Origin of the sequence: Mesorhizobium loti R88b (assembly GCF_013170845.1) — a bacterium.
GTDB lineage: Bacteria > Pseudomonadota > Alphaproteobacteria > Rhizobiales > Rhizobiaceae > Mesorhizobium > Mesorhizobium loti_B.
In genome coordinates, this window is sequence record NZ_CP033367.1 from 7,079,040 (window position 1) to 7,136,710 (window position 57,671).

The window sequence follows — 57,671 nt, forward strand, 5'->3', positions numbered from 1 at the left end:
GACGGTTATCAAGGCTTGCGGGATCCTCGCCCATTTGGGTCATTCCGAACTGACGCAATTCTTCCTGGAATTAGGGCTTGAGGACTTTCGAGCCGAGCCTAGCGGTGGCGACAGTCGCCACGCACGGGCTATGAGGCTTGCAACCTATATTTCCCAACGACCCGATAGCCGGACGATGGACGGGGCACTGGCTGCAAATGCGATTGTTGAGCAAGCGGCTTGGATTGATCGCGGCTATCCAGACTCGTATTTGGATTTGAAAGACAAAGATCGCAAGGATTTTTGGGACAGTCTGCAACTCGACAAGTACCAGTCGCATAATGGTGTTGTCGTGCCACTAGGAACCGAGACGACTGAACAAAAGCTCATGAGCGTGATTTTTGGAGAGCGCGAATCGGGAGCACCAGATGCGACCGAAGACGACTGGATACCAGCATCGGTCGAAACAATTGAGGAACCAGCAAAGGTGAAAAACAAAAAGATTTTTCTTGTCCATGGGCGCGATACCACGGCGCAGCACGAGGTCGAGCTGTTCCTGAGACATTTGGGCCTTGAACCGCTGGTGCTGAGCAGGCAGGCGAATAAAGGACGATCAATTCTGGTAAAGTTTCAGGAGGTTGCCAAGGGAGCATCGTATGCAGTCGTGTTGATGACGCCAGATGATGTTGGCGGTCTGCGCGGGGAACCGGTTATAGAGTCGCGGGCACGGCAAAACGTCGTTTTTGAGCTTGGCTTCTTTATTGGGCAGCTCGGCGCTGAGAATGTATGCCCCTTGCTTGGTGAGGGCATAGCAAAACCATCTGATTTTGACGGTATTGGATATGTAGCGTTCGGAACAAATCGACCGTGGAAAACGGAGTTGGCGAGGGAACTTCAGGAAGCCGGTGTGCCATTCGATCACCACCTTGTGTTTTCCGCTTGAGACATTGCATGCTCCGGCTATTTGGATGCCAGTAGCAAGTGAGGTATTCTACCGTTTCGTCGCTCTGTGCAGTGAGATCGTCGGTGCGGAGGTTGCACGGAACACCAGCGGATAGGATAAGGTGCACATCTGGTCCGTCGAAGTCGTCGAAGGCGAATAGACTCGCCGCCATCTGCCGTCGCAGTCCCTTCGATGCTAGATTTAGAGTATGTGTTACCAGGCGATGAGCGATCCTATTCGGCTGCGAGCATAGGTCAATGGAAGAACCGTCCTGAAACAGGTCCCTGCAAAGTCGAGCGTCGATGAAGTCATTGGCGGGCTGGGTCGAATAACAATCAGCCTTGTCGAGGTAGCACTCTACAGCTTCATTCTGCCGGGTCCAGCGGACGTTTCCACCACCATTTGATAAAACGGGCGAAGGCGACAACGCCGCCGATGATGGCGATGATGCTAGCGATTACGCCCAAAATCTGGGCGAGGTCGATGGTGACGGTCATAGCTTCTCCGATCGCACGGGAGGATGCGCGTTGTGTGTTGTTTTGTCGGAACTAACTAAAACGTATTTAGCGTGTGGATGTTGCCCAATCACTAAATGTGCACAAACGGTACCAGCGACGCCTCGATTAGCAAACTGATTTAGCCATGAGGTTGGCGGCTCCGTAGGCAAAGAGTGCAAATAAAATGCTTGACATGGCGGGCCGACAAACACGTGAACAAAACCACAACCAAATCGATAAAAGCGCCCTTATATCAAAAGGTTGACTGCGTCCAGTCTGGCGGTTCGTCTTCATCTCAGCCACGTTGATCTCATAGGGAGACTGCATACGAACTGTCCCTCGCCTAATTGTGGAGGCCAAGGAGCACGCCACCATCGCCACAAAAGAAATCCAACACCAGCGATAGCGCTGACGATGGTGACGAAGTTCGGGCCTTCCGTCAGATTTCGTTATAAATGCCAGACGCGAACATGACTTCTCCATTCGCGCGTTTGACGGCGAGTTGAATAAGCGCTTGCTATTTCAGAGCGCGCAAGGGCCTGTTGAAAATCAGCTGCACGAAATCTAGTACCTCGTAGGATGACCTAGTACCTCGTAGGATGACTCGGTGACAAGAGTCGCGCTTAGAGCTCGATAAGTTTGTTGGATTTCTCAAACTTGCTTCCCGCTCGTCAGCCGCATTGACGCATTGTCTTCTCGCCGTCCAGCGGCCGGGCAACGAACCTTAGCCTCTAGTCCATGATGTTACACTCCTTCCAAGGCACCTTGCTCTCCTTGCAAAATGGCCGAAAGTGTAAACATCTATACGGAATGAACTGTCAGCCATTCTCGGGAAGGGAAGCTGGGTGTTGATGCAGCTTATGTTATTGAAGCAGCCTAAAATTGCTCAGCTTTGACTGCTTCTATTTCGCGAGAGCCTCCTTCGCGAGAGCCTCATTTCGTTGATTGGCTATTACGACAGGCACCTTATCGTCCCAGCCAGGTGCGACGGAGCAGCCTTCATGGCCATCATCTCGGATGACGCGCAAGTCGACGGCGGGCTCTGTTTCCGATTGGATCGAGCTTATCGCCGCCCCAATGGCGGACATTAACTTCGGATCGGTCGCCTTATCGTCGCGAACCTGTTCTAGGACCGGCAAAGCTGCCTTGGCGTACCAGCCCATCCGGCCGAGGATTGACGCTATCTGAATATGGGTATCCAGGTCGCTTTTGGGATCAACCAGCTGATCAACCGTCCTATCAACCGCCGATCTCTTATCGTCAGCCCATTTGGCGGCCTCTTCACTTAAGGCAGCACCAGTTTTCTCGACCGCCGCCAAAACACCGAGGTTGTACACTAGCGAAGAGATTTGGCGGTCCAGATTTTCGTTCTCTGCAACGGGAATATGCTGCCCGGGTGTCAGATAAATCATCTCCTTTGTGCTCAATGAGCTATCGTCTTCATTGTAGAAAAATGCCGTCTCAATATCGAAGAGAAACCAATCGTAAGTGCCCGGGGCATCGTTGCCGAGGGTGATCGTGAATCGATCGGACTCATTACTCTTAATGTCCTGGCTTAGGGGAACGACAATCCGACAACCCTCTCCAGTGATCGGCAGGATAGCGTCGTAGTTCCAAGATATGTCTCGATAGCTAGGAAGCCATGGAGATCGATCGATCCACACATGTTTTATGGTGATCACAGCGCGCGTAATTGACGCGATGGCGATCCCATCGTTGCGAAACGACACGTCCAGTTTTGGAAACGCTTTGGTGTTTTCGTCCCACCCCGGCCAGCGAGCGTACACCTGTGACGGCTCCACTACCTTTGCGTCAACGAGGTGCAAAGACCCTGTGAGTGAGGTGGATTTCCTCAAGTCGATATACGTATTCCAAGCCGCCAGAGCGAAGCCGCTAGCCAGCACGATGATGGCAGCGAAGAAACCGTAACGGAGTATGTCCCTCACGATCTGCGGAGCATCGGTTTGAGAGACGGGCGGAAGGATTCCGGAGCTGATCAGCGCCCTGTGAACGCCAAACATAAGGAAAAGAACGAACCCCACGATCGCCAATGGATTGTTCAGATATGGAACGATTGCTTGAAAATACTGCATCGACCCCTCCCCTGCAGCGTTTCTTTCGCCAGTTTTGAATTACTGTAGCGCTTTCAACGGTTCAGCGATACGATGATATGATCAATAATTGGCAGGAAAAGGAACTACCAGGGAACAATTGGCTTTCGCTTCGCCGTGAGCATAATACCACTACATCAGAGTTTGCTACTCTGACGGGAGACATCTCAGCATAGAGCCCCATGCCACGAAGAGCTCGACGCGTTTCCAGTCGCCGCACTTTCTAGGCTCGGGCAGGTCCACAAAAAGCCTCGCTCGACTTTTGGCCCGCTGGCCGCAGCGGTAGGAATTGTGCCTGATACCACCGGGGGCGTCACCAACGTCATGAAGATGGTGCTTGTCGGCACAGGTAATGTCCCAGCTCACGGCCACCCTGCAGAAATCACTTTGCTCACTTTAGGCTTCTGGCGGATTCAGTTTGCTTGGCACCCCCTCAACCGTAGGGCAAACTTCCCGTGGGGCTGCAGGAGGTGAAATGAGAGCACGTGCAGCGACGCTTGGGGATCTCGAGGATGTCTTCCATGGCCTGTCCAAGCGGATGTCGGACGAGTATGCCGCGGCCGGCAAGGACAGCAAGGTCGCCTACGACAATCTGATGATGAATTTGAAGGAAGGTCGCGCGCACGCGCTGGTCGAGGGCGAGAAGGCCGTGGCGATCATCGCCTGGCATGAGAACAGCGATGCCGCCGATACGCTGTTTGCCGCGCAGGAGGATTTTTTTCGGGCCTCGACCGTGCGGTTCTGCAAGCGGCATATCAGGCACATCCAGGCACTCGCCGGCAACCTTCCCATCCATTCGCGCAGCTGGCTGCAGGGGCCTGACGTCGCCAGATGGTTCGGTGTCATCGGCTATGTCGAGAACGGCCAGGAGAATGGTGCCAACCTGTTTGAGCTGCCGCCGGCCCGTGCCGCATAGACAGTCAAAACCACCACGCGGTGAAATCGGCTATTCGGGCGGACACCTCGGCATTCAAAGACACTGTCCGACGCGATCTCGCGGAGACGCTCGTTCACATCACCCAGCTCGACATGGCATACGAGCCTCGTTGATTTCCAGGCGCTTCCTGCGACTATCGGCCCAGTGATTGCGGCAGATAGAGGTCGAAACAATGCATTCCGAATATTCCGATCATGTCTTTGTCGACCTCGTGCCCGAGCAATTCGGAGGCTCGGAAACCATCGTGGCGCGATATCGCGGGCTTGTCGCCACCGCCTTTCGCTATCGATCCGGCGTTGCCGGTCTTCGCATCAGCAATGCGCAAGGCGAAATCATCTTGCTGCCGTTCCAGGGACAGCAGATTTGGAACGCAACGTTCCTCAACCGCTCGCTGACCATGCGCTCGATGTTCGACGAGCCGGTGGCGACCCGGGATTATCTCTCCAACTACGGCGCGTTCTTCATTCACTGCGGCGCCACCGCCATGGGAAATCCGGGTCCGGTCGACCAACATCCGCTCCACGGTGATCTGCCCAATGCGCCCTACCGGGACGTGCAACTGATCGTCGGCAGCAATTCCGAAGGGCCTTTCATGGCGCTGACGGGACGCTGCCGACAGACCGTCGCCTTCAGCCACGACTACATGATGAAACCTACAGTGCTGCTGCAACTCGACGCCAACAGCGTCAATGTCGATGTCAGCATCATGAACCTGAAACACTCGCCCATGGATCTGATGTATCTTGCGCACATCAATTTCAGGCCGGCGGACGACGGGCGTCTGGTCGACACCGTCGCAGATGATTCCACGGACATTGTCGTGCGCAAGGTGCTTCCGCCCTTTTTCACGCCGAGCGAAAGCTACCTTGCCTACCGCGATGCCATAGTCGCCGATCCTTCGCGGCATCGTCTGCTGACCAAGGGCGAGCCGATCGACCCCGAACTCGTATTGACGATGAAAGCCAGGGCGGATGCTGAAGGCTGGGCGCACGCCCTGCAGGTTCATCCGGACCGCACAGCGGATTTCGTCAGCTTTCGTCCCGATGAACTCAATTATGCCGTACGCTGGATCACGCGCGGCGCCGACCAGGATGCGCTTGGCCTCGTGCTGCCGGCGACCGCCAAGCCCGACGGCTATCTTGCGGCCAAGGAAAGAGGTCGCCTGGTTCGCGTCGCCGCAGGGGAAACATTCCACTGCGGCTTGCGCTTTGGCGCGATGATCGCTGAGGAGGCCGCAAGGCAGGAACGATTGATTTCAAAGGTTCGGGCCGGGAGCGCCTAGCGCGCGTCCCGTATCGCGAACGCCGCCTGCACAGCGCGGTTGACCGTCGCCGGCAGGATCGACATGTGGTTTTCGCCGGCGTGCAGTTCGAAAGTGGCGCGGACGCCCGGCAAGGCGTCGAGACGCTCTGCCATATCTTGCGCGAATTCGTCGGTGCATGTCCGCTTTTTCTGCTGCAGGCGCTTTTCCTCGTCATCGGCCCCGATCTGGAACGGCGCCAGCTTTTCGGTCTCGTACTCGCCTGCCGACAGGATCACGTTGGCCGTCAGGCCATCGGGGACAGCCGCCTCGAATGTTTCGAGAAAACGGTCGATGGCGCGGTCTTCCCAATAGATGGCGGGGCTGGCCGCGATGAAGGTCCGGAACGAATGTGGGCGGGTGAACAAAGCGTAGAGCGCGAACAGGCCGCCGAAAGAATGGCCGTAAAGCGCCTGGCGCTTCTCATCGATCCTGGTCCGGCTGGCGACCCAAGGCTTCAGCTCATCCTCGATGAAGGTGAGGAATTGCCCTGCCCCGCCGGTCCTGACTTCCGGCGCGTTCTCATAGAAGGGCGGATAGGTCTTGCCCGGCGGCGGGCCGAGGTCCCATGAGCGGCGCAACGGGTCATAGGCGCCCCCGACGGGGTAGCCGATGGCGACGATGACACCCCAGTCGACATTGGTGCCCAGGGGATAGAAGGCCTGCGCCCGCATGGCGTCGACCGCCGTGCCGATGACCGCGTTGCCGTCGGTCATGTAGAGCACCGGCCAGCCGGCCTCCGGCGCCGGCCCGGGCGGCACATGGATGAAGACCCGCCATGGGTCGCCACTATCTGCCGGGACGAAGTCGTGAACAGTGGCGTCGGCGATCAAAGCGGGCGTCGACTTGGACATGAATATCTCCACGGGAACAAAAAAGGTCAGCGGCGGCGCAAGAGCCACATCAGCACCGGGCCGCCGATCAGCGTGGCGACGATGCCGGCCGGGATCTGGCGTGGGAAGATGGCGGTGCGGCCGATCCAGTCGGCGCAGACCATGATCAACGCACCAGCGAGCACCGCGCCGATGGCTTGCGGCAGCGCGCGCGACAGGCCGAGGTGGCGCGCAAGGTGCGGCGCCATCAGGCCTATGAAGGTCAGCGGCCCGACCACGAGCGTCGAGGCGGCGGTGAGCGCGGCAACCACCAAAAGCACCAGAAGCCGCGTTGCGCGCAGATTCACGCCGAGGCTTTGAACCGCGGCGGACCCAAGCGGCAACATGTCCAACCAGCGCATGAAGAACGGCGCCGCCAGGAACAGGCAAAAGGCGATGGACGAAGTGAAAATCGCCGAGCCCGCGTCGACGCCATAGGTCGAACCGGTGAGCCAGTTCAGCAAAAGCATGGCGCGCGGGTCGCCCGCGGCGGTGAGCACCAGGATCAGCGCGTCGAACAACGCCGTCAGCGCGACGCCGGCCAGCAGCAGCCGCTCCGGCGCATAGGCGGCACGGCGGCTGATGGCCAGCGTCACCAGCAGTGCGGCGAAGGCGCCGATGGTGGCGGCGGCGGTCTGCACTGGGCGGCCGGCATCGGAGAGCGAAAACAGCGCCACCATCATGCCCAGCGCGGCACCGGCGCTGATGCCGAGCACTTCGGGACTGGCCATCGGATTGCCGGTCAGCCGCTGCATCATCAGCCCGGCCAGCGCCAGCATGGCGCCAGCGGCCAAGGCTGCGGATACGCGGGGCAGCCGCCAGGACAACAAGGGCTGCAGCTGATCGCCGGCAGCGAATGTCCAGCCATGCGGCCCCGGTGCGTAAAGCAAGGCCAGCCCGAGCAGCACAAGCAAGAGGCCGCCGAACGCCGCGAGCACGAGGCCGGAATGGCGGGCGCGCGGCAAATGCTGCGAACCTAGCGCCGGCGTCTCGGTGCCAAGCGAAAGGCGCGGCAGCAGCCACAACAGCAGCGGCGCGCCGAGAAGTGCCGTCATGGCGCCGGTCGGCAGCAGGTCGCCTTGCGGTCCGGTGGCGACCTGCACACCCTGATCGGCGGCCCACAGCATGGCGCCGCCGATGAGCGGCGCCATCACCAGCTGCTGGCCAAGCCGGCGGCCGCCGCCGATGCGCGCAAGGGTGGCGGCGGCGAGGCCGACGAAGCCGATGACGCCGACGGCGGCGACGACAAAGGCGATCAGGGAGACCGCCGCCGCCAGTCCGGCAAAACGATAGACGCCGAGTGGGACACCGAGGCTGCGTGCACCCTCATCGTCGAGCCCGAGCAAGGTCAGCGGCCGCACCATCAGGCCGATCAGCAGCGCGGCGGCGCCCAGGCGCGGCAACAGCCACAGCGTCGTCGACCAGTCTTGCTGGCCGAGCGAACCGGCGCCCCAGATGAACAGGCTGGCCAGCCATTCATGCCGCAGCACCACCAGGGCCGCACCGATGGCGCCGGCATAGAGGCTGACGACAAGCCCGGCGAGCACCACCGAAAGCGGCGACAGGCCCTTGTGCCAGGACAGCGCGAAGACCGCGGCAAGCGCGGTGAAGGCGCCGGCAAGCGCCACCCATTCGCGGCCGAAGGCAAGCAGGGACGGCGCAAGCAGTGTCGCCAGCGCCAGCGCCAGATAGGCGCCGGCCGAGACGCCGACGGTTTCAGGCGCAGCCAGCGGGTTGCGCAGGACCTGCTGCAGCACCGTCCCGGCCAGACCGAGGGCCGCACCGCACAAAAGGCTGACGGCAAGCCGGGGCAGGAAGGCATAGTGGACGAGCACCTGCCGCATGTCGTCGATGTCAGGGCTTGCGAGCGCATCGAGCCACAGCGCCGGCGGCAATTGCACTGTTATGTTGGAGAGGGTCGCGACAGCGGCAGCGCCAACAACCACGGCGCACAGCAGGATCGCGCCTATGGGATATCTGTCTGATATGCGAGGCGACGACGCAGAACCGGAGATGCGGCTGGCGCTGTCGGACAAGAGTGCATCCTGCTCAGTCATCGGCGCCCTCCGCTGTCAGCGCCTCGGCCAGCAACCGGGCAAAACGGCTCGCCGAGGGCAGCGTGCCGAACATCAGAACGGGGGGCAGACGCATGATCGAGCGGTTGCGCACGAATGGCATGGCGTTCCAGACCCGGCTTTCGGTCAGCGTGCCGCCCGCCCCTTCGGGCAGGGGTTCGAGATAGGCAAGGCGGGCGTCGCTTGACGTCGCCAGCCCGTCGATGCCAACAGTTGCAAATCCCCAGTAATTGGTCTCGCCGGTCCAGGCATTGCGGATGCCGATGCGGTCGAACACCGCCTGAAACAGGCTTTTTTCGCCATAGACGCGCACATTGCGCGGATCGAGGAAGTTGACGACGTAGACCGGCCGCGCAGAAAGCGGCGCCAGCCGCTGCCTGACATCGGAGAAACAGGCCTCCGTTGCCGCGATCAGCGCTTCGCCTTCGCTTTCCTTGCCGACAAGGGCCGCCACTTGACGGGTCGCTTCGATGGCGCGCTGATAGGGCTGGCCGTCCGGCGTGTAGATGCCGATCGTCGTCACCGGCGCCACACGTTCGAGCAGCGGCTTGATGCCGTCGAGATAGGGGATGGAGAGGATGATGTCGGGGCGAAGCTGCTGCAGGAATTCGAGATTGGGTTCCAGGATCGTGCCGATATCGGCAACCTCAGGCGGCAGTGGCGGCTCGACCACCCACTTCTCCCAAACTTCGCGGTCGGCGACCGCGACCGGTGTGACGCCGAGCATGAGCAAGGTCTCCGCCAGCCCATCGTCGAGACAGACGATGCGGAGCGGCTTTGCTTCGGTCACCTGTGGCATGAGTGCGGCCAAGGGCAGCCAAAACAGAGCGAGTGCGCCGCGCCGGGTCATCCGGCCGCGCGAGCGATTGGCAGGGCCGGCCGGCTGAATCTCCTGGTCTGTTTCCAATTTGGCGTGCCTGTCTGTGGACTCTGACCTCAAGCGGCTCCTCCGTTGACTATGAAACATGACATTCGTAGTCAACATTGAAGATGCAGCCGGGGGTCAACAATCCAGCCGGCATATGCCGGCGCTGCGACTCCCCGCCGCAGTCGCGCACCGCCCTGCCGGCACCGAATTGATCGGCGGCATCATCTTTTCTCCGCGAACACGGTGCATATGGAACGGGATGAAGGCGTGCCATCCGCCCGCAGACGCGCGTTGCATTCGAGCCATGTGCCCGAAAAAGCGGTGACAAGTGCGGCCGGAACGTGTTGAAGATGACAGTCAACACGTGGAGGGGCGTGCGATCGGGTTGCACTCGGCAAGTGTTGATGGTTTGTTGCCGGGCAGCGGAGAACGAGTGATGCGAGAATCCATTGGTCAAGACGAATACGGGTCGGCGAACCCTTTCGATCCGGATGACCTGCCTAATTTGAACGCGATCGGGCCAGCCATTGGCGGCGGCAACGATTTCGAGAAATATGCCGTGGCGGTGATCATCGTGTTCGGCGCCCTGATCATTGGCGGGCTGATGGCCGCATCGATGACCTTCGGCCATCGCAACGGGTTCCTGTTCGCGCTTGGTGGCGCCACCTCGGCCTGGATCTCCGGAAATGCACTGTTACTCGACCGGCCGCGCATCTACGCGCTGTTCGTCGGCATTGCTGCCCTGATGCTGATCGCATCGACCATCACACTGATTACGTGACGGCCCTTGCCCGGCCGTGAGCCGGCGCCTGTCCCGGAGTCCACCTTGATATCAATATCCGAGCGCCTCACCCGACGCGGCGCGGCTGTCGATAGCGCCGTTGTAGCGCGCGCCGCCGCCCTTCTCGATTTCCGCCAGGCTCTTGCCGCCAACGAGAATGCCGGCCGCCTGGCCCCAGGTCTGGTCACCGAGATCGAGATGATAGCCCATGCCGGCCAGCAGTCTTTCGGTGTCCGGCGACAGACCAAACGGCTCGACATAGACCGTATCGGGCAGCCATTGATGGTGGATGCGTGGCGCGTCGATCGCCTCCTGGATATTCATGCCATGGTCGATGACGTTGACGATCGCTTCCAGCGTTATGGTGATGATGCGCGAGCCGCCCGGGCTGCCGATGACCATGAACGGCTTGCCATCCCTGGCGACGATGGTCGGGCTCATCGATGACAGCGGCGTCTTCTTCGGCTGGATGGCGTTGGCCTCGCCCTGGACCAGCCCATAGAGGTTGGGCACACCGGGTTTCTGGGTGAAATCGTCCATTTCGTTGTTGAGCAGGATGCCGGTGCCGTCGGCCACGACGCCGGCGCCGAACGAGCCGTTCAGCGTATAGGTGACGGCGACCGCATTGCCGTCCTTGTCGATGATCGAATAGTGCGTGGTCTCCTTCGACTCGCCAAAACCCTTCGGCATCAGGTCTTGCGATACGCCAGCCCGGAACGGGTCGATCTTGTCGCGGATATCCTTGGCGTAGGCTTTATCCAGCAGTTTCGAGACCGGGTTGTCGACGAAATCGGGATCGCCGAGCGCGGAATTGCGGTCGACATAGGCATGGCGCATCGCCTCGACCATGACATGCGCCGTCTCGGCCGAGCCGGCGCCAAGATAGGACAGCGGATACCCTTCAAGCACGTTGAGGATTTCGCAGATGATGACGCCACCGGAGCTTGGCGGCGGCGAGGATGTGATTTCGTAGCCGCGATAGGTGCAGGTCACGGGTTTCAGTTCACGCACCGCATATTGCTCGAAGTCGGCCTTGGCCAGGATGCCCCCCTTGGCCCCGCTTGCCTTGACGATCGCGTCGGCGATGGCGCCTTTGTAGAAAGCGTCAGGGCCCTTGTCGGAAATGGCCGAGAGTGACGCGGCAAGGTCAGGCTGGGTGAGCCGCTCGCCGATGCCATAGGGCTTGCCGTCGGGTTTCAGAAAGGCCGCCGCCGCCGCCGGGTCCTTCGCCAGCCGGTCCGCATTGCCGGCAAAGAAGGCGGCATCGCCCTGATTGAGGATGAAACCATCCTTGGCATAGGCAATCGCCGGCGCCATCAGGTCTTGTCTCGACAATTTGCCGTATTTCTCGCGAGCCATTTCGAAACCGGCCACCGAGCCCGGCACACCGACGGCGAGATAGCCGTCGAGGCTGGCGCCTTTCACCGGATTGCCGTCCTTGTCGAGATACATGGTTTTCGTGGCCGCCAGCGGCGCGCGCTCGCGAAAATCGAGGAAGGTCGATTTACCATCGGCGAAACGAATGGTCATGAAGCCGCCGCCGCCGATATTGCCGGCATTGGGGTAGACGACGGCCAGCGCATAGCCGACCGCGACCGCCGCATCGACGGCATTGCCGCCCTTCTTCAGCACCTCGACACCCACTTCCGACGCCAGATGCTGGGCCGTCACCACCATGCCGTGTTCGCCTTTGGCCGGCGCGGGCGAGGCAGCGAACGTCACCTGCAGTGGCGCTATGACAAAAGCCAGGGAGAGACTGACGGCGATCAGTGTCCGACGGGTGGGATGCATGATGGTGCTCCTGGACGAGATGCCCAGAAGAGCCCGTTGCCGCGGCCGAGTCCACCATCAATGGTGGGCCAGCCGGATCAATTCAGATGTCAGACGTGTCAGACAATCCCGCCCGAACCGCCCGCAACCGCCGGTCGTTCGGCCGCCACCTTGGCGCGGTAGCCTGCCGCGCGGTAGGCGGCGACAGGATCGATGGCACCGCCCGTCTTCAGCCGCGCCATGGCCAGGATCGGCTCGACATCAGTGCGGTAGGCCACTTTTAGCGTCTGCGTCGCCATCAGCGCGTCATTGCAGTCCTGAAAACCTTCGAGCGCCTTGCGGTCGACCAGCAGCGCCTGCGCGTAGGCGCGCTGCACCTCGACCGCAGACAGCATCAGGCTTTCGATCGGATCGGTAACGTTGTGGCTCTGGTCCAGCATGTGGGCGGGATCAAAACCCTCAGCGCCGGACAGTTCGGCATCGACCAGTTCATTGAAGACCAGGAACAGCCGGTAGGGATCGATCGAGCCGGCGTCGAGATCATCGTCGCCATATTTCGAATCATTGAAGTGGAAGCCGCCGAGTTTTTTGAACTGGATCAGCCGCGACACGATCATCTCGATGTTGACGTTGGGCGCGTGGTGGCCGAGGTCGACGAGGCAGAAAGCCTTGTCGCCGAGCTCCTTTGATATGAGGTAGTTGGTGCCCCAATCCTGGACGACCGTGGAATAGAAGGCCGGTTCGTACATCTTGTGTTCGCTGAACAGCTTCCAGTCGACGGGCAGGCCGGCATAGATTTCCTTCATGGCATCGAGATAGCGCTCAAACGCCTTGGCGAAATTGACCTGGCCGGGGAAGTTCGAGCCGTCGCCGATCCATACCGTCAAGGCCTTGGAACCAAGCGTCTTGCCGATCTCGATGCATTCGAGATTGTGCTCGACCGCCTGCTGACGGGTGCCGGCATCGGCGTGCGACAGCGAGCCGAATTTGTAGGACAGCCTCTGGTCCTTCGCGTCGGAGAAGGTGTTGGAATTCATGGCGTCAAAGCCGAGGCCGAAGCGCGAGGCGGCCTGCTTCAGCCGGTTTGGATCGGCCTTGTCCCACGGAATGTGCAGGGACACGTTTGGCGTCGCCTGGGTCAACTGTTTGATGACGGCGCAATCCTCGATCTTGTCGAAAATGTCGCGCGGCTCGCCGGCGCCGGGGAAGCGGGCAAAGCGGGTTCCGCCGGTGCCGACGCCCCAGGAGGGGATGGCCACGGCGAATTTCTCGACCTTGTCGCGGATGGCGTCAATGGCGATGCCGCGACGGTCGAGGCGCTCGCCGAGTGAGGCGTAGTCGCGGTCGAGGTCGGCCTTGCGGGCGGCATTGCCCTTGTGGACCACGTCGGCGGAGATGATGGTTTCGGACAAGTGCTATTCCTCCCAAATTTGTTCCGTCGGCGCGGCCCCTCATCCGGCCCTTACGGGCCACCTTCTCCCCGTATAGTGACGGGGAGAAGGGAAGCGCTCCGCCGTTGGCTCAGCGCGTAAAGCTTTGCGCGTTGCCGGCGTCGACGTTGATGATGTTGCCTGTCGACTTGGCCGACATGTCGGAGGCCAGGAAATAGATCGCTTCGGCGATGTCTTCCGGGAAGACCGAACGCTTCAGCATTGAGCGCGAGCGGTAATGCTCTTCGAGGTCGTCGGTGGACATCTTGTAGGCGGCGGCGCGCTGTTCCTTCCACTCGCCGGTCCAGATCTTTGAGCCGCGCAGCACGGCGTCCGGATTGACGACATTGACCCTGATCTGGGCCTCCGCACCCTCAAGCGCCAGGCAGCGGGCGAGATGGATTTCGGCGGCCTTGGCGGTGCAATAGGCGGCGGCGTTCGGAGAGGCGGCAAGGCCGTTCTTGGAGGCGACGAAGACGACGTTGCCGCCGATCTTCTGGACGCGGAACAGCCGGAACGCCTCCCGTGAGACCAGGAAATAGCCCGTGGACAGGATGTCCATGTTCTTGTTCCACAGCGCCAGCGTGGTCTCCTCGATCGGCGCCGAGGAGGCGAGGCCAGCGTTGGACACCAGAATGTCGATGCCGCCGAACTCGACCGCCGTCTCGGCGAAACCGGCGATGACCTGTTCCTCCGAAGTGACGTTGATCAGCACCGGGCGGACGAAGTCCTTGCCATAGGCTTTTGCGAGCTCGTCGTTGGCGCCGGCGAGCGCGGTCTCGTCGATGTCGGCGAGCACGACGCAAGCGCCTTCGCGCAGCAGCCGGTTGGCCGTGGCACGGCCAATGCCGCCGGCGCCGCCGGTGACCAGCGCGATCTGGCCGGCGAGCGATTTCGGCTTCGGCATGCGCTGTAGCTTCAGGTCTTCAAGCAGCCAGTATTCGATATCGAAGGCTTCCTGGGCAGGCAGACCGACATAGGAAGATACGGTCGACGCGCCGCGCATGACGTTGATGGCGTTGACGTAAAATTCGCCCGAAATGCGCGCCGTTGCCTTGTCGCCGGCGAAGGTGAACATGCCGACGCCGGGCATCAGGTAGACCACCGCGTTGGGGTCGCGAATAGCCGGCGAATCCGGATGTTTGCAGCTGTCGTAATAGGCCTGGTAGCCGACACGATAGGCGGCAACATCGTCGGCAAGGCGCGCAATCACCGCATCGACATCAGGCTTGGCCGGATCGAACTCGATGACCAGCGGGCGGATCTTGGTGCGCAGGAAATGGTCCGGGCATGAGGTGCCGAGTGCGGCCAGTGGGCGCAAATCCCTGGAGTTGACGAATTCCAGCACGGCAGCGGAATCGTCGAAATGGCCAAGCTTGTGGCTCTTTTCCGAGATCAGGCCACGGATCCTCGGCATCAGTTTCGCCGCGATGGCGCGGCGGTCGCCGGCGTCGAGCGACTTGACCACTTCGCCGCCGAAGATGGCTACGCCCTCGGAGCGACGCTCGAACCACTCGATCGCCTGGTTGATCACCGAGATCGTCGTCTCGTAGCATTCCTTGGGCGTATCGCCCCAAGTGAACAGGCCGTGGCTTTCCAGGATGACACCCCTGGCGGCGGGATGTTCGACACAGAATTTCTCCAGCCACAGGCCGAGTTCGAAGCCGGGGCGCTTCCACGGCAGCCAGCCGATGGCGTCGCCGAAGATTTCCTTGGTCAGTGCTTTGGAATCTTTCGCTGCGGCGATCGCGATGATGGCGTCCGGATGCATGTGGTCGACAAAGGGCTTCGGCACATAAGCATGCAGCGGCGTGTCGATCGAAGCCGCTCGCGGATTGAGGTTGAAGGTGCAGTGGGGCAGATATCCCACCATCTCGTCCTCGTGCTCGACGCCGCGATAAAGGCCTTTGAGCGCGCGCAACTTGTCCATGTAGAGCGTGGCAAAGCCGTCAAGCTTTATCGACGCGCTGTCGCCGCCTGAGCCCTTGACCCAGAGCACTTCGACGCTCTCGCCGGTGAGCGGATCTTTCTGCCAGATTTTCGATGAGGTGTTGCCGCCGCCATAGTTGGTGACGCGCTTGTCGGAGCCCAGCGTGTTCGAGCGATAGACCAGAAGCTCGGGATCGCTCATCCCTTGGGCTTTCGCATCATCCCACAGATTGGCGAGGCGCGAGCCGGAGCGCTTGTCGAGCATAGGTATCCTCCCTGGGGACGCAAAAAGGCGCAGTCCATTTTGGCGGGAATGTCTACGCAAGCAGGCCTGATGTCAATCACAAACGATCAAAATCGATCATATTGCACTGCACAATGAAATTATATGATCGGAAATGATTGACACTGCTCGTTTTGGGTGCCTAGATGGCCAGGCAGGGAGGAACCATGCACGAAAAAGAGCGCCACAGGATCATTCTGTCCGCCGTCCAGGAAAAACCTGTGGTGACGGTGCAGGAGATGGTCGACCTGACGGAATCTTCCGAGGCGACGATCCGGCGCGATATCGCGGCTCTTCACGTGCAAAAACGCCTGCGCCGGGTGCGCGGTGGCGCCGAGGCGATCTCGCCGCCGCAGTTCATCGGCCTGGCTGGCCGGCCCTTTTCCGTCAACGAAACGATCAACGCTTCGCAGAAGCGGGCGATTGCACGAGAAGCGGTGGAATTGTGCGGGGATGGCGAGCCTATCATCATCAATGGCGGCACCACCACTTTCCAGATGGTGCATTTCCTGACCGGCCGCCGCATGCCGATCTTCACCAATTCGTTCCCGATCGCCGAGCATTTGCTCAAGCACTCCAAGAACACGGTGATGCTGTCGGGCGGCACCATCTATCGCGAGCAGAACATCATCCTGTCGCCCTTCGACAATGATGTGACGCGCAATTTCTATGCCCGCCGCATGTTCATGGGTGCGCAAGGGCTGGGGCCGCTCGGCCTGATGGAAGGCGACCCGCTGCTGATCCAGGCGGAGCAGAAACTGATCGACCAGGCCGATGAGCTGGTGGTGCTGGTCGATTCCTCGAAATTCCGCAAGCGCTCCAGCCTGATCCTGTGCGGCCTGTCGCGCATCGCCACCGTCATCACCGATGACGGCATCGAGGATCGCGAAGCCAAGATGTTGGAGACCGCTGGTGTGACGCTGATCGTCGCCCGCAAGTCGGCAAAGGAAGAATCTTCACTGCAGGCCTGAGAGACCCTCACGCCGCAGCGACGATGGAATGCAACGCTCAAGGGAGGATATACGATGAGCTTTCTGAAGAAATTGATGGTGACGGCCGCATTCTCGGCCGCCATGTTCGTAAACGCTGCCTATGCCGAAAACGTCAAGATCGCGCTGGTGGTGAAGTCGCTCGGCAACGGCTTCTTCGATGCCGCCAACAAGGGCGCCGAAGAGGCGGCCAAGGAACTCGGCGATGTCGACATCATCTACACCGGCCCAACCAAGGCGACCGCCGAAGCGCAGATAGAAGTGGTCAATTCGCTGATCGCGCAGAAGGTCAACGCCATCGCCATTTCGGCCAATGATGCTGACGCGCTGGTGCCGGTGCTGAAGAAGGCCATGGAGCGCGGCATCACCGTCATCTCCTGGGATTCGGGCGTCGCCAAGGAAGGCCGCCAGCTTCACCTCAACCCGTCTGACACCGGCCTGATCGGCGAGACCATCATCAAGCTCGCCGCCGACTATCTGCCGGAAGGCGGCGACGTCGCCATCCTGTCGGCCTCCTCGACCGCGACCAACCAGAACGCCTGGATCGACGCGGCCAAGAAAATCCTGCCGGAGAAGTTCCCCAAGATCAAACTTGTCGCGACCGTCTATGGCGATGACGACTCGGCCAAGAGCACCGACGAGGCCAAGGGCCTTCTGAAGTCCTATCCGAACCTCAAGGCGATCATCGCGCCGACCACCGTCGGCGTCGTTGCCGCCGCCCAGGTCGTCACCGATGAAGGCCTGATCGGCAAGGTCAATGTCACCGGCCTGGCGCTGCCGTCGGAGTTCAAAAAGTTCATCGACAACGGTTCGAGCCAGGCGGTCGCCCTATGGAACCCGATCGACCTCGGCTACTCCGCCGTCTACCTCGCCCATGACCTGGCGGTGAAGAAGGACGAAGCCAAGCCCGGTGCGACGCTGTCGATCGGCCGCGTCGGCAAGGTTACGCTCGACGACACCAACTCGGCTGCGATGGCTCCGCCCTTCCAGTTCGACAAGTCCAACATCGAGAAGTTCTCAAAGATCTATTGATCTCGGACGCTCGCCAGCTATCGCGGCGGGGCTCACGCTCCGCCGCGACTTCAAACACACCTTGTTTCAGGGCTTGATACGGATATGGACACGACAGCCCAGCACGGCACGGTGAAGGAGGAGCCCCCGGCTCCTGCCCCTCGCCTGACGCTGTCCGGCGTCTCCAAGAGCTTTCCCGGCGTGCGGGCGCTGCACAATGTCAGCCTGTCGCTGTATCCCGGCGAGGTAACCGCACTGATCGGTGAAAACGGCGCCGGCAAGTCGACGCTGGTCAAGATTATGACCGGCATCTACCAGCCCGATGCGGGCACGATCAGCATCGACGGTCAGGCGGTCACCCTGCCCAGCGCGCACGCCGCCTTCGGCCATGGCGTCACCGCCATCCATCAGGAAACAGTGCTGTTCGACGATCTGAGCGTCGCCGAAAACATCTTTCTCGGCCACGCACCACGCTCCCGCTTCGGCACCATCGACTGGCGCACGATGCGCAAGAATGCGCGCGAAGTGCTTGATACCATGCATGCCGGCCATATCGATGCCGATGCGCGGCTCAGGGATCTCGGCATCGCCAACAAGCATCTCGTCGCCGTGGCGCGCGCCATGTCGATCGACGCGCAGATCGTCATCATGGACGAGCCGACCGCGGCGCTCTCGATGAAGGAGATCGAGGAGCTCTTCCTGCTGATCGAGTTCCTCAAGAGCGAAGGGAAGGCGATCCTGTTCATCAGCCACAAGTTCGACGAGATTTATCGCATCGCCGACCGCTACACGGTGTTCCGCGACGGCGAAATGGTCGGCGAAGGCCTGATCCGGGATGCCGGCCAGAGCCAGATCGTGCGCATGATGGTCGGCCGCTCGGTCGACCACATCTTCCCGCAACGCAAGGCAGAGATCGGCGCGCCAGTGCTGTCGGTCTCCGGCCTGTCGCACCCGACAGAATTCAACGATATCGGTTTCGAACTGCACAAGGGTGAAATCCTCGGCTTCTACGGCCTGGTCGGCGCCGGGCGCAGCGAGGTGATGCAAGCGATATCGGGCATCACCCGCACCTCAGGCGGCACGATCACGCTCGAAGGCAAGACGATCGCGCCGAAATCGGCAGCGGATTCGATCGAGGCCGGCATCGTCTACGTGCCGGAAGAACGCGGCAAGCAAGGCGTGGTGATCGGCCTGCCGATCTTCCAGAACGTCTCGCTGCCCTCGCTCAAGCGCACCTCCAAATCCGGCCTGCTGCGGCTGTCGGAGGAGTTTGCGCTCGCCCGCTCCTACACCGAGCGGCTTGACCTCCGGGCCTCCTCGCTCAGCCAGGATGTCGGCACGCTGTCCGGCGGCAACCAGCAGAAGATCGTCATCGCCAAATGGCTGGCCACCGCGCCCAAGGTGATCATCCTCGACGAACCGACCAAGGGCATCGACATCGGCTCCAAGGCCGCCGTGCACGGCTTCATGGCCGAACTGGTGGCGCAGGGCCTGTCGGTGATCATGGTGTCGTCGGAGCTGCCCGAGATTCTCGGCATGTCCGACCGCGTCGTCGTCATGCGCGAAGGCCTTGTCGCGGCGGTCTACGATAACAAGGGACTGGACGCCGAAACGCTGGTCAGGACCGCAGCGGGGATCGCGGCATGAAGGCTTTCCTCAAATACCGGGAGATCTGGCTGGCTGCCGCCATCATCGTGCTGATCGGGCTGATCTCGACACGCTTCCCGGCCTTTGCCGATCCCGGCAATCTGCGCCAGGTGTTCAACGACACGTCCATCTTGATGATCCTGGCGCTTGGCCAGATGGTGGTCATCCTGACGCGCTCCATCGACCTGTCGATGGCCTCCAACCTCTGCTTCACCGGCATGGTGGTGGCCATGCTGAACGCCGCGCATCCGGCGATCCCGATCCCGCTGCTGATCGTCATCGCGCTCGCCGTCGGGCTGGTGCTGGGCGCCATCAACGGCCTGCTGGTATGGCGGCTGAACATCCCCTCGATCGTGGTGACATTGGGCACGCTGACAATCTATCGCGGTGCCACCTTCGTCCTCTCCGGCGGCGCCTGGGTCAACGCCGACAAGATGAGCCCGGAGTTCATCGGCTTCCAGCGCGCCGCCTTCCTCGGCATTCCGGTGTTGTCGTGGATCGCCATCCTGGTCATCGCGCTGTTCTTCATCTTGATGACGCGCACCGCGCTCGGCCGCTCGATCTATGCGATCGGCGTCAATCCGACGGCGTCGGTCTATACCGGCATCGATGTCGGCCGCACGAAATTCATCGTCTTCTGCATCTCCGGCATGATCGGCGGCCTTGCCGGTTACCTCTGGATCTCGCGCTATGTGATCGCCTCGGTCGAGGTCGCCAATGGCTATGAGCTCAACATCATCGCCGCTTGCGTCATCGGCGGCATCTCGATCGCCGGCGGCATCGGCTCGGTTGGCGGCGCGGTGCTGGGCGCGCTGTTCCTCGGCATCATCTCCAACGCGCTGCCGGTCATCAACATCTCGCCCTTCTGGCAGATGGCGATTTCGGGCAGCGCCATCATCCTGGCCGTCGTGCTCAATGCGCGCGGCGAACGCCAGCAGGGCCGCATCATCCTGAGAAAGGTGGAGGCGGCGACATGACCGACATCCCTGCCCCGCGCCATATTCCCGACCGGCTCGACAAGCCGCTGCGATCGGCGATCTTTTCCTGGGAAGCGCTGCTGGTCGTGGTGGCGGTTGCCATCTTCGTCATCAACAGCTTCGCCTCGCCCTATTTCCTCGACCCCTATTCGCTGTCGGACCTGACCTTCAATTTCACCGAGAAGGGCCTGATCGCCTTTGCCATGGCATTGCTGATCATTTCGGGCGAGATCGACCTGTCGGTCGCCGCCATCATTGCGCTCGCCTCGACTATGATGGGCATGGCGGTGCAGGCCGGCGCGGACACGCCGACCCTGGTGCTGATCGGCGTCGTCGTCGGGCTCGTTTGCGGTGCCTTCAATGGCTTGCTGGTGACAAGGCTTGGGTTGCCATCGATCGTCGTCACCATCGGCACGATGAGCCTGTTTCGCGGCATCGCCTTCATCATCCTCGGCGACCAGGCCTACAAGGGCTATCCCGACAGCTTCGCCTTCTTCGGCCAGGGTTATGTCTGGTGGGTGGTGTCGTTCGAGCTGGTGCTCTTCCTTATCGCGGCCGTCGTCTATTGGTTCCTGCTGCACCGCACGAGTTTCGGCCGTCGCGTCTTTGCCATCGGCAACAATCCGGTCGCCGCGCAGTTTTCCGGTGTCCGCGTCGGCCGCACCAAATTCATCCTGTTTTGCCTGACCGGTCTGATGTCGGGCATCGCCTCGGTGCTGATCACCTCGCGGCTCGGCTCGACAAGGCCGTCGATCGCGCAAGGCTATGAGCTGGAAGTCATCACCATGGTGGTGCTCGGCGGCGTCAGCATTCTGGGCGGCGCCGGGAGCATTGTCGGCGTGGTGCTCGCCGCCTTCATCATGGGGCTGGTGACCTTCGGACTTGGCCTGCTCAACGTGCCCGGCATCGTCATGTCGATCTTCATCGGCCTGCTGCTGATCATCGTCATCGCGCTGCCGATCGTCTGGCGGCGGCTGCGCGGTAGCAACTGATGGCCGATATCATGGAGACCAAGCCGGACAACGAGCCGCTGGCCATGCCGCTGGAAACAATGTTCCATATGGCATGAGTGCGATCCGCCATATCGCCGTCATCGACATCGGCAAGACCAACGCCAAGGTGGCGCTGGTCGACCTCGTTACGATGAGCGAAGTCGCGCTGCGCCGGACAGCCAATGCGCCGGTCGGGCGGACGCCCTACCCCCATCACGATGTCGAGGCGCTGTGGACCTTCATCCTCAACAGCCTTGCAAGCCTCAACCGCGAACAGCGCATCGATGCGATTTCAATCACAACGCACGGCGCAACCGGCGCGCTGGTTGATGCCGCGGGCGAACTGGTGCTGCCCATACTCGACTACGAGTTCGACGGACCTGACAGGCTTTCGGCAGAGTATGATGCAATCCGCCCGCCCTTTGCCGAGACCGGTACGCCGCGCCTGCCGCTCGGCCTCAATCTCGGCGCCCAGTTCTTCTGGCAGCAGAAGCGCTTCCCGGTTGAATTCGCCAGGGCTGCCGCGATGTTGATGTACCCGCAATACTGGGCGCTGCGGCTCACAGGAGTGGCCGCCAACGAAGTAACGTCGCTCGGCTGCCACACCGATCTGTGGAACCCGTGGAGTGCTGATTTTCCGACGATGGTCGACCGCCTGGGTTGGCGTGGGCTGATGGCGCCGGTGCGGCCGGCGAGGGATCGGCTCGGCCCGATCCTGCCCGCGCATGCCGCGCGAACCGGGCTCGATCCGCAAACGCCGGTCTTCTGCGGCCTCCACGACTCGAACGCCTCGCTTTTGCCGCATCTCTTGTCCGATCCCCCACCCTTCTCGGTCGTCTCGACCGGCACCTGGGTGGTGTCGATGGCCGTCGGTGGCAGGCCGGTCAAACTGGACCCGGCGCGCGACACGTTGGTCAATGTCAGTGCACTGGGCGACCCTGTGCCCTCGGCCCGTTTCATGGGTGGCCGCGAGTTTTCGCTGCTCACTGCGGACAAGCCGCAGGATTGCAGCGGCAGCGATGTGCTGGCGGTCCTGGCAAACAAGACCTCGCTGCTACCGTCGACCCAGCAAGGATCAGGGCCGTACCCGCACCATGCCGCGACGTGGCTTGATGCCGACGGCATCAACAACGGCCAGCGTTTTGCCGCCATCTCGTTCTATCTGGCGCTGATGACGGCGACCTGCCTGGAGCTGATCGGCGGCGACGGCCCGACCACTGTCGAAGGGCCGTTTGCCCGCAACCGGCTGTTTGTCGGCATGCTGGCGGCGGCGACCGCGCGTAGCGTCGTCGCATCTGAGGCCGCAACCGGCACCAGCATTGGTGCAGCATTGCTGGCATCGGATCAGGTAACGACGCACGGCAAGGGCGAAAAAATAGAGCCGCCAACCGATCCGGTCTGGGCCGACTATGTCAGCGCATGGCGCGCGGCGGTCAAAGCGCAGGGGTGATCACAGGATCCGCTTGCCGAAGGCCGACATGACGAAGTTGACCGTGTCGGTGCCGATCCGAGGCTCCATATCCGCCGTCATACCTGAAACATCCATCGACAGCAGACGGCCGGAGAGCGCGATCGCCTCCATCGCCTGATGCGTTTCGCGCACCGTCAGCCCGCCGGAGCCAACCGCCCAGCCGGCGAATTCGGTCGCTGTCGGCGAGTAGCTGACATGGAAACCTTGCGTGCCCGAGGTGGCGATGCGGATCGCCTCATGCATCAGGTCGCGCATGCCCATGGCGTCGATGTCGGTCATGGTGAAGGCCGACACGCGCGAATCCTTCAGCACCCGCGCCTCGGCCGGGTCGGCATGGCGCAGGCCGACGATGACGACATTTTCCGGTGACAGCTGCGGCTGCAGTGCACCGGCCTTGTGATCGAGACCGAGGGTACGGGCCAGCACCGAGCCCTCCGGCAGGTCAATGCCGTCCTCGTCCTCGGGCATAAGGGCAGCGATGGAATCGATCCAGATCAAGCCGAAGGAATGCGTCGCGCGTGCCGTCGCGGTCAGCGCCTTGTGGGCGATACGGCGATCGGCGCCGGCGGCGAGCCGGATCAAGCCCGAAGGCGGCCGCTCGATATCGGCCAGTTCGACGACGTCGAAGTTCATCGCCTCCAGCCGCGCGCCGGTTCCCTCCCGGGCGAGGATGCCAGCGGCTTCCTGGTCAGCCGAGATCGACACCATCTTGCGGCCGGAAAAGTCGGCGACATCGTGCATCGGGGCCTTTTCGACATATTCCGACGTCATCGCCAAAAGCATGGCTCCATAACTCATGCGAAAGGCGACGCGATCGCCGACGGTCGGCCGCGGATCGGCGTCCTGGACGTCGAGCAGCAGATGGTCGCTGGAGGCGCCGAGCACCCTGATCCCCCTGGCGATCGGCGTCAGCCCCTCGACCAGCACATCCTCGCGGCCAATATTGGCGATGGCGCGCAGCCGGTCACCCTGGTCGGGGAAGACCGGCTGGTTGCCGAAAGCGTCGTAGCCCGATTCGCCGATCGGCCGTGACGGCTTGAGCTTGACCTCGATGATATCGCTGGTCAGGCGGCAGGCATCGGGTTCGAGCTCGGCCCATGGCACATCGCGAAAGGTCTCGACGCCGCCTTGCAGGATCGCCTCGCCGACCCGGAGATTGTTGATGCCTGCCGGTAGCTTGCCTTCGAGCAGTAGCGTCAGCGACGACGAGGCGCCGCCGGAGATGAAGTCGAGGCTTTTGCCGGACAGGCGCTCGGTCTTGTAGGCATGGGCAACGAGCTGGCCGAGATTCTCCGGCGTCGGCATGATGGCGCCGAAGCAGCCGAGATTGGTGCCGATGCCAGCGATGCGCACGCCCTTGAACTCGAGAATGCGCTCGACGGTGGGGATCAGGTCGCTCGGCCAGATGCCTTCGCGGAGATCGCCGAGATCGATCATCAGCATGATGTCGTGGACGCGGCCCATGCGCTCGGCGATGCGCGAGATTTCGCGAATGGTGGCGAGTTCCGATTGCAGGCTGATGTCGACGGTGCGCACCACCTCCTCGACACGCGCCATTGGCGGGCTGCGCAACAGCATGATAGGCGCGTTGATGCCGCTGTCACGCAGCCGACGGATGTTTTCGAACCGCGATTCGGCAATGCCGGCAACGCCACCGCGCAGCATGGCACGCGCCACTTGCGGCATGCCACAGGTGCCCTTGGTGACACCGAACACCTTGATATCCGACAGCGCGCAGCGTTCGACGATGGTGCGGGCGTTGCGCTCGATGCGGCCAAGGTCGATGGCGACTTGCGGTCCCGACATTTTTATCCCCTGTAGACCAATCCTTGCGGATCGATCTCCGGCTTTCGCCCGGCGACGAGGTCGGCCAGGAATTTCCCCGAGCCGCAAGCCATGGTCCAGCCGACATGGCCGTGGCCGGTGTCGAGATAAAGGTTGCGGTATTTTGCCTGACCGATGACCGGCACCGAGTTCGGCATCATAGGGCGCAGACCTGCCCAGAGCACGGCCTTCTTCTCATCAAAGGCGCCGGGGAACAGATCCTTGCCGGTCCGAAACATGGTGGCAAAGTCGCTTGGCTTGTGGGTGCGGTCGAAGCCAGTGAATTCGGCGGTCGAAGCCAGCCGCAATCGATTGCCAAGGCGCGAATAAGCCAGCAGCTGGTCCTCGTCGGCGCCGCCCATGGTCGGCCCCTTGCTTTCGTCCTCCAGGGGAATCGTCGCCGTATAACCTTTCACCGGATAGACTGGCAGGTCGATGCCGTAGCGGCGGCCGAGCAGGCCGCTTTCCGGCCCCATCGAGATGACAACAGCGTCACCCGTCACCGGTCCGCCTGAGGTCATCACCGCGCGCACCCGGTCGCCCTCGATGTCGAGGCCTTGAACCGTCGTGTCATAGAGAAATTTCACGCCGAGCTTTTCGGCCGCATAGGCGGCGAGCCCGTCGACGAAGATCCGGGAATCACCGGTCTGGTCGATCGGCGAATAGACGCCGCCGGCGATCTTTTCCTTTACCCCGGCGAGGCCCGGTTCAAGCTCGACCAGCCGGTCGCGGCCGACGATCTCGATCGGCAGGCCGTGCTCGGCCAGATAGCGATAATTGTCGGTGCCGGTGTCGAGACTGTGCTGCGAGCGGAAGAAGTAGAGAATGCCTTTCTTGCGCTCGTCATAGTGAATGCCGGTGTCATCGGAGATGGCGTTGATGCAGTCGCGCGAATAGAGCGCCAGGCGCAATTTGACCTGGCTGTTGGCGCGCAGCCGCGCCACCGTGCATTGGCGCAGGAAGCGCAGGCTCCAGGCGAGAAAATAAGGATCGAAGCGCAGCCGCACCTTGATCCCGAGATCATGGTTGTAGAGTGCGCGCAAAAAAGTCTTTAGCGCCGCCGGCGAGGCCCAGGCGGTGGCGTCACCCGGCGAAACCAGGCCGGCATTGGACTGGCTGGTGCCCCGCGCCGGCGCCGCGTGGCGCTCGATCACGGTGACCTCGTGGCCGTCGCTGGCCAGATAATAGGCGGCCGCCGTACCGACAACACCGGCTCCGAGCACCACTATTTTCATGCCATCCCCCAAAGCTCTTCGCGGCGCGGCGCCTCCACGCCGGATCGCGAATGCTTTCCATAGCGCTTCACCGCGCGCCTTGCGAGCCCTGAGGGTTGGCTCAGCCCCGCGCGGAATTCTTGCTGGTCAGGATACGTTCCCAGGCGAGCGCGTCGGCAACGATCTGGTCGAGGTCGTCGCGTTGCGGGGTCCAGCCGAGTTCCGCCCGGGCAAGGTCCGAGTTGGCGACCACCGCAGCGGCGTCGCCAGGGCGCCGATCGCCCATCTTCACCTCGAAATCGCGGCCAAAGGCACGCCGAACGCTCTCAATCACCTCGAGCACCGAATAGCCATGGCTGTAGCCGCAATTGGCGACGAGGCTTTCGCCCCCGGCGCGCAGCCGCTGCAGGGCCAGGCGATGCGCTGCGGCCAAATCGCTGACATGGATATAGTCGCGCATGCAGGTGCCATCAGGTGTCGGATAATCGGTGCCGAACACCTGCATGAACGGCCGTTTGCCGAGCGCGGTCTCGCAGGCGACCTTGATCAGATGCGTGGCGCCCGGCGTCGACTGGCCGGTGCGACCCTTGGGATCGGCGCCGGCAACGTTGAAGTAGCGCAGCGCCGTGTACCGCAAGGGATGTGCCATCGCCGCATCGCGCAGCATCCATTCGCTCATCAGCTTGGACAGGCCATAGGGCGATTCCGGCGCCAGGCGGGCATCCTCGCGCACCGGTTCGAGCCCGGCGCCACCATAGACGGCGGCGGTCGAGGAAAAGATGAAGTTGGGCACGCCCTCGCGCACCGCGGTTTCGATCAGCGTGCGGGTCTTCGAGGTGTTGTTCTCGTAATAGGCGAGCGGGTCGGCGACCGATTCCGGAACCACAATCGAGCCGGCGAAATGGATGATGGCGTCGACATGGTTGTCCCTGATGATCGAGCCGACCAATTCCTTGTCGGCGACATCGCCGACCACCAGCTTTGCCTCCGGCGCCACCGCCCATTCGAAGCCGGTGGAAAGCCGGTCGAGAACGACCACGCTTTCGCCAGCATCCAGCAATTCCCAGACCATGTGGCTGCCGATATAGCCGGCCCCGCCTGTCACCAAAACTGTCATCCGCGACCTCGCATCTGAAGATTTATCGGAAACTGTCTCAAACCCCGCTCTACTGGAAAGCCCGCCGCATGGCCATTAGAACTCGTGGTAACCGGCATGACCGGCATGTGGCATCGTCCTGAAACAAAGTTGATCCACATCAAGGGAATAGGCCACGATCCGTGGTCGTTAGGAACAGGTGCGGGGCGTGGCATTTTGACCAAAACGGCCCGGTGGACGACCAATAGGGCAACGATTATGATCCCGCGCAAAATTGGGAAGCTGACATGAACTACCAGCGGTTCTTCGAAGAAGCGATCGACCAGCTCCATGCCGAGCGTCGCTATCGTGTCTTCGCCGACCTCGAACGCATCGCGGGCAAGTTTCCGCGCGCCATATGGCGTTCCAATGGCCGTGCCGAGGAAATCACCGTCTGGTGTTCCAACGACTATCTCGGCATGGGCCAGCATCCCGATGTCATCGCCTCGTTCCAGAACGCGGCCGGCAAGATGGGTTCGGGCGCCGGCGGCACCCGCAACATTTCCGGAACTTCGAACCCGCTCGTCGAGCTGGAGCATGAGCTTGCCGACCTGCACGGCAAGGACGCCGCGCTGGTCTTCACCTCCGGCTTCGTCTCCAACGAAGCGTCGATCTCGACCATTGCGCGGCTTTTGCCCAATTGCCTGATCATCTCGGACGAGTTGAACCACGCCTCGATGATCGAGGGCGTGCGGCGCTCGGGCGCCGAGAAGAAGATCTTCCGCCACAATGATGTCGCGCATCTGGAAAGCCTGTTGCAGGCCGCGGGGCGCGAACGCGCCAAGCTGATCGTCTTCGAGAGCGTCTATTCGATGGATGGCGACATCGCGCCGATCAGGCAGATCGTCGAGCTCGCCGAGCGCTACAATGCCATGACCTATATCGACGAGGTCCACGCCGTCGGCATGTACGGACCGCGCGGCGGCGGCATCACCGAGCGCGAAGGCCTCGCCGACCGGATCGATATCATCGAAGGGACGCTGGCCAAGGCGTTCGGCACGCTCGGCGGCTACATCACCGGCACCAGTGCGGTGATCGACGCGGTGCGCTCCTACGCGCCGGGCTTCATCTTCACCACGGCGCTGCCGCCGGCGATCGCCGCGGCGGCCACGACCTCGATCCGCCATTTGAAGCGCTCCCAGGCCGAGCGCGACGCCCAGCAGCAGCAGGCGAACCGGACCAAGCAGATCCTGTCGGCGGCCGGCTTGCCGGTGATGGAATCGCCAACCCATATCGTGCCGCTGCTGGTGGGTGACCCCGAGCTCTGCAAGATGGCCAGCGACCGCCTGCTCGGCGTGCACGGCATCTACATCCAGCCGATCAACTACCCGACCGTGCCGCGCGGCACAGAGCGGCTGCGCATCACGCCGACGCCGTTCCATTCCAACACGCTGATCGCGGGACTGCAGGACGCGCTGGTCGAGACCTGGGATGCGCTTGGCATTCCCTATGGCTCCGCCGGCCGGCCCGCAGTGGCCAAGAGCGATCGGATCGTGCCCCTGCTGGTACCCAAGTCAGGCGGCTGAAGCCCGTTTGAAACTCTACTCTGACGGCCATCTGACGCAGGTTTCTGCGCTTCCGGTGCTCACGGACCTGAATGTCCGCTGCGCTCCGGTTCTCGAACCCCACGCCAGCTGACTCGCCTGAGCGATTTTCAATTCGGGCTTCGTCGGCAGCTCCAGCTAGACGGTTTTCATCCATTTCGCCAGCCGGTGCGAAGCTTCCTCGATCTGATCGAGGCGGCGGTGGAAGCACAGCCTGAGGAAGGCTTCGCCGCCGGGACCAAAGGCGGTGCCGGGCGCCAGGCCGACATTGGCCTTGTCGACGATGTCGAAGGCAGCCGTGCGGGAATCGGTGAGGCCGTCGACGGTGAAGAACAGGTAGAAGGCGCCCTGCGGCACGGTAAACCGGGCGCGGCCGGTGGCGCCGAGAATGCCGCAGACCAGATCGCGCGCCTTCCTCGCCCGCTCCACCTGCTCAGTGACGAAAGCATCGCCCTCGTCAAGAGCGGCGACCGCGCCGCGCTGCATGAACTGGGCGACGCCGGAGTTCGAATATTGGATCAGGTTCTCGAACACCTGCTGCAGGCTCGGATGCGTCTTGATCCAGCCGACGCGCCAGCCGGTCATCGACCAGTTCTTGGAAAAGGAGTTGACGAACAGGATGCGGTCTTCCGCCGTCGCGATGTCGAGGAAGGACGGCGCCCGGCCATGGCCATAGTGGAACAGCGAGTAGATCTCGTCGGCAATGATCCAGACGTTCTTGGCGCGCGCGAGATCGAGGATCGCCTGCAAGGTCTCATGGTCGGCGGTCCAGCCGGTCGGGTTCGACGGCGTGTTGATGAACAGCGCCTTGGTACGCGACGTGATCGCCGCCGCGATCTTCTCGACATCGCAGGACCAGCCATTGCCGGAATGGTCGAGCGTGACCGCCACCGGAACGGCTCCCGACAGGGCGGCGGCGGCATCGAAATTCGGCCAGGCTGGCGACAGATAGATCACCTCGTCGCCCGAGCCGGCGAGAGCGGTCAGCGACATCTGTATGGCATGCATGCCGGATCCGGTGACAATGAATTGCTCCTCGGGGAACGTCTTGCCGAAATGCCTGGCGTAGTAGCGCGACAGCGCCTGCCTCAGATCAGGAATGCCCCGCTGCCAGGTGTAGAACGTCTCGCCGCCGGCAAGCGCCTTCGACGCGGCATCGGTGATGAAGGCGGGTGTCGGCAGATCACCCTCGCCGGCCCAAAGCGGGATCAGACCCTCACGCAGGCGGCCGTAGTTGACGACAGCGACAATGCCGCTTTCAGGTGCGGCACGGGCTTCGGCGCGAAAGCTGTCGATCAGGCTCATGGACAAATCCGTTTTTGATTTAGGGTAGCCGCTCTTTACCAGATGCTTGAACAGAAAACCCCGGCCGCGAACGGCCGGGGTTTTGGTCCAGCAATACCTGGCTGAATTACCGCTTCGCGAGCAGATCACGGATTTCGGTGAGCAGCGCTACATCGGCAGGCGGCGGCGCTGCGGGGGCCGCAGGCTTCTCGCGCTCGAGCCTCTTGCGCAGATTGTTCACGGCCTTGACCATCAGGAAGATGATGAAGGCGAGGATGATGAAGTTCAGCACCGCGGTGATGAAGCTGCCGTAGGCGAGCACGGCGCCGTGCGCCTTGGCATCAGCCAGCGTCGCGGCTTTGTTGTCCAAGGACAGAGGCAGGAAATAATTGTTGAAATCCAGTCCGCCGAAAATCGCACCGACGATCGGCATGATGACGTCGTCAACCAGCGACTTGACGATAGTGCCAAAGGAAGCGCCGATGATGACGCCGACCGCAAGGTCCATCACATTGCCTTTGGAAATGAATTCCTGGAATTCTTTCAGCATTCGACCCTCCTTGTCATGGCCGGCCGTGCTGCCGCTCCGTCCTTGCGGCATCGACCTGAAGGCAACATAACAAAAACCTGCGGTTGCAGCATCGGCAAAAAAGGAGAAAGCAACCGCTTTCTCCTTCCGTTACGGCAACTTGACCTTCCTCGCGAATCTCACACCCGCGATCATGCTGCCAAAGCCGCAATGGACTCCAGCGCCAAGCTGTGATTGCGTCCGGACAAGCCGGATAAAAGACGGCAAAGGAGGAAATTCCAGGCGTGCAGGGCTTGTTCATCGTCATCATCGCGATCGCCTATGTGACGCTGCTGTTCGCCATCGCCAGCCTGGGCGACCGCCGTTCGGCCATTTCAGGGCCGAGCCGGGCACGGCCTTTCATCTATGCGCTTAGTCTGGCCATCTACTGCACCTCGTGGACCTTCTTCGGCTCGGTCGGTCTCTCGTCCGAACGCGGCCTCGAATTCCTCGGCATCTATACCGGCCCGGTCCTGGTGTTCGTGTTCGGTTTTCCGCTGCTCAACCGCATCGTGCGGCTGGCCAAGACCGAGAAGATCACCTCGATCGCCGACTTCCTCGGCGCGCGCTACGGCAAAAGCTTCACCGTCGCCGCCATCGCTACGCTGATCGCCACCATCGGCGCGGTGCCCTATATCGCGCTGCAACTGAAGGCGATCTCGGGTTCGGTCAGCCTGATGGTCGAGCACTATACGGGATCGCCGCCCTCCTTCGATCCATTCGTCAGCGACATCTCGCTGGTCGTCGCCATGCTGCTGGCGCTGTTTGCCGTGCTGTTCGGCACCCGCCATGCCGATGCCACCGAACATCAGGACGGGCTGGTGCTGGCGGTGGCGGTCGAAACCGTGGTCAAGCTCGCCGCCTTCCTGGCGATCGGCCTCATGGTCACCTTTCTGATCTTCGGCGGCCCGGGCGACATGTTCGCAAAGCTGGCGCAGAATGGGCAGGTGCGGCAGGCGATGGGCTACAGCACTTCGCTCGCCACCTGGCTGGTGCTGACGGGCCTCAGCGGCTGTGCCATCATCATGCTGCCGCGGCAGTTCTACGTCACCATCGTCGAGAACCGCGGCGAGGCCGAATTGCGCACCGCGACCTGGGTGTTTCCGCTCTACCTCGTGGCGATCAACCTGTTCGTGCTGCCGATCGCCTTCGCCGGCCTGTCGCTGGTCGGCACCGGGACCAGCAGCGATCTCTATGTGCTGTCGCTGCCCCTGTTTAGCGGCCATGATTTTTTGGCGATGACCGCCTTCATCGGCGGGCTGTCGGCGGCAACCGCCATGGTGATCGTTGAAAGTGTGGCGTTGTCGATCATGATCTCCAACGACCTCGTCATCCCGCTGTTCGTGCGCCGCCTGCTCAAAACCTCGGCCTCCGAGACCGAGGACTGGTCGACGCTGATCCTCAATGTGCGGCGCGGGGCGATCTTCATCCTGTTGTTCATCGCCTTCCTCTACTACCGCGAGAGCACCAACAGCGCGCGCCTCTCGTCGATCGGCCTGATGTCGTTCGCCGCCATCGCCCAGTTTGCGCCGGCGCTGGTCGGCGGGCTGATCTGGCGCGGCGCCAATGGCCGGGGTGCCGCACTCGGCATGGTCGCCGGCATTCTCGTCTGGGGATACACGCTGCTCCTGCCCTCACTTGTCGCGCCCGACATCGACATTGTCGTCCACGGGTTGTTCGGATTCGAGGCGCTGCGGCCGCAGGCGCTGTTCGGCACGGTGGCCGAACCGCTGAACCATGGCGTGTTGTGGAGCCTGTCAATCAACACGCTGTTTTTCGTGCTTGGCTCGCTGTCGCGCGCGTCGGTGCCGCTGGAGCGCATCCAGGCGTCGATCTTCGTGCCCAGGGATGCCGGCCCGATGCCGAGCCTGCGCCGCTTCCGCACCGCCATCACGGTCAACGACCTCAAGGACACGATCGGGCGCTACCTCGGCGTCGAGCGCACCGAGCGCTCCTTCCAGTCGTTCGAGAAGACCAACGGCGCCTCGCTGCACGGCAAGGAGCAGGCGAGCATGGACGTCATCCGCTTTTCCGAGCAGCTTTTGGCCAGCGCCGTCGGCTCTTCCTCGGCGCGACTGATCCTGTCGCTGTTGTTTCGCCGCCATGACCGCGAATCCCGGGATGCCTTCCGTCTGCTCGACGACGCCACCGAGGCGCTGCAGCACAATCGCGACCTCCTGCAGATCGCGCTCGACCAGATGGAGCAAGGCATTACCGTCTTCGACCGGGATTTCCGCCTGATCTGCTGGAACCGCCAGTACCGGGCGCTGTTCAACCTGCCCGACGAGATGGGCCAGGTCGGTGTCTCGCTCGACCAGATCCTGCGCCATCTCGCCGAGCGCGGCGACATCCCGGCCGACCAGCGCGTGATAATGCTCAACCGGCTGACCAGCTTCGTCAGCCCCTGGCAGATGGAGTTGAAGACCAGCGGCCGCATCCTGGAATTGCGCTCCAACCCGATGCCGGATGGCGGCATCGTTGCCACCTATGCCGACATTTCCGGGCGCGTCGAACAGGACCTGGCGCTGAAGCGCGCCAATGAATCGCTGGAGCAGCGGGTCAAGACCCGCACCGTCGAGCTGACCCGTGTCAACGAAGAGCTGGCGCAGGCGCAGATGCTGGCCGAAGAGGCCAATCTCGGCAAGACGCGCTTCCTCGCCGCCGCCGGCCACGACATCCTGCAGCCGCTGAACGCCGCACGGCTCTATTGCTCCTCGCTGATCGAGAAGGCCGGCAAGGGCCCGGCCGGCAAGGCTGCGGTCAATATCGAATCCTCGCTGGAATCGGTCGAGACCATTTTGGGTGCCGTGCTCGACATCTCGCGGCTCGACGCCGGCGCAATGAAGCCTGACGACACCGCCTTCAACCTCGACGGATTGCTGCGCCAGATCGGCAATGATTTCCGGCCAATGGCGGCGGAGAAAAAGCTCGGCCTGACGATCATGCCGTCGTCGCTGACGGTGGTGACCGACCGCAACCTGTTGCGCCGCCTGATCCAGAATCTCGTCTCCAACGCCATCAAATACACACGGCACGGCCGCATCCTGGTCGGCGTTCGCAGGCGCGGCGAACTGGCGGAAATCCAGGTTATCGACACCGGTATCGGCATTGCCGGCGACAAGCTGAACACCGTCTTCCATGAATTCACCCGCCTGGATGAAGGCGCGCGCGAAGCCGAAGGCCTCGGTCTCGGCCTCTCCATCGTTGACCGCATTGCCCGGGTGCTGCGCCTGGAGATCCGTATCTTCTCCAATCCGGGCAAGGGCACGCGCTTTTCCGTCATCCTGCCCGTCGCGGCGGTGCAGGAGCCGCGACGTGAGGTCGAAGCCAAGGCTCCTGCCCGGGCCGCGGCTTCGCTGGCCGGACTGCATGTGCTCTGCATCGACAACGACGCCCGCATCCTGGAAGGCATGCGGCTGTTGCTCGAAGGCTGGGGATGCAATGTCGACACGGTGTCCGGCTCACGGGATCTGGAGAGGGCCGCGATATCGCGCCCGGACATTGTGCTTGCCGACTACCATCTCGACGGCGAAACCGGTCTCGACATCATCGCCAGGCTGCGTGCGACCCATGGCGACGACCTGCCGGCCGTGCTGGTCACCGCCGACCGTTCCAACGAAGTGCGGGCAGCGGCAGGCGGGCTCGAGATTCCGGTGATCAACAAGCCGCTGAAACCGGCGGTGCTGCGCTCGATGATGGCCAGGGTCAGGCCACTGGCATCGGCCGCCGAATAAGCCACGAAGGCCTGCTCCTGTCTCAGCGGTGTCCGAGGCTTTCGAGATACGCACAGAACATATCGGCCAGCGCGTCGGCGTAGGTTTCGATCTCGGCTGATGTTCGCGGACTTCCCGAAAAATCCTTTCCCACCGCGCTGAGCGTTGTTGTGATCAGATCGCCAGCCAGGGCACGGACTGTTTCCGAAGCTTCGGGCAGCGCCTCCCGCAGGAATATCTGGACGGTGCGCTCCCCCGAGGCTCTCGCCTCGTGCGCCTCGGGTGCGTCACGATAAAGAGGGGCGGCGTCATTGAGCGCGACGCGCACCGCGGCCTCTTCGCACTCCGAGCGGATGAAGGCGTGGACCAGGGCACGCAACCGTTCGAGCGGTGGTGTCCGGTCGTCCTCGAGTATGGTGCGCAGCAGGCCACCCGTCTGCCGCCATTCATCGCTCTGCAGCCTGAACAGGAGCGCGGCCTTGTTGGGGAAATACTGATAGAGCGAGCCGACACTGACGCCGGCCTTTTCGGCGACACGCGTGGTGGTGAAACGCTGTGCGCCTTCGCTCGCCAAAACCTGAACAGCGGCCTCCAAGATCGCCGCGACAAGGTCCGTGGCGCGAGCCTGTTTGGGCTGTTTTCTCGTGGAAATCGAAGGACTTGGGCGTTCGGCCATATCTCGTCTCGGCAATGCGAATTGGAAACCTGAAGGATTATTCGTATTTTTCGGCACAACACAAGAACGCAGCCATTTCGATCGGAGACTTTCATGACGACGCTGACCAACGCCCCGCTGGCGCCCTTGCTGGATCGCCTGTTCAAGGAAGCCAATGCCGCGACCAGTCCGGCCGTGGCCGCGCTCTCGCACGAGGAGCGGGCGCGCCTCATCAACAGCAAGACCGAATATGTCGATTTCTATGGACGGCTGAAGGATCTCTGGCTGGCGATCTCGCCGGAGACCGGGACGCTGCTCTATATGCTGGCGCGCAGCAGCGGCGCCCGCGTTGTCATCGAGTTTGGCACTTCGTTCGGCATCTCGACGCTCTATCTTGCCGCGGCACTGCGCGACAATGGCGGTGGCCGTCTGATCACCACCGAGTTCGAGGCGTCCAAGGTGATGCGGGCCAAGGCCAATCTGACCGAGGGCGGCCTTATCGACCTGGTGGAGATCCGCGAGGGCGACGCGCTTGAGACACTGAGCGCCGACCTGCCGGAGACGATCGATCTGCTGCTGCTCGACGGCGCAAAGGCGATCTATCCGGAGGTTCTCAGCCTGGTGGAGAGCCGCTTGAGGCCAGGCGCACTGGTCATCGCCGACAACGCCGATTTCTCTCCCGAATATCTGCAACGGGTGCGCTCGCCGGCATCGGGCTACATCTCCATGCCCTTCGGCGAGGACGTCGAACTGTCCGTGCGGCTCGGCTGAACGGTCTCGTAGCCGCAAGGGATTCAACCTCGCGGCTCAAACCACCATGTCGCCAGAGCATGATGCCGAAAAGTGTGAAGCGGTTTTCGGACGACATCATGCTCTATCCCTTTGATCTAGAGGCGGATTCAGATTGCAGGTCGATTCGACCTGCAATCATCCGACTCTGGGGCGGCCGTAGGCGTTTACGTCAACCAACGCGCAACTTCCCGGCCTTCGACGATAATCGGGCCTCATGCGCAGGTGACGTCATGATCAACACGCTTTTTCCCTCCTGGCGCGCTGCCCCGCGCCCAGCTCTACTGGGGCTTCTGCTCTTCTTCTGTGCGGGTTTCGCCGATGGCGCGCTCGTGCCTTTCTTCCCGCTCTGGGCAAGCAGCGAGGCCGGCATTCCTGTCGGCGCGATCGGCCTGCTGTTCGGCTGCTATGCCGGCGGCGAGCTGCTGGCGGCGCCGCTGATCGGCGGCATTGCCGATCGGGTCGGCCGACGCCCGGTGCTGATCGTCTCGTCGCTCGGCGTCGGGGCCGGTTTCCTGGCCCTGTTCTTCGTGCACGGCGTCGTTGCTGCCGCGATCGTTCTGCTTTTGACGGGCATATGCGAATCCGTGCTTCATCCGACGATCCTGACGGTGATCGCCGATGTGACCGCGCCATCCGCCCATCCCCGCTGGTTCAGCCTGGCGCATGTGAGTTCGAGTGCCGGGCAGATCCTCGGACCGGCCTGCGGGGCCTTGCTGGCGCTCGCGTCGCTGCGCAGCGTGTTTCTCGCCGGCGGAACGATGCTGGTGCTGGGCGGCATCGTGATGCTCTTCGCCCTGAACGAGACGATCGGCATCGGCCGCGCCATCGACGACGATCGCCACGACGGTGAGGCCGATGAAGAGGAGGAGGAAGGCTTGTCCGCGCTGCTGCCGGCGTTCCGCGACGGCCGGTTGGCCAAGCTCCTGCTCTGGGTCGTGCTGTTCGAGGTCGCCGGCAACTGGATCGAGGCGGTGATCCCGCTCTATGCGCATGACGCCGGAACGCTGACAGCTTCAGGCGTTGGCGCGCTGTTCGCCTACGCCGCCGCCTTGATGGTCGGCCTGCAGATGCTGGTCAGCCGGATGGTCGAGGCGCGGTCGGCCCTGTGGCTGACGGTCGGTGCCGGCCTCGCGACGATACTCGCCTTTGCGCTGTTGGCTGCCTCGTCTGCAATGTTGGCGCTCATCGGCGCCGTCAGCCTGTGCTCGATCGCCCAGATGCTGGTCGGGCCGCTGGTGCCGACCGCCGTCAACGCGCTGGCGCCTCCCGCACGACGCGCCTCCTACATGGCGGCTTCGTCGGTAGCGGTCGACCTCAAGGACTCGTTGGGGCCTTCGATCGGTACCGCGCTTTACGCGCTGGCACCGCGCCTGCCCTGGATCGCCGGCATTCCGCTGGTGGCGATCGCATCGCTCGGCCTTGGCGCCGCCATCGGCCGGGCGCGGCGATCTGCAAGCGAATCCAGACAGGATAGCAACGCGGAGGCAATCGACTCCGAACAGCCGCCTGTAGCTTGGTCACCAGATGGGGCAGTTGAACAAGGATGAGCGCCGGATTCCGGCGTTCAATTCGCTGGCTGTAGCGGGTCGCTGCCGATCTTGGACAAAAGGATCACCGCCTGGGTGCGGCTGTCGACGCCGAGCTTCTGCAGGATGGCGGAGACATGCGCCTTGATCGTCGCCTCGGAGACGCCGAGTTCATAGGCGATCTGCTTGTTGAGCAGGCCTTCCGCCAGCATGCCGAGCACGCGGGTCTGCTGTGGCGTTAGGGCGCGCAGCCGCTTGATCAGGTCCGATATTTCGGGATCGCGTTCGACGCCGAGGTCAACGCCGGTGGGTGCAGCGATATCGCCAGCAAGCACCGACTGCACGGCGTTGCGGATTTCTTCCATGCTGGCCGATTTGGAGATGAAGCCGGACGCGCCGAGATCGAGCGCGCGCCTGATGGTTGCTGGATCGTCATGCGCGGAAACCACGACCAGCGGCACCGCCGGATGGATGCCGCGCAGCGAGATCAGGCCGGAGAGGCCGCTGGCGCCCGGCATGGACAGGTCGAGCAGCACAAGATCGACATCTTCGTTGGCCACAACCAGCGCCTTGGCGGTATCGAAATCGCCGGCCTCGTGGATGACAGCGACATTGCCGATGCCGGCAAGTGCCTCGCGCAGCGCGCCGCGAAACAGCGGGTGATCGTCGGCGATGACGAAAGTATAGCCTGACGGCAAATGTCCCTCCCCGAATCCCGTCGATGATTTTTGAGCTTTTCGGGACCAGTTGGACGATTATGAGGGGCGGCGCGCTGTTTTCAAGCGGCAAAACCAGCGCGCCGTGTTTTCCCTACTTTTGGCAGCTCAGGTCTTCTGCGAATTGAGCTGGGCGCCGCCGCCATTGTCCTTGTCCATATCCTTGACGATGCCCATGAAGCCCTTCATGAAGCGTTCCATGTAGCTCATCGTCTTGTCGAAATCCTCCTCGCTCGGTAGCTTCGATTCGAGGCGAGCGGAGAGCGAATTCTCCAGCTTGGTGACGCGCTCGTCCATGGCCTTCATCGAGGTCTGCAAGCGGTCGATCTCGTCCTGGTAAGCGGCGCGTTCGTCGGCCGCCACCTTGCAGACGAGTTGGCCGGAGTGTTCCTCGCAGATCGACATCGCGCCGGTCTGCGTGTCCATGCGGACATAGCCATTGGCGGATTTTTCCAGCCGGTAGCGGTCGGTTTCTTCCGAATATGCTGAAGCCGCGACCAGCGAAACCAGTGCGGCGGGGATCAAGATGTGTTGCAGACGCATGTTGTCCTCCATGGCCAAGGCCTGAAATATCGCATGTTTGCGCCGGAAATGGGGAAGACCCTTGGCATGGCCTTTCCCGCACGACTGGTTCGGAATCTTTTTGACGCAATTCCGGACGGAAAACCGTTTCACACTTTTCCTGGAATTGCTCTATAGCGCAAACATGTCTCAGTTTATCTACAAGATAACCCCGCAAGCGCTTTGGCGCGAGGCCGAAACCAAGGGCCGCTTCACCGGCGCGCCGATCGACATCGCCGACGGCTTCATCCATTTCTCGACGGCGGCGCAGGCCCGGGAAACGGCGGCAAAGCATTTTTCCGGCCAGGGCGACCTTTTGCTGGTTGCCATCGACGGCGCCAGCCTGGGCGACGCCCTGAAATACGAGGTGTCGCGCGGCGGCGCGCTGTTTCCGCATCTTTACGGCGTGCTGGAGCTGAAAGCGGTATCGTGGGTCAAGCCGCTGCCGCTTGGCGCCGACGGCGTGCACCAGTTCCCGGCGCTGGAGGGGCAATGAGCGTGCTCGACCGGCTCGGCCAAAAACTGCTGTTCACCTTCGATCCGGAAACCGCGCATGGCATGTCGATCGCTGCGCTGCGCTGCGGCCTGCCGGTCGGCGCGCGGACGGTGCGCGACATCAGGCTGAAGGTCAGCCTTTGCGGGATCGATTTCCCCAACCCGCTTGGCATGGCGGCCGGCTATGACAAGAACGCCGAAGTGCCCGACGCGCTACTTGGCCTCGGCTTTGGTTTCGCCGAGGTCGGTACGGTCACGCCGCTGCCGCAGGCCGGCAATCCGAAGCCGCGCATCTTCCGGCTGACGGCGGACGAGGCAGTGATCAACCGGCTGGGCTTCAACAATGAAGGCCATGCCGCAGCCGAAAAACGCCTTGCCGCCCGCAAGGGGCGCCCTGGTATTGTCGGCGTCAACATCGGCGCCAACAAGGACAGTGCTGACCGCATCGGCGACTATGAGCGCGGCGTTACCCTTTTTGCTGCTTATGCAAGCTACCTGACCGTGAACATCTCCTCGCCCAACACGCCCGGCCTGCGCAACATGCAGGCGCGCGAGCAGCTCGGCGAACTCCTGTCGCGGGTCATGGCCGCGCGGGCCGCCGCAACAGTTCAACCGCCCATCTTTCTCAAGATCGCACCGGACCTGGTCGAGGCCGAGTTGGAGGACATCGCCGCCGAGGTCGTTGAAAAACGGATTGACGGCGTCATCGTCTCCAACACCACCATCTCGCGGCCGGCATTGCGCAGCACCGGCGCCGCCGGAGAGACCGGCGGGCTTTCGGGAAAACCGCTGTTCAAACGCTCGACCATCGTGCTGGCCAAGATGCGCAAGCTGCTCGGCCCGGATATGGCCATCATCGGCGTCGGCGGCGTCGATTCCGCCGAGACCGCGCTGGAGAAGATCCGTGCGGGTGCGGATCTCGTCCAGCTCTACACCAGCATGATCTATGCCGGACCGGCGCTGCCGGGCCGGATCGTCGCCGGGATGGCGCGGTTTGCCGAGACGGAACGGCTGAAGTCAATTCGCGAACTGCGCGACAGCCGTCTTGACCAGTGGGCGTCGAAGCCACTCAGCTGAACGCCGTGCGCATCCGCAGCCGCAGAATCGCCAGCAGGCTGAAGCCGCGCACCAGCAGGAAAACGTGCAGCGCCGCCCACAGGCCGTGATTGCCGAAGGCCGGCGCAAGCGTCAACAATGCGGCTGCGAAGGCCAGGAACGACAGCAGCATCATGTTTCGCATGTCACGCGACCAGGTCGCGCCGATGAAGACACCATCCATCTGGAACGCCAGCACGCCGCTGAGCGCGGTGAACGCCGCCCAGGGCAAATACATGTCGGCGACCGAGCGCACCTCCTGCGAGGTCGTGACGACGGCGACCAGATTGGCACCGGCCACGAGCAGCACCAGCGTTGCGGCGCCGGCCAGTCCAAAGCCCCAGAACAGGGTCAGCCGCACCGCCTGACGGAAGGGATGCTCGGCGCGCGCGCCGATGGCCCGGCCGACGAGCTGCTCGGCGGCAGTGGCAAAACCATCGAGGAAATAGCCGGCGACGAGGAAGAAATTCATCAAGACCGCATTGGCGGCCAGCGTCACCGTGCCGAACTGCGCGCCCTGGCGCGTGAACAGCGCGAAGGCGGCGAGCAGCGAGAACGAGCGGATCATGATGTCGCGGTTGAGCGACAGCATGTGCAGGAAGGCTGATATGTCGAGTAGCCGATGGCGTGGCAAGGCTGGCGTTGCGCGGAAGCGACGGATTACGATAGCCAGGCCAAGCAGCATGGCCAGGAACTCGCCAGTGACGGTCGCCCAGGCGACGCCGGCAACGCCCCAGCCGAGCTTCAGGCCAAGCAGGAAGCAGAGCGCGATGTTGATGCCGTTGAGCACCAGCTGCAGCACGAGGCCGAGCCCGCCCTCGCCGCGCCCAAGGACATAGCCGAGGATGGCATAGTTGATCAGCGAGAAGGGTGCGGCAAGCAGCCTGATCTTGATGTAGATGCCCATCGCCTCGCTGACGTGCGGTCCGGCGTCCATGAACCACTCGCCACCGACGGCGATCAGTGGCGAAAGCGCCGCCAGCACGACGCCGGCGACAATGGCAATGAGCACGGCGCGCCAGAACACGGCCTGCTCCTCAAGCGCATCGCCACGCCCGAAAGCCTGGGCGACGAGACCGGTGGTGCCGGAGCGCAGGAAGTTGAAGCTGGCGAAGACGACGTCAAAGATCAACGCACCCGCCGCCAGGCCGCCGAGCAAGGCGGCGTCGCCAAACTGGCCGATCACAGCCGTGTCGACCAGGCCAAGCATCGGCGTCGTCAGATAGGCGAGCGTCATCGGCACCGCTATGGCGAGCACGGAACGGTTGGTGACGACAAAAGATCTGGCGTCGGCTGGGGTTGCACCCTTGTCCAAGGGATTGCTGCCTTGCTGATTTGCTGCTTGATCGAGGAGCCGATGTGCCCCATTTTCCGGGCACCGCGCAATCATTCTTCCCGTGACGGCCAACCGAAATCCCGGTCTGGCGCGAAGCCGCCGGATCCTGTTCATGCCCCTGCAGATCGTCCACCACCCCGACTACGACGCCGGCTTCGCCACCAACCATCGCTTCCCGATGAGCAAGTATCCGCTGCTGATGGAGGCCTTGCGCGCACGCGGCCTGGCCGGAGCCAATGCGCTCAACACAGCCGAACCGGCGCCGGCCTCATGGCTGAAGCTTGCCCATGCGGCCGACTATGTCGATCAGGTCATCAGTTGTTGCGTGCCTGAAAAGATCGAACGCGAGATCGGCTTTCCGGTCGGACCCCGCGTTTCGCTGCGCGCGCAGCTTGCCACCGGCGGCACGGTGCTGGCGGCGCGGCTGGCCTTGCGCCACGGCATTGCCTGCAACACCGCCGGCGGCAGCCATCATGCGCGGCGCGCGCAAGGTGCCGGCTTCTGCACCTTCAACGATGTCGCCGTCGCCTCGCTGGTGCTGCTCGAAGAGGGTGCGGCGCAAAACATCCTGGTCGTCGATCTCGACGTGCACCAAGGCGACGGCACGGCGGGTATCCTCGCCGGTGATCCGCGCGTGTTCACCTTTTCCATGCATGGCGACCGCAACTACCCCGTGCGCAAGATCGCCTCCGATCTCGACATTGCATTGCCCGACGGCACGGGCGATGCCGCCTATCTCGAAAGGCTCGCCGCCATCCTGCCCGAGCTATCCGTCAAAGCGCGCTGGGATATCGTCTTCTACAATGCCGGCGTCGACGTCCATGCGCAGGACCGGCTCGGCAGGCTGGCGCTTTCCAATGACGGGCTGCGTGGCCGCGATACGATGGTGATCGATCATTTCCGCGCGATCGGCATTCCCGTCTGCGGCGTCATCGGCGGCGGCTATTCCACTGACGTGCCCGCCCTTGCCGCGCGCCACGCCATCCTGTTCGAGGTCGCCTCGAACTACGCCTGAGAGATCACTTTCGGTAGTTGGCAAGTCTCAGCAGGATGAAGGCGGGGACAACGATCGCGGCACCAAGCAGGATATAGCCGAGGAAACGATCGATGGCGTGGAAGCCCAGGTTCCAAAGGTCCATGAAGAATTTCTGGATCGCATAGAACACATCCCACGGCGACCAGCCGAAGGCATGCATGACGAGGCCGACGAGGAACGACACCACCAGCAGCTTCAGGATCACCCTGAGCGGCGAGTCGCCGAGAAAGCGTGTCAGTGCGGACAAGGCCTGTCTCCAGATTCAGGTGCCCAGACTCAAGTGTTCAGACTCAAGGGCACGGCCCAGAGATACGTGCTTGGTGGCGATCCATCAAGCCAAGCGGTTCCAGGCACGCGGCACGGTGCGTCGATCCAGCGGTTGCAGCTACATCCCGGCAGCCTGGGGAAGTCCGCAATGCTCCAGCATCTGGCCGATCGGCGAACTCGCCGGAATGGCACGGCCCTTCATCCACCGGCTGAGCGCATGATCGAACAAATGGATGCACAGGGTGCGCGGCGTTCCGATATCGGCAAGCGAGAGATGCGGATCGACCAGCAAGGCGACCTGATGATGGCTGACCGGGTAGAAGACGTCGATCGGCGCGGCGTGATGAAGCGTACCTGCCTCGCGGGCAAAGTAGGTGATTGCCTCCGGACCCAGCTTGCCCCAGCCGTAGTTGGAGATATGGATCGGCAGGCCGATCAACTTGCGGATCCTGTGACGCCGAACCTTTGAGCGGTTGAGCCACGGCAAGATGTAATAGGGATCCTCTGTGATCTTCAGCATCTCGGACAGTGTTTTGCTGCCAGCAGGCAATTTCAGCACGGCGCCATTAAGCTCGTCGCTCGTCTGGTAGCCGAAAATATAGTCCTGCTTCGGGATTGGCCTGATGCAAAAGACGTCGCAGTCGACATACAGGCCCAACCCGGCCTCCAGGATCTTCAAGCGGTAAAGATTGGAAAAGAGCGACGGGCTTCCATTCGACTTGTAGTAGACGATCCTGTCCCTCGACATCAGTTTCGAGGCATCGACGGTTTCCACACCGGGCGGAATATTGCGTGGGATGTCATAGCAATGGAGAACCATCCGGTGCCCCGCCAGCACGAAGGAGCGCAGGCAGGCTGCATGAAGATCATCCAGGGACGCGCCGATCCAGACGGCGTTGACAACGGGCTCGATGGCATCGTCCGGCCGTGCTTCTGGATGCTCCCGGCCCATGCTGATCACCGGCGCTCGATGCCCCTGATCTCGGCTGTCAGATCACGGATGATCCTGGCGGGCGATCTCAGCTCACGCATCACGGCCCTGTAGCCCGCCGCCCGTTCCTCAAGCACCGGCATTGGCTGGAAAACATCCCTGGCAAGGTCGAGCCAGCGCGCGGTGTAGGGTCGAAAATACGGCCCCGTGGTCGCCTTAAGCGAGGTTGCGGGCACGCCAACCGGCACACAGCCGGCATAGGCGCATTCGACATGTTTCATCAGCTCGACATTATGAAGCGTCCCGCAAAGGAAGAAATGGGTGAATTGCGAGGCAAGGCTGACAAAGCGCGCATGCGTGATGTCGTGACGCGGCGGTTTTCCATCCTCCGGATATCCGGGATGCTTGAGGTCGAAGAGGAACGGTCGCAACCAGGGAAACCGGGAGCGCTTGCGGCGCAGAGCATAGCGCAATGGATACAGGGTTTTGGAATTGCTGCCCGACAGGAAGATCTTGCGGCGGCGGCCAGCCAGGCGGACCTCGACCTCTCGCGAGGAATCGTAGGGATACGGCAAGTGGACGACGCGAGAGACTTTCAGCGTCGTCACGAAGGCCAGGAAGGGTCCCTCGGGATCGTAGGTCGTGGCATAGTGGACGCCGGGATGGTCAGCGCAATCGAAGATGAACCTGACACAGGGATTGGCCGTCTCCGGCATGTCCGGATCGCTGACCCGGAAGAAGAGCAGCGGCCGGCGGCTCGCCGGAACCGCCAGATGCTGTTTCAACCGCTCGACATCGCCGGGTTCGAGACGATTGTCGACGATAGCGACCTCGCAATCGCCTTGGCCGATCTGGCTGATCGGCCGGGCCTCCCACGACAACGGCCTGGCGAAGGCCGGGCCTACACCCGGGTAGATCGCCTTGTCATACGGATGCGTGTCCGAATGGAAATAGATGATCCGCAAAGCAAATTCCCCCGAATTGCCCTGGGCACAGCAAACCTAAGCCTCCGGCCGGAGGCCAGTTGCCCACGGATTTTGTACGCTGCCGCATGGGAGTCGAGCAACTGGAGGGACTGTTCATCTCGAACAAGTGATCGAAATTCTAGGCTTACGAAGGCCCGCAATTCTTAAATATAGGTAAACAAGATCGTTTTAATTTATTGAAAATAAAGCACAAAATCGTCATTTTCGAATTTCGCGCAATGTGCGTGCAATTTTCACCTGCGAGACATCAGCCGTCTTTCAGGTGACTGGTTGCGCGGCGCCCTGACCCCCTACCCGCAACTGGCGAACGCCAGTTCAGGACAGTGTAGCCATCCCTGAAAGACACCGAAACGGAGCCCGACCGCCCCAACGGCCAAGCTCCCGGAAATTAACCTGCGTACCGATTTGCCGGATGCGCGTTTGTGTTGGAGTAATGCTCGTGTCCTCTCAAGCAAAGATCGTCCTGACGGCGGCTACCCTCGCTGTGTGCCTTCTCGGGCCGGCGATGGCCGCCGACCTTTCACCGACCTACAATGATCCCCCCGCCTTCCAGTGGAGCGGCGCCTATGTGGGCGTCCATGGCGGCACGGCGTTCACCAAGATGCCCAATCCGTTCGCCGATCGAAACGGCTTCAGCGGCGGCGTTCAGGCCGGCTACAACGAGCAGATGGGTCCTGCCGTTCTCGGTGCCGAGATCGAGGGCTCGTATCTGGGCGGCGCTGAACACGATGTCCGCGGCGGCAAGATCAAGGAGAAATGGCGCGGTGCCGCCAAGGCCAAGGCAGGCGTCAGCTTCGACCAGACGCTGCTGTTTGGAACTGGCGGTGTTGCGCTGACCAAGTTCGACAAGGGCGACAATGTCAGCAGCGCCGACGGATGGAAAGTCGGCTATCTCCTCGGCGCCGGCATCGAACAGGGCTTTGCCGGCGGGCTGTCGGCCAAGGTCGAGTACGACTATGTCCGCACCCCGGGCGTCGAGACGACATCGGCGCTTGGCACGTCCAAGACGACGATCGGCAGCCATGAGCTGAAGGCTGGTATCAACTACCGCTTCTAGAGCGGGCGAACTGGATTGCGCGATTCCCGCCGGGGCATCGCGCAATCAGCGTTTCACTGTGCGCCAGCGCCAGAGACGGCCGGCTTTTTCCGCAGCGGACCCACGTTTGCGCGCTTCGTTGCAATGTCGATGCAATCTTCGCGATCTAGGTCCCGCATGAATTTTCATGATGGGAATCTGTTATGACCACGCATGACGCCGGCCTTTTCATACGGGGCTCGAAGATGGTGTTCATCGCAATCGCGCTGGCGATCGCGGGCTGTGCCTCCGACATCATGAAGAACTATGTCGGACAGCCGGTCGAATCGGTCATCCTGGATTACGGCCCGCCAACGGCGATCGTCGATCTCGGCCAGGGCGAACGCGCCTATCAGTGGCGCAAAGTATCGACGTCAGCGGTTTCCGGGACATCGAGCGGTGAGGTTCGCCACACAAAACACGGAACCGTCTATGAAGAGACCGAAACGCCCGGCTATATCGAGCGTCAGGAATGCTTCTACACATTCTACGCCCGCGCTTCCGGCGGCCGCTGGTTCATCACCAATTTCCGCCAGCCAAAGCTGGAATGCGAATGAATTGCCTGAGACCCCGACCGGCCGCGGATAAAGGAGAATATTTATGCGCGTCCTGTTGATCGAGGACGAACCGGAAATGGCCTCCGTGCTGAAGGCCGCTCTCGAGCGTCTGGACATCATCGTCGACCATGCCGCGACGTTGGCTGACGCCGAGGCCATGGCTCGTCTGGGTTATCACGACGCGGTGGTGCTGGACCGCCGGCTGCCGGATGGCGACGGTCTCAGCCTGATACCGCGCCTGCGCGCCTTGCACCTGGATGTGCCTGTCATCGCGCTGACGGCGATGAGCGGGCTGGATGAGCGCGTCGCCGGGCTCGATGCCGGCGCCGACGACTACATGGTCAAGCCCTTCGCCACGGTGGAGCTGGTCGCGCGGCTCCATGCCCTGCACAGGCGCTCGTTCACCTCGCGCGCCAACCAGACCATGGTCGGCCGCCTCACCTATGATTTCCGCCACCGTGAGGCACTGGTCGAGGATCAGGCGCTGGACCTGCCGCGACGCGAAAGGCTGGTGCTTGAAACGCTGATCCGCCGGCCGGGCCGCACCATCATGCGCAGCGCGCTGGAGGAAGCCGTCTACGCACTGGACGACGAGATCGGCTCCAATGCGCTCGATGCGCATGTTTCACGGCTGCGTCGCAAGCTCGACGATGTCGCCGCCGGCATCGAGATCCGGGCGATCCGCAACCTCGGCTATCTCTTGCGGGCGGCCTCGTGAAGAAAGTGCGCACGCGCTCGCTGCAATGGATTTTGGTTCGCCGGATGATCTTGCTGCAGGCGGCGACGCTGCTGATCTTCATCGTGCTCTGCGCGGCAGCACTTTGGATCGCAAATCCGCGCCTTTTGATCGACAACGAGGCTGCCGTTGCCGCCATCAAGGAAGCGGTCGGCCGTGACAGCGGCGGCAAACTGATCGTCCATGAGACTGAGGGGCTTGCCAGCTTTCGCGAGGGCTTCCCCAATGTCTGGTACATCGTTCGTGACGGCGGCGGCCAGAGCGTGCGTTTCGGCAATGTGCCTGACGTCTACGCCCGGAATTTTGGCGACCTGCTGGGCGAAGCCGATCACGCCACCATCGGATTTTCCGAAGATGATTTGAGGCCGGAAGCCTATCTCGAAAAGGCCGCGACCAGGGCCGGCACGGTACAGATCATCGCCGGGACGCGGTCGTCGCGAGAAACCGACGGCCTTGAGCTCAGCATTTCGGCCACTGTCGACGTGGCCAGGAATCCCGACGGCAGCAGGAACTGGGAGAAGGCACTGCCGGCGCTCGCGGTCATTATCCTCATCCTGCTGTTGCCGATTGTCCTGGTCATGGGAGCGACGACCCTGGTGACGACACCGGCGGTGGTGCGCCGGTCCTTCGCCGGCCTTGTCGAGACCGTCCGCCAGGCCGCGCGCATCGATATCGGCACCCGCGCGATGCAGTTGCCGGTCAAGAATGTGCCGCAGGAGATCGCGCCGCTGGTGCACGCTTTCAACGAGGCACTGGCCCGCCTTGCGCAGGGCTATGACCGGCATAATCGCTTCCTCACCGACGCGGCGCACGAACTGCGCACGCCGATCGCCATCTTGCGCACGCGCGCCGAGCTGCTGAAGCAGGAGCCGCAGAGTGCCCGCCTGCTGCATGACATCGAGCGCCTGTCGCATCTTGCCCAGCAACTGCTCGACCATCAGATGCTCGACCGGCCGACGGACCAGCGCCAGCTCGTCGATCTCCGCGATCTCGTGAGCCGGGTCGCCGCCGACTTCGCCCCGCTGGCTATCGAGGCCGGCTACGACCTTGCTTTCGAGCCTCCCCCCGGCAAGGCCCAAGTGGAGGTCAATGTCCTGCAGATCGAGCGCGCGCTCGCCAACCTCGTGCGCAACGCAATCGAGCATGGCGGCGGCAGTGGCACGATCACGATCGCCATCGACGGGACCGGCGGCATCGAGGTGCGCGACGAGGGTCCGGGCATTCCCGCGGAAGAGCGCGAGAATGTCTTCGAACCCTTCTACCGCTTGCAGCCGCAGTCGCGCGGGGCGGGGCTGGGACTGAACCTTGCCCGGCAGATCGCGCTGCTGCATGACGGAACGATCCGGATACTGACCGGCTCATGGCGCGGCGCCCGTATCCGCATGGAGTTGCCGGTCCGTTCGTGACGGTAGCCGACGACGCCGCTTAGCCCATGGCGGCCGGCCGCCCGATACCCCCGCGTCGATCCCTGGCTTATCTGTTTTCTAACCAATTGCCGCTATTGCCATTCCAAGAGCGGGAGCCAGGCTTTGGTGGGAACGGGAAAAATCGGCGCGCACCGTGCAATCACGCTGTCGGTCGTCGTGCCATGCTACAACGAGCGTGACGGCGTGGCCGAGCTTCATCGACGCGTCAGCGCGGTGTGCCTTGAGCAAAGCGCTTCCTACGAGATCGTGCTTGTCATCGACGGGGCGACCGACGGCACCCGCGAGGCCATTTTCGAACTGGCCGAAAAGGACGACCATGTCGTCGCCATCGACCTTGCCCGCAACTATGGCCACCAGATCGCCTTGACCGCAGGGCTGGAGTTCTGCCGCGGCGAGCGCATTCTCATTCTCGACGCCGATCTCCAGGATCCGCCCGAACTGCTTGGCGCGATGATGGCGAAGATGGATGAAGGCTTCGATGTCGTCTACGGCCAGAGGGTGAAACGCGACGGCGAAAGCTGGTTCAAGCTGGCTTCCGCCTCGATGTTCTACCGGTTGCTGGGTCGCATGGTCGATGTCGAAATCGCGCCGGACTCCGGCGACTTCCGGCTGATGAGCCGCCGTGCGCTCGACCATCTGAACGCGATGCCCGAGCGCTACAGGTTCATCCGCGGCATGGTCAGCTGGATCGGATTGAAACAGGTCGCCTTCCCCTATGAAAGGCATCGGCGCTTTGCCGGCACCACCCACTACCCGCTGAAGAAGATGGTGCTTCTGGCGGTCGACGCGATGACCAGCTTTTCGATCGTACCTTTGCGGTTTGCCTCGCTGCTGGGGATGATGTTCGGCCTGCTTGGATTGGTCGTGCTTGGCTATACGCTGATCGAATGGTCCAGGGGCAACGTGGTGCCTGGCTGGACGAGCCTTGCCGCGATCATGCTGATCATGGGCAGCGTCCAGCTTCTGGTGCTCGGCATCTTCGGCGAGTATCTCGGCCGCATGTATATGGAGACGAAGCGGCGGCCGCTCTACTTCGTCAACGAGATCGTTTCGCGCGACGAGCAGACAGACCAGCAGACCAAGGACAATGACCTGGCCATCCATCGCCTGCAGGAGATGGCGAAAAGAGCAGCGCGTGGCTGAGGCGAAGGTCGACCGGACGCAACGGGAACGGCATGGGCAGGATGCGGTCGGCTTTTCCGTCTGATGTCTCGAGGATGCTGCGCTTTGGCGCCGTCGGGCTGCTCAACACGGCGCTTGGATATTCGCTGATCCTGGCCGGGCTGGCGCTGGGCCTCGGCGATATCCTTTCCAATGCGGCAGGCTATGCCGCAGGCCTTACCCTCGGCTTCTTCCTCAACCGCCAATGGACGTTCGGACGTGCCGGCGGCTTTCGCCGTGGCGCGGTCGTTCGATACGCTATGACCTTCGTTGTCGCCTATAGCGCCAATCTCTGCGTCGTGGTCGCCGCCATGTCTGCCGGCTTCATCGAAAACCCGTTCGTCCATCTGGCGGGAAACTGCCTCTACTCGGTCATCTTCTATCTCGGCTCGGCCCGGTTCGTCTTCGTCGGCGGCGCGAATGATGCCGTAGCCGCAACGAACGCGACACGAACCCAGGCCGCAGCAATCGCGACGGCGACGCCGTCGCCAGGAGCCGCGACATGAACCAGGCCGCCGTGTTCGCAACGGCCACGCCGTCGCTCGGGGACGCGCAACGCATCAGGCTGATATTCTGCCTTCTCGGCGCCTGCGTCGTGGCCTATCTGCTCGCCGCCTTTGCCGGCGCCACTCTGCAGGACCCGGACAGTTGGTGGCAAGTGAAGGTCGGGCTGGACTTCCTGGCAAACGGGACGTTTCCGACCACCGATCCCTACTCCTATACTTTCGCAGGCCAGCCCTGGATCGCCAAGGAATGGCTGGGGCAAGTGCTTCTCGCCCTTGCCTACAGCGCGGGCGGCTGGAATGGCGTCGTCACACTGATCATCGCCACGATCGGCCTGACGGTCTTCCTGATGGGATGGTTCCTCAGCGTATGGCTGAAGCCGATACTGGCGATAGCGCTGGCCTTCGCCGCCGCCTTCCTGATCGCCCCCATCTATACGGCGCGCCCCCATGTCTTCACCTTGCCGATCATCGTCGTCTGGACGGCAATGCTGTTTCGCGCCGCGCAAGAGGAGAGAGCCCCGCCGCTGTGGCTGCTGGTGCTTGTCGTTTTGTGGGCGAACCTGCATGCCACGTTCACGCTGAGCTTCGTCATCGCCGGCTTTGCCGGGCTCGATCTGCTGGCGCGCTCGGGCCTGTCGAAGCCCACCCTCCTGGCAAAATGGATCGCATTCGGCCTGCTCTGCCCACTGGTCAGCCTGATGCATCCCTATGGCGTGAAGGCCATCCTGGCCACGCTTACCGTGGCCTATGGCAACGAGGCGGTACCACTCATCCTGGAGTGGCGGCCGTTCAATGCCCAGGAGCAGCTCTTCCAGGAAGCGGCGATGCTGCTGGCGCTTTTCGGGCTGCTGGTATCGAGGCCGCGGATCGGCTGGGCCAAGGCCTTGTTCATCGTCTTCGCCGTCCATGTCTATCTCGCCCATCTGCGGTTCGTGTATCTGCCCTTCCTGTTGATCCCCCTGGTGATCGCGGTCGAGGTCGCACTGCAATATCCTTCCCTTTCAACCACGACCTGGCTGGCGGAGAAGCGTGACGGGCTGGAAAAGATTTTCGCCAGCCGGTTCTACACGATATGCGGCGCGATGGCTGTGCTGCTGGTCGGCTCGGTCGCGATCCTCGGCAGTACCTACCAGGTCGCGCCGAGCCCAAAAACATCCGCCAGTGGCGCCCTCGCCTTCGCAAGGGATCAACACCTCACCGGCAACGTGATGAATTCCTACAATTTCGGCGGCACGCTGATTTTCCACGGCATCAAGACCTACATCGACGGACGGACGGACCAGCTGTTCCTCGGCGGATTCACGAAAACCGATGAAGCGACAGGCCACAGTGACGGAAAACCGCTGCTCGAGGCCCAGCTCAAGAAATACGCCATCGGCTGGGCACTTCTTACAGCAGACGACACCCGCATCCCCTTCTTCGCGGAGCTGGGCTGGAAGCGGGCCTATGCGGACGACTATGCAGTGATCTACCTGCCCGGCGCCTGATTTCCAAATCTGTACCAATCGGGTTCGTCAATCGAACCTCCAGTTTCCTGCCTTGACACTAATGTTGCAGTGCAGCAAAGTTGCATGGCAGAGGATGGGCCCGTGCGACCAACGAACCGGCATTTTTCACAGTATCAGGACGCCGCCTCATGAGCAGTGCACCAAGCTGCCGCATGCGAATACCGCCGGCCGCGCCATGCGGAACGGCCAGATGAACTACAGGCGCGACATCGATGGTCTGCGGGCCGTTGCGGTGCTGCCCGTCGTGCTCTTCCATTTCGGCGTGTCAGCCATTCCCGGCGGCTTCACCGGTGTCGACATCTTCTTCGTCATATCGGGCTATCTGATTAGCGGCAGCCTGCTAGACGATCTCGAACGCGGCCAATTCTCGATTGGCCGCTTCTACTGGCGCCGCGCGCGGCGCATCCTGCCGGCACTGACCTTCGTCATCCTGCTCTCGGGTATTGCGGCCTGGTTCATCCTGCTGCCGTCGGACCTCCACGAATTCAGCCTCAGCGTGATCGCGGCCTCAACCTTCTGGTCGAACATCTATTTCTGGAAGACGACGAACTATTTCTCCATCGACGCGGAACTGCGGCCATTGCTGCACACTTGGTCGCTTTCGGTGGAGGAGCAGTATTATATTTTCGCACCCATCCTGGTGTATCTGATCTATCGATACGCCGCGAAGCGCTGGCTGACGATATTGCTGCCTATAGCCGTCGCCAGTTTTGCCCTTGCGGTGATGGCTACTTCGCTGGCGCCGACCGCCGGTTTCTACCTGCTACCGACACGCATCTGGGAGCTGGCGCTGGGCGCCATGCTGATGCTGAAAAAGCCGCCGGCGCTGGCCAGCCGTCCGCTGACGGAACTGATCGGCCTGGCCGGTTTTGGCCTGATCGCATTCGGCTTTCTGACGATTTCGGAGAGCGACCCGTTTCCGGGCTACAATGCGCTGTTTCCCTGCATCGGAACGGCGCTGCTCATCTATGCCGGCCAACCGCACCCGGACAGGCCGGTGCCTGTCGCGACGCGCGTGCTTCAGTTCACCCCGCTAGTCTGGGTCGGCCTCATCTCCTACTCGCTCTACCTCGTCCACTGGCCGATCAATTCGTTCGTCCACTATCTCTCGCTGAAAGCCGTCGGCGTGCCGATGATCATGGCGATGATGGTGGCGAGCTTCGCCCTGGCGACATTTTCGTGGAAGTATGTCGAGCAGCCCTTCCGCCGGAAGGGGGCCTTCACCGCCCCACTGCCCATCTTCGCCTTTTCAGCGACAGCGATCGCCCTGCTTTGTGTCGGCGGCCTGGCCGGTGTGCTCGGCAAGGGTTTTCCGCAACGGTTCCCGGACTTCTCGACGGAGCGGATATTGGTGGGTGACTGGCGCAACGGTGTCTGTTTCAACGAAGGCGGGAGCCCGATCGAGGACTGGAACCTCGCCGACTGCACGCGCACGCATGGCTTTCCCACCAATGTGCTGCTTTGGGGCGATTCCTTCGCCGCTCACTATGTGTCAGGGCTGGAGGCCAACGTCCAAAAGATCCAGGCCAATGTCATCCAGTATACCTATGCCGGCTGCCCGCCCAATTTGAGCTACTTCTCTTACGCCCGGCCCGCCTGCACGCGCTTCAACGAACGGGCGCTGTCGATCATCCGCGATGCCAACGTCCAGGCCGTGATCCTGAGCGGCCGCTGGACCGACTACCAGGCCAGGGGCTTCGATGGTCTGCAAAAAACGGTCGACCGGCTGCGCGACATGGGCGTCAAAGTCTATGTCATCGGCCAGTCTCCGGAATTCATCGCCGACGTGCAGAAAATCGCCTTCTTCGCGAGACGGGAGCATGTCGCCAGCACATCCTGGCCGATGGCCATGGATCCGGACATCAACACGCAGGTGCTGCCGTTCACCAAAGGGGCCGCTTTCATCGACCCGTTGGCCTATCTGTGCGACGCGGCCGGCTGTTCCTATGCTGACGCCGGTACCAGGCAATTTCTCTACTTCGACTACGGCCATTTCTCGTCCGCGGGCGCGACGCTCGCCATCTCGAAATATTGGCCAAGCTTTGTCGCAAGCAACAAAGTCGCGAAGGCAAAATAAGATCGCGGACCAGCGCAGGCCCGATCGCGAAAGCCTCGCTTCAATCGCCGCTTTGCGATTGCCCGAAGGCCGAACCTCATGGTAACGAGGACACGCGCGGGTATGATGTAATGGTAGCTTGTCAGCTTCCCAAGCTGAACGCGAGGGTTCGATTCCCTCTACCCGCTCCAGTTTAGGCGCAAAGGCATTGCGCCTGATGGTGAGAACTTTCCACCTCGACGTTTTATATCATTCGTTCCCAACCTGGAGCAATTCCAGGAAAGTGCGCAACGGTTGCCCCTCCGGAGTTGGAGCGGATCAGCGATCCTATCAAACGCTGAATCGCTCTAAAGTTGACTAATTCGCATCTGCTTCTTCAGAAGCAACCGAGCGAGATTGTCGATGGTGCGCGGCGCCATCTTTTCGGGGAGATACGCTAGCAGATTCTTCGACCTCGCGTCATTGCGGTACCGCTCAACCCATTCCTCCGTGTAGGCGTCCCGCTGCAACCGCAAATTCGTCTTGAACTCGCAGCTCGGCATTTCAACCGACAATTGGCGCGCCAACGAGGCGACATACGGACGGGGGTCACTCAACAGATCTTCATAGAAAAAATGGTCGTAGGGCAGATCGGCCATGCGCAGGTAAGCACCCCAGAAGGCATGGCTCTGCTCGATCCGGAAGTAGACTTGGCAGATGCTGGCGAAGTCGTACTCCGGGATCGGATCAATACCGCTCGTCGTGCTCTGCCAACGGCCTGACGCTTTCGCCCGACAATAAGAAATTGCTTGACGAAGTCGGTCTCTCCGTTCCAGCAAGACCAATCCGATGCCATGGCGCCTGATGCATTCGGTGAGAAAGTCGACTCCATACTTCGCCTGCGTCGTCTCAAGGTGCCGCGAAAACACTTTTACAGCGAACCTGCCATTCGCGGTGTTGCCGCGATCAATCACCGCGCAAAGAAGTTCGTCGAAGGATTTTGGCTTGAATCCCAGCTTGCTGGGGTCGAGCCATTCGCCCGACTGCCCCAATATTCCGGTGCTGTTTGCCAGGCTGCCAAGCCATTCGGAGCCGCTGCGGGCCTCGGTCAGTATCGCCACACCTTTCATGGGTGCCGATTGCCCCTGGTCTGCAAACGTGTAGCCGGTGTTACGGGATATGGTTCTGCTCCTTGATGGCCCCTCGGTACGGTCACACATCTATCTGGCGGGCAATTCGATTAGTAAAGCCTAATATACTTCCGTCAAATCAATCTTAGGCCAAGCGGGGCGGACGATTCCGTCACGGTTGGGTGATCGGTGCCAAGTCGGGCACCGATCAAAACATGCAAGCCTTGGACCCTGCGCGTCTGTGCGAGACGACACCGGCCACGCAGCGGTGGCCGGCCTTTCGTCAACGGTTCGTCACAGCCACACGCCGAGCCATACCCGTTCACGCCAGCAGCGGACATGACGACGGCCATGACGCCAGTAACTGCGGCACACCCGTCTCCACCCGCGGCGCCGCCCGCCATGACGACGACGCCAGTGGCCACGATGGCCGTGATGCCAGCGACGATGGGAAACCTGCTCCACCTCGACCGCGTCATCGCCTTCGAAGACAGCCGGATCCGGCTTGTCCAGTTGGTCGAGAATTCCGTTGCCCTGGGGAATACCGGCAACCGCGCGACCCGGTCCGACCACGCCCGCAAACGCCACCGCCCCCGCAACGCCCAGCAGTCCAGTTAGAAACAACCGACGTTCCATCAAAACCTCCCGACTTGTTGACCATCGGCACCTCGTTCCCTCGCCCAAAACGGGCTCCAGCGAGCATGCCGATCGGGATGAACGCCCGCGCGTGCTTCCGGTTCCATCACCCCACTTCGCGCAGGATGAAATCGTGCAGCATCTTCGCGGCCGGCGACAGCGCGCGATTCCTGACCGTGATCAGGCTGTAGGGCCTGACCTCGATGTCGAATTCGGTCTGGACCACATCGATGGCACCGGCGAGCCCGTCCGGATTCTGGATGAATTTCGCCACTTGCACCGATACCGGCGCGATGGCGTCGGACTGTGCGACCATGACCAGCGTCAGAAGCAGCGAGCTGGTGTTGAGGATCCGGTCCGGCAGCGCGATGTTGCGGTTCAGGAAATTGCTCTCCATTGCCTGGCGCAAGGGCGAACCGCCCGACTGGAAAACCCAGTCATAGGCGGCGGTGTCTTCCAGCCGCACCACGTCGCCCCTGGTGAGCGGGTGGCCGCGGCGCACGATCAGGCAGGCCTTCTCGACGCCGATGACGCGCGACTCGAACAGCCGCGGATTGAGATCGTCGGGAATGCGCGCAATGATGAAGTCGTGGCGCGTGGCGATCAGTTCGCGCGCCAGCACATTCGAGGTCTCGACCTGCATGGTGATCTCGATGCGCGGATAGATGCGGCGGATTTCGCGGATCGCCGGCACCGCCAGCTCGATCGCAGGCGCCGTCACGGCACCGAGAAACACGGAACCGCCCTTGCCCGCCTTGAGCTCGGAAATCTCGCGATCGACCTCGCGCATCTCCAGCAGGATCGAGCGTGCACGCCTTGCCAGCGCCTTGCCGTAGGGCGTCAGCGTGATGCCGCGCGGCAGCCTTTCACACAGCTTGACCTCGAGCACCGCCTCCATCTCGGCGATCATGCGCGAGGCAGCCGGCTGCGAAATGTTCATGACCTGCGCCGCAGCGCTTACCCGGCCATGATCGTCGAGCGCGGCGATCATGCGCATGTGGCGCAGGCTTAGACCGCTGCGCAGCAAGGTTTCGCCGTCGCCCGGGGTCTCGTTGTAACCATTTGAAACCACAGCCGGATTCCGCAACGCTGCCATGTCTTTCCCTGCTCTGCTCGCAGCCCGCCGACATCCCCAGCGACCCGTCACCCCGTCATAACATATACCACCTGCGGTATAGCAACCATCAAAGATCGCATTTGACAGTTATGGCAAAAGGGTCGCAACTTCAGCGCGTTTCGAGACGTGACAATCGACGACGATAAAAATCGTATCGATTGAAATCAGCGCCTCGGGGCCATGGGAGGATACCGGAGATCGATATGACGGCAGCAGTGCCTTGGCGCTTCTGCACGATTGCGCGGCCCGCGACCCCCGGGGTGCCGCGTCCATCAACCAGGGAGAGTTATGTGAAAATCATCAAGACACTGGCCGCAGTCGCGGCGCTTGGCATCGCTGCCATGACCTACTCGGCACACGCAGCCGACAAGGGTCTCGTCGGCGTGCTGATGCCGACCAAGACTTCGCAGCGCTGGATCAATGACGGCGACGCCGTCAAGTCCCAGCTCGAGGCTCTTGGCTACACCGTCGACCTGCAGTACGCGCAGGACGACATCCCCAACCAGCTCAGCCAGCTGGAAAACGAGATCACCAAGGGGCCGAAGGCGCTGATCATCGCCTCGATCGACGGCACCACTCTGTCGGATGCGCTGCAGAAGGCCGCTGACGCGGGCGTCGTCGTCGTCGCCTATGACCGCCTGATCAAGAAGACCAAGAATGTCGACTACTACACCACCTTCGACAATTTCGGCGTCGGCGTGATCCAGGCGAATTCGCTGGTCAAGGGCCTCAAGGAGCGCTTCCCGAACACCAAGCCTTGGAACGTCGAACTGTTCGGCGGCTCGCCCGACGACAACAACGCCTTCTTCTTCTACAATGGCGCGATTTCCGTCCTGCAGCCGCTGATCGACAACGGCTCGATCAAGATCAAGTCCGGCCAGACCGGCATGGACAAGGTCGGCACGCTGCGTTGGCTCGCTGCCACCGCCCAGGCGCGCATGGACAATCTGCTCTCGGCCAACTACTCGGACGGCAGCCGCGTCGATGGCGTTCTGTCCCCCTATGACGGCCTGTCGCGCGGCATCACCGCCTCGCTGCGCGCCGTTGGTTACGGCACGGATGCACAGCCCTGGCCGATCGTCACCGGTCAGGACGCCGAGACTGCCTCGGTCAAGCTGATCATCACGGGCGAACAGTACTCGACGGTGTTCAAGGACACCCGCGACCTCGCCAAGGCCACTGTCCAGCTGGTCGACAAGGTGCTCTCGGGCGGCAAGCCCGACGGCCTCGACGAAAAGACCTA

49 protein-coding genes, 1 tRNA gene and 1 pseudogene (2 of these 51 cut by a window edge) are annotated in these 57,671 nt (G+C 62.3%); 28 read left to right on the forward strand and 23 right to left on the reverse strand.

Annotated elements, in window-relative coordinates:
• On the forward strand, positions 1 to 922 hold the 3' portion of the coding sequence (locus EB235_RS34015) for a TIR domain-containing protein (RefSeq protein WP_051429767.1). It extends 32 nt beyond the left edge of the window; only the last 922 of its 954 coding nucleotides appear in the window; its start codon lies off the left edge, out of view; its stop codon occupies positions 920 to 922.
• Positions 923 to 1,287: 365 nt separating this feature from the next.
• On the opposite strand, the gene EB235_RS35165 is transcribed toward EB235_RS34015, so the two are convergent.
• Positions 1,288 to 1,419 carry a hypothetical protein gene (locus EB235_RS35165; RefSeq protein ID WP_280945049.1) on the reverse strand — a complete coding sequence of 44 codons (132 nt, stop codon included), beginning with the start codon at positions 1,417 to 1,419 and terminating at the stop codon, positions 1,288 to 1,290.
• A 902-nt stretch (positions 1,420 to 2,321) separates the two neighbouring features.
• Positions 2,322 to 3,512: a hypothetical protein gene (locus EB235_RS34020; RefSeq protein ID WP_155256463.1), complete on the reverse strand. Its 1,191-nt coding sequence runs from the start codon at positions 3,510 to 3,512 to the stop codon at positions 2,322 to 2,324.
• Between the two features lie 493 nt (positions 3,513 to 4,005).
• Here EB235_RS34020 and EB235_RS34025 point away from each other — a divergent pair, with 493 nt between their 5' ends.
• On the forward strand, positions 4,006 to 4,446 hold the full coding sequence (locus EB235_RS34025) for a hypothetical protein (protein WP_027033105.1): 441 nt from the start codon (positions 4,006 to 4,008) through the stop codon (positions 4,444 to 4,446).
• 193 nt (positions 4,447 to 4,639) lie between these two features.
• The gene (locus tag EB235_RS34030) at positions 4,640 to 5,749 is read left to right on the forward strand and encodes a DUF4432 family protein (protein WP_032925881.1); all 1,110 of its coding nucleotides are present in this window, start codon (positions 4,640 to 4,642) and stop codon (positions 5,747 to 5,749) included.
• Here the strand turns inward: EB235_RS34030 and EB235_RS34035 are convergent.
• The 3 genes from EB235_RS34035 to EB235_RS34045 are packed head-to-tail and all read right to left on the reverse strand — an operon-like array spanning position 5,746 to position 9,564.
• Positions 5,746 to 6,621, reverse strand: coding sequence for an alpha/beta hydrolase (locus tag EB235_RS34035; protein WP_032926702.1), 876 nt, complete (start codon positions 6,619 to 6,621; stop codon positions 5,746 to 5,748). The genes EB235_RS34030 and EB235_RS34035 overlap by 4 nt on opposite strands.
• A gap of 26 nt (positions 6,622 to 6,647) precedes the next feature.
• Positions 6,648 to 8,696 carry a Fe(3+)-hydroxamate ABC transporter permease FhuB gene (gene fhuB / locus EB235_RS34040; protein ID WP_027033102.1) on the reverse strand — a complete coding sequence of 683 codons (2,049 nt, stop codon included), beginning with the start codon at positions 8,694 to 8,696 and terminating at the stop codon, positions 6,648 to 6,650.
• Positions 8,689 to 9,564 carry an ABC transporter substrate-binding protein gene (locus EB235_RS34045; RefSeq protein WP_027033101.1) on the reverse strand — a complete coding sequence of 292 codons (876 nt, stop codon included), beginning with the start codon at positions 9,562 to 9,564 and terminating at the stop codon, positions 8,689 to 8,691. The genes fhuB and EB235_RS34045 overlap by 8 nt, the downstream gene beginning before the upstream one ends.
• A 454-nt stretch (positions 9,565 to 10,018) precedes the next feature.
• Here EB235_RS34045 and EB235_RS35235 point away from each other — a divergent pair, with 454 nt between their 5' ends.
• Positions 10,019 to 10,363 (forward strand): hypothetical protein, encoded by a 345-nt coding sequence (locus tag EB235_RS35235; protein WP_080680926.1) that lies wholly within the window; start codon positions 10,019 to 10,021, stop codon positions 10,361 to 10,363.
• Between the two features lie 51 nt (positions 10,364 to 10,414).
• Here the strand turns inward: EB235_RS35235 and ggt are convergent, their stop codons facing one another.
• The 3 genes from ggt to EB235_RS34065 all read right to left on the reverse strand — a co-directional run bounded on the left by ggt (position 10,415) and on the right by EB235_RS34065 (position 15,757).
• Positions 10,415 to 12,154: a gamma-glutamyltransferase gene (ggt, locus tag EB235_RS34055; protein ID WP_027033099.1), complete on the reverse strand. Its 1,740-nt coding sequence runs from the start codon at positions 12,152 to 12,154 to the stop codon at positions 10,415 to 10,417.
• A 98-nt stretch (positions 12,155 to 12,252) separates the two neighbouring features.
• On the reverse strand, positions 12,253 to 13,545 hold the full coding sequence (gene rhaI, locus EB235_RS34060; protein ID WP_027033098.1) for an L-rhamnose catabolism isomerase: 1,293 nt from the start codon (positions 13,543 to 13,545) through the stop codon (positions 12,253 to 12,255).
• Positions 13,546 to 13,654: 109 nt separating this feature from the next.
• On the reverse strand, positions 13,655 to 15,757 hold the full coding sequence (locus tag EB235_RS34065) for a bifunctional rhamnulose-1-phosphate aldolase/short-chain dehydrogenase (protein WP_027033097.1): 2,103 nt from the start codon (positions 15,755 to 15,757) through the stop codon (positions 13,655 to 13,657).
• Positions 15,758 to 15,942: 185 nt separating this feature from the next.
• Between EB235_RS34065 and EB235_RS34070 the strand changes: the two genes are divergently transcribed.
• The 7 genes and pseudogenes from EB235_RS34070 to EB235_RS34095 all read left to right on the forward strand — a co-directional run bounded on the left by EB235_RS34070 (position 15,943) and on the right by EB235_RS34095 (position 22,841).
• Positions 15,943 to 16,746 carry a DeoR/GlpR family DNA-binding transcription regulator gene (locus EB235_RS34070; RefSeq protein ID WP_013897232.1) on the forward strand — a complete coding sequence of 268 codons (804 nt, stop codon included), beginning with the start codon at positions 15,943 to 15,945 and terminating at the stop codon, positions 16,744 to 16,746.
• A 54-nt stretch (positions 16,747 to 16,800) separates the two neighbouring features.
• The gene (rhaS, locus tag EB235_RS34075; protein ID WP_027033096.1) at positions 16,801 to 17,796 is read left to right on the forward strand and encodes a rhamnose ABC transporter substrate-binding protein; all 996 of its coding nucleotides are present in this window, start codon (positions 16,801 to 16,803) and stop codon (positions 17,794 to 17,796) included.
• A gap of 84 nt (positions 17,797 to 17,880) precedes the next feature.
• Positions 17,881 to 19,422 carry a sugar ABC transporter ATP-binding protein gene (locus EB235_RS34080; protein ID WP_027033095.1) on the forward strand — a complete coding sequence of 514 codons (1,542 nt, stop codon included), beginning with the start codon at positions 17,881 to 17,883 and terminating at the stop codon, positions 19,420 to 19,422.
• Complete coding sequence (locus EB235_RS34085; protein WP_027033094.1) at positions 19,419 to 20,399, forward strand: ABC transporter permease; 981 nt, start codon at positions 19,419 to 19,421, stop codon at positions 20,397 to 20,399. Before EB235_RS34080 ends, EB235_RS34085 begins: the two co-directional genes overlap by 4 nt.
• On the forward strand, positions 20,396 to 21,391 hold the full coding sequence (locus EB235_RS34090) for an ABC transporter permease (protein ID WP_027033093.1): 996 nt from the start codon (positions 20,396 to 20,398) through the stop codon (positions 21,389 to 21,391). Before EB235_RS34085 ends, EB235_RS34090 begins: the two co-directional genes overlap by 4 nt.
• A pseudogene (locus tag EB235_RS35240) lies at positions 21,391 to 21,468 on the forward strand (L-rhamnose mutarotase); the annotation flags it as partial. The gene EB235_RS34090 and the pseudogene EB235_RS35240, both read left to right, overlap by 1 nt.
• Positions 21,465 to 22,841 (forward strand): FGGY-family carbohydrate kinase, encoded by a 1,377-nt coding sequence (locus EB235_RS34095; protein ID WP_027033092.1) that lies wholly within the window; start codon positions 21,465 to 21,467, stop codon positions 22,839 to 22,841. The pseudogene EB235_RS35240 and the gene EB235_RS34095, both read left to right, overlap by 4 nt.
• Here EB235_RS34095 and EB235_RS34100 read toward each other — a convergent pair whose 3' ends face one another.
• The 3 genes from EB235_RS34100 to galE form a co-directional block, all read right to left on the reverse strand.
• A complete protein-coding gene (locus EB235_RS34100) occupies positions 22,842 to 24,668 on the reverse strand; it encodes an alanine racemase (RefSeq protein WP_027033091.1) in 1,827 nt (608 codons plus the stop codon).
• Between the two features lie 2 nt (positions 24,669 to 24,670).
• On the reverse strand, positions 24,671 to 25,921 hold the full coding sequence (locus tag EB235_RS34105) for a D-amino acid dehydrogenase (RefSeq protein ID WP_027033090.1): 1,251 nt from the start codon (positions 25,919 to 25,921) through the stop codon (positions 24,671 to 24,673).
• Between the two features lie 100 nt (positions 25,922 to 26,021).
• Complete coding sequence (gene galE, locus EB235_RS34110; RefSeq protein ID WP_027033089.1) at positions 26,022 to 27,017, reverse strand: UDP-glucose 4-epimerase GalE; 996 nt, start codon at positions 27,015 to 27,017, stop codon at positions 26,022 to 26,024.
• A gap of 266 nt (positions 27,018 to 27,283) precedes the next feature.
• On the opposite strand from galE, the gene hemA reads away from it, so the two are divergent.
• The gene (hemA, locus tag EB235_RS34115) at positions 27,284 to 28,561 is read left to right on the forward strand and encodes a 5-aminolevulinate synthase (protein WP_027033088.1); all 1,278 of its coding nucleotides are present in this window, start codon (positions 27,284 to 27,286) and stop codon (positions 28,559 to 28,561) included.
• A gap of 156 nt (positions 28,562 to 28,717) precedes the next feature.
• On the opposite strand, the gene EB235_RS34120 is transcribed toward hemA, so the two are convergent.
• Positions 28,718 to 29,884 carry a pyridoxal phosphate-dependent aminotransferase gene (locus tag EB235_RS34120; RefSeq protein WP_027033087.1) on the reverse strand — a complete coding sequence of 389 codons (1,167 nt, stop codon included), beginning with the start codon at positions 29,882 to 29,884 and terminating at the stop codon, positions 28,718 to 28,720.
• A gap of 106 nt (positions 29,885 to 29,990) precedes the next feature.
• A complete protein-coding gene (gene mscL / locus EB235_RS34125) occupies positions 29,991 to 30,413 on the reverse strand; it encodes a large conductance mechanosensitive channel protein MscL (protein WP_027033086.1) in 423 nt (140 codons plus the stop codon).
• A gap of 263 nt (positions 30,414 to 30,676) precedes the next feature.
• Here mscL and EB235_RS34130 point away from each other — a divergent pair, with 263 nt between their 5' ends.
• Positions 30,677 to 34,165 carry a PAS domain-containing hybrid sensor histidine kinase/response regulator gene (locus EB235_RS34130; RefSeq protein WP_027033085.1) on the forward strand — a complete coding sequence of 1,163 codons (3,489 nt, stop codon included), beginning with the start codon at positions 30,677 to 30,679 and terminating at the stop codon, positions 34,163 to 34,165.
• 22 nt (positions 34,166 to 34,187) lie between these two features.
• Here the strand turns inward: EB235_RS34130 and EB235_RS34135 are convergent, their stop codons facing one another.
• Positions 34,188 to 34,820 (reverse strand): TetR family transcriptional regulator, encoded by a 633-nt coding sequence (locus EB235_RS34135; protein WP_027033084.1) that lies wholly within the window; start codon positions 34,818 to 34,820, stop codon positions 34,188 to 34,190.
• Between the two features lie 93 nt (positions 34,821 to 34,913).
• Between EB235_RS34135 and EB235_RS34140 the strand changes: the two genes are divergently transcribed.
• Together EB235_RS34140 and EB235_RS34145 are read left to right on the forward strand one after the other, a co-directional pair.
• A complete protein-coding gene (locus EB235_RS34140) occupies positions 34,914 to 35,570 on the forward strand; it encodes an O-methyltransferase (protein ID WP_027033083.1) in 657 nt (218 codons plus the stop codon).
• A gap of 251 nt (positions 35,571 to 35,821) precedes the next feature.
• Positions 35,822 to 37,138, forward strand: a complete 1,317-nt coding sequence (locus EB235_RS34145) for an MDR family MFS transporter (protein WP_051429766.1) — start codon at positions 35,822 to 35,824, stop codon at positions 37,136 to 37,138.
• Between the two features lie 17 nt (positions 37,139 to 37,155).
• Here EB235_RS34145 and EB235_RS34150 read toward each other — a convergent pair whose 3' ends face one another.
• Together EB235_RS34150 and EB235_RS34155 are read right to left on the reverse strand one after the other, a co-directional pair.
• On the reverse strand, positions 37,156 to 37,815 hold the full coding sequence (locus tag EB235_RS34150; protein ID WP_027033082.1) for a response regulator: 660 nt from the start codon (positions 37,813 to 37,815) through the stop codon (positions 37,156 to 37,158).
• Positions 37,816 to 37,941: 126 nt separating this feature from the next.
• Positions 37,942 to 38,376 carry a hypothetical protein gene (locus EB235_RS34155; RefSeq protein ID WP_027033081.1) on the reverse strand — a complete coding sequence of 145 codons (435 nt, stop codon included), beginning with the start codon at positions 38,374 to 38,376 and terminating at the stop codon, positions 37,942 to 37,944.
• 163 nt (positions 38,377 to 38,539) lie between these two features.
• On the opposite strand from EB235_RS34155, the gene EB235_RS34160 reads away from it, so the two are divergent.
• Together EB235_RS34160 and EB235_RS34165 are read left to right on the forward strand one after the other, a co-directional pair.
• Positions 38,540 to 38,890: a DUF952 domain-containing protein gene (locus EB235_RS34160; RefSeq protein ID WP_027033080.1), complete on the forward strand. Its 351-nt coding sequence runs from the start codon at positions 38,540 to 38,542 to the stop codon at positions 38,888 to 38,890.
• Positions 38,887 to 39,966, forward strand: coding sequence for a quinone-dependent dihydroorotate dehydrogenase (locus EB235_RS34165; protein ID WP_027033079.1), 1,080 nt, complete (start codon positions 38,887 to 38,889; stop codon positions 39,964 to 39,966). Before EB235_RS34160 ends, EB235_RS34165 begins: the two co-directional genes overlap by 4 nt.
• Here EB235_RS34165 and EB235_RS34170 read toward each other — a convergent pair.
• The gene (locus tag EB235_RS34170) at positions 39,959 to 41,299 is read right to left on the reverse strand and encodes an MATE family efflux transporter (protein WP_027033078.1); all 1,341 of its coding nucleotides are present in this window, start codon (positions 41,297 to 41,299) and stop codon (positions 39,959 to 39,961) included. The two genes, EB235_RS34165 and EB235_RS34170, sit on opposite strands and share 8 nt — an antisense overlap.
• Positions 41,300 to 41,432: 133 nt before the next feature.
• Between EB235_RS34170 and EB235_RS34175 the strand changes: the two genes are divergently transcribed.
• On the forward strand, positions 41,433 to 42,335 hold the full coding sequence (locus tag EB235_RS34175) for a histone deacetylase family protein (RefSeq protein WP_027033077.1): 903 nt from the start codon (positions 41,433 to 41,435) through the stop codon (positions 42,333 to 42,335).
• 4 nt (positions 42,336 to 42,339) lie between these two features.
• Here EB235_RS34175 and EB235_RS34180 read toward each other — a convergent pair whose 3' ends face one another.
• The 3 genes from EB235_RS34180 to EB235_RS34190 all read right to left on the reverse strand — a co-directional run bounded on the left by EB235_RS34180 (position 42,340) and on the right by EB235_RS34190 (position 44,519).
• A complete protein-coding gene (locus EB235_RS34180; protein WP_027033076.1) occupies positions 42,340 to 42,603 on the reverse strand; it encodes a DUF6460 domain-containing protein in 264 nt (87 codons plus the stop codon).
• 138 nt (positions 42,604 to 42,741) lie between these two features.
• Complete coding sequence (locus tag EB235_RS34185; RefSeq protein WP_155256462.1) at positions 42,742 to 43,575, reverse strand: galactosyltransferase Lgt5; 834 nt, start codon at positions 43,573 to 43,575, stop codon at positions 42,742 to 42,744.
• A gap of 5 nt (positions 43,576 to 43,580) precedes the next feature.
• Entirely contained in the window at positions 43,581 to 44,519 is a 939-nt protein-coding gene (locus EB235_RS34190) for a hypothetical protein (protein ID WP_027033075.1), read from the reverse strand.
• 460 nt (positions 44,520 to 44,979) lie between these two features.
• On the opposite strand from EB235_RS34190, the gene EB235_RS34195 reads away from it, so the two are divergent.
• From EB235_RS34195 to EB235_RS34235, 9 genes are all read left to right on the forward strand, one after another.
• The gene (locus EB235_RS34195; protein ID WP_027033074.1) at positions 44,980 to 45,597 is read left to right on the forward strand and encodes an outer membrane protein; all 618 of its coding nucleotides are present in this window, start codon (positions 44,980 to 44,982) and stop codon (positions 45,595 to 45,597) included.
• Positions 45,598 to 45,821: 224 nt separating this feature from the next.
• Positions 45,822 to 46,172, forward strand: a complete 351-nt coding sequence (locus tag EB235_RS34200; protein ID WP_032926693.1) for a hypothetical protein — start codon at positions 45,822 to 45,824, stop codon at positions 46,170 to 46,172.
• 43 nt (positions 46,173 to 46,215) lie between these two features.
• Positions 46,216 to 46,890: a response regulator transcription factor gene (locus EB235_RS34205; protein WP_027033072.1), complete on the forward strand. Its 675-nt coding sequence runs from the start codon at positions 46,216 to 46,218 to the stop codon at positions 46,888 to 46,890.
• A gap of 44 nt (positions 46,891 to 46,934) precedes the next feature.
• Positions 46,935 to 48,314: a sensor histidine kinase gene (locus tag EB235_RS34210; RefSeq protein ID WP_245268888.1), complete on the forward strand. Its 1,380-nt coding sequence runs from the start codon at positions 46,935 to 46,937 to the stop codon at positions 48,312 to 48,314.
• A 126-nt stretch (positions 48,315 to 48,440) separates the two neighbouring features.
• A complete protein-coding gene (locus tag EB235_RS34215) occupies positions 48,441 to 49,478 on the forward strand; it encodes a glycosyltransferase family 2 protein (RefSeq protein WP_027033070.1) in 1,038 nt (345 codons plus the stop codon).
• Positions 49,479 to 49,552: 74 nt separating this feature from the next.
• Complete coding sequence (locus EB235_RS34220; RefSeq protein ID WP_245268887.1) at positions 49,553 to 50,002, forward strand: GtrA family protein; 450 nt, start codon at positions 49,553 to 49,555, stop codon at positions 50,000 to 50,002.
• Positions 49,999 to 51,489 carry a hypothetical protein gene (locus EB235_RS34225; RefSeq protein ID WP_027033069.1) on the forward strand — a complete coding sequence of 497 codons (1,491 nt, stop codon included), beginning with the start codon at positions 49,999 to 50,001 and terminating at the stop codon, positions 51,487 to 51,489. Before EB235_RS34220 ends, EB235_RS34225 begins: the two co-directional genes overlap by 4 nt.
• Positions 51,490 to 51,700: 211 nt before the next feature.
• A complete protein-coding gene (locus tag EB235_RS34230; protein ID WP_027033068.1) occupies positions 51,701 to 53,587 on the forward strand; it encodes an acyltransferase family protein in 1,887 nt (628 codons plus the stop codon).
• 96 nt (positions 53,588 to 53,683) lie between these two features.
• Positions 53,684 to 53,757: transfer RNA gene (locus EB235_RS34235), tRNA-Gly, on the forward strand.
• Between the two features lie 156 nt (positions 53,758 to 53,913).
• On the opposite strand, the gene EB235_RS34240 is transcribed toward EB235_RS34235, so the two are convergent.
• The 3 genes from EB235_RS34240 to EB235_RS34250 all read right to left on the reverse strand — a co-directional run bounded on the left by EB235_RS34240 (position 53,914) and on the right by EB235_RS34250 (position 56,407).
• A complete protein-coding gene (locus tag EB235_RS34240; protein ID WP_027033067.1) occupies positions 53,914 to 54,675 on the reverse strand; it encodes a Stf0 family sulfotransferase in 762 nt (253 codons plus the stop codon).
• Between the two features lie 294 nt (positions 54,676 to 54,969).
• Positions 54,970 to 55,311 carry a hypothetical protein gene (locus EB235_RS34245; RefSeq protein ID WP_080680925.1) on the reverse strand — a complete coding sequence of 114 codons (342 nt, stop codon included), beginning with the start codon at positions 55,309 to 55,311 and terminating at the stop codon, positions 54,970 to 54,972.
• A gap of 106 nt (positions 55,312 to 55,417) precedes the next feature.
• Positions 55,418 to 56,407 carry a LysR family transcriptional regulator gene (locus tag EB235_RS34250; protein WP_027033065.1) on the reverse strand — a complete coding sequence of 330 codons (990 nt, stop codon included), beginning with the start codon at positions 56,405 to 56,407 and terminating at the stop codon, positions 55,418 to 55,420.
• Positions 56,408 to 56,718: 311 nt separating this feature from the next.
• On the opposite strand from EB235_RS34250, the gene chvE reads away from it, so the two are divergent.
• Positions 56,719 to 57,671 carry the 5' portion of a multiple monosaccharide ABC transporter substrate-binding protein gene (gene chvE, locus EB235_RS34255; RefSeq protein WP_027033064.1) on the forward strand. 118 nt of this gene lie beyond the right edge of the window, so 953 of the gene's 1,071 nt are visible here — the first part of the coding sequence; it begins with the start codon at positions 56,719 to 56,721; its stop codon lies beyond the right edge, outside the window.

Bases quoted from the DNA above. Each gene is read 5' to 3' on its own strand.
- EB235_RS35165 (WP_280945049.1), bottom strand. From the start codon at position 1,419: ATGACCGTCACCATCGACCTCGCCCAGATTTTGGGCGTAATCGCTAGC.
- EB235_RS34020 (WP_155256463.1), bottom strand. From the start codon at position 3,512: ATGCAGTATTTTCAAGCAATCGTTCCATATCTGAACAATCCATTGGCG.
- EB235_RS34025 (WP_027033105.1), top strand. From the start codon at position 4,006: ATGAGAGCACGTGCAGCGACGCTTGGGGATCTCGAGGATGTCTTCCAT.
- EB235_RS34030 (WP_032925881.1), top strand. From the start codon at position 4,640: ATGCATTCCGAATATTCCGATCATGTCTTTGTCGACCTCGTGCCCGAG.
- EB235_RS34035 (WP_032926702.1), bottom strand. From the start codon at position 6,621: ATGTCCAAGTCGACGCCCGCTTTGATCGCCGACGCCACTGTTCACGAC.
- fhuB (WP_027033102.1), bottom strand. From the start codon at position 8,696: ATGACTGAGCAGGATGCACTCTTGTCCGACAGCGCCAGCCGCATCTCC.
- EB235_RS34045 (WP_027033101.1), bottom strand. From the start codon at position 9,564: ATGACCCGGCGCGGCGCACTCGCTCTGTTTTGGCTGCCCTTGGCCGCA.
- EB235_RS35235 (WP_080680926.1), top strand. From the start codon at position 10,019: ATGCGAGAATCCATTGGTCAAGACGAATACGGGTCGGCGAACCCTTTC.
- ggt (WP_027033099.1), bottom strand. From the start codon at position 12,154: ATGCATCCCACCCGTCGGACACTGATCGCCGTCAGTCTCTCCCTGGCT.
- EB235_RS34065 (WP_027033097.1), bottom strand. From the start codon at position 15,757: ATGCTCGACAAGCGCTCCGGCTCGCGCCTCGCCAATCTGTGGGATGAT.
- EB235_RS34070 (WP_013897232.1), top strand. From the start codon at position 15,943: ATGCACGAAAAAGAGCGCCACAGGATCATTCTGTCCGCCGTCCAGGAA.
- rhaS (WP_027033096.1), top strand. From the start codon at position 16,801: ATGAGCTTTCTGAAGAAATTGATGGTGACGGCCGCATTCTCGGCCGCC.
- EB235_RS34080 (WP_027033095.1), top strand. From the start codon at position 17,881: ATGGACACGACAGCCCAGCACGGCACGGTGAAGGAGGAGCCCCCGGCT.
- EB235_RS34085 (WP_027033094.1), top strand. From the start codon at position 19,419: ATGAAGGCTTTCCTCAAATACCGGGAGATCTGGCTGGCTGCCGCCATC.
- EB235_RS34090 (WP_027033093.1), top strand. From the start codon at position 20,396: ATGACCGACATCCCTGCCCCGCGCCATATTCCCGACCGGCTCGACAAG.
- EB235_RS34095 (WP_027033092.1), top strand. From the start codon at position 21,465: ATGAGTGCGATCCGCCATATCGCCGTCATCGACATCGGCAAGACCAAC.
- EB235_RS34100 (WP_027033091.1), bottom strand. From the start codon at position 24,668: ATGTCGGGACCGCAAGTCGCCATCGACCTTGGCCGCATCGAGCGCAAC.
- EB235_RS34105 (WP_027033090.1), bottom strand. From the start codon at position 25,921: ATGAAAATAGTGGTGCTCGGAGCCGGTGTTGTCGGTACGGCGGCCGCC.
- galE (WP_027033089.1), bottom strand. From the start codon at position 27,017: ATGACAGTTTTGGTGACAGGCGGGGCCGGCTATATCGGCAGCCACATG.
- hemA (WP_027033088.1), top strand. From the start codon at position 27,284: ATGAACTACCAGCGGTTCTTCGAAGAAGCGATCGACCAGCTCCATGCC.
- EB235_RS34120 (WP_027033087.1), bottom strand. From the start codon at position 29,884: ATGAGCCTGATCGACAGCTTTCGCGCCGAAGCCCGTGCCGCACCTGAA.
- mscL (WP_027033086.1), bottom strand. From the start codon at position 30,413: ATGCTGAAAGAATTCCAGGAATTCATTTCCAAAGGCAATGTGATGGAC.
- EB235_RS34135 (WP_027033084.1), bottom strand. From the start codon at position 34,820: ATGGCCGAACGCCCAAGTCCTTCGATTTCCACGAGAAAACAGCCCAAA.
- EB235_RS34140 (WP_027033083.1), top strand. From the start codon at position 34,914: ATGACGACGCTGACCAACGCCCCGCTGGCGCCCTTGCTGGATCGCCTG.
- EB235_RS34145 (WP_051429766.1), top strand. From the start codon at position 35,822: ATGATCAACACGCTTTTTCCCTCCTGGCGCGCTGCCCCGCGCCCAGCT.
- EB235_RS34155 (WP_027033081.1), bottom strand. From the start codon at position 38,376: ATGCGTCTGCAACACATCTTGATCCCCGCCGCACTGGTTTCGCTGGTC.
- EB235_RS34160 (WP_027033080.1), top strand. From the start codon at position 38,540: ATGTCTCAGTTTATCTACAAGATAACCCCGCAAGCGCTTTGGCGCGAG.
- EB235_RS34165 (WP_027033079.1), top strand. From the start codon at position 38,887: ATGAGCGTGCTCGACCGGCTCGGCCAAAAACTGCTGTTCACCTTCGAT.
- EB235_RS34175 (WP_027033077.1), top strand. From the start codon at position 41,433: ATGCCCCTGCAGATCGTCCACCACCCCGACTACGACGCCGGCTTCGCC.
- EB235_RS34185 (WP_155256462.1), bottom strand. From the start codon at position 43,575: ATGGGCCGGGAGCATCCAGAAGCACGGCCGGACGATGCCATCGAGCCC.
- EB235_RS34200 (WP_032926693.1), top strand. From the start codon at position 45,822: ATGGTGTTCATCGCAATCGCGCTGGCGATCGCGGGCTGTGCCTCCGAC.
- EB235_RS34205 (WP_027033072.1), top strand. From the start codon at position 46,216: ATGCGCGTCCTGTTGATCGAGGACGAACCGGAAATGGCCTCCGTGCTG.
- EB235_RS34210 (WP_245268888.1), top strand. From the start codon at position 46,935: ATGATCTTGCTGCAGGCGGCGACGCTGCTGATCTTCATCGTGCTCTGC.
- EB235_RS34220 (WP_245268887.1), top strand. From the start codon at position 49,553: ATGCTGCGCTTTGGCGCCGTCGGGCTGCTCAACACGGCGCTTGGATAT.
- EB235_RS34225 (WP_027033069.1), top strand. From the start codon at position 49,999: ATGAACCAGGCCGCCGTGTTCGCAACGGCCACGCCGTCGCTCGGGGAC.
- EB235_RS34230 (WP_027033068.1), top strand. From the start codon at position 51,701: ATGAACTACAGGCGCGACATCGATGGTCTGCGGGCCGTTGCGGTGCTG.
- EB235_RS34240 (WP_027033067.1), bottom strand. From the start codon at position 54,675: ATGAAAGGTGTGGCGATACTGACCGAGGCCCGCAGCGGCTCCGAATGG.
- EB235_RS34245 (WP_080680925.1), bottom strand. From the start codon at position 55,311: ATGGAACGTCGGTTGTTTCTAACTGGACTGCTGGGCGTTGCGGGGGCG.
- EB235_RS34250 (WP_027033065.1), bottom strand. From the start codon at position 56,407: ATGGCAGCGTTGCGGAATCCGGCTGTGGTTTCAAATGGTTACAACGAG.